This window comes from Paenarthrobacter nitroguajacolicus (assembly GCF_051027655.1).
GTDB lineage: Bacteria > Actinomycetota > Actinomycetes > Actinomycetales > Micrococcaceae > Arthrobacter > Arthrobacter nitroguajacolicus.
Genome location: NZ_CP073234.1, coordinates 4,050,102 through 4,104,858, shown reverse-complemented (window position 1 = coordinate 4,104,858; position 54,757 = coordinate 4,050,102). Strand labels below are relative to the sequence as shown.

Below are 54,757 nucleotides of genomic sequence, written 5' to 3'. Positions count from 1 at the left end.
GAAGGGCCGGGAAAAGTCCAAGTACTTCCGTCAAGCCTGTCTCTGACGAACCGTTGAGCTGCAGCATCGGGTGGTCACGTGAATAGCAGCCCAACTCATCCAAGGCTCTTGCCGTAGGTCCGGTGAACAACAGCCAGTGTTCCTTCCATCCTTCCGGCCCGGGTCCGTACCCATGGCTGACCCCCGGGAAGAGCCACATGATCGCGGGAGCCTGGACTTTATATCGCATGCCCTCCACCGAGAAATGTCCGGATCCTTCGGACACCAGCACGATGGCGTGGCTGCTGAGGGCCCGGCCGGCAAAGGAGGGCAAGGGGCCGCCCTGCTCACCGGCACCAAGACACGCCAATCCAAGGTCACGAAGGGGGAGTGCCGGATGCCGGTAGGTTGACCAGATGTCCATGGGCTCCAATGGTGCCCTTCCCTGAGAATCTAAACAAGCCATACAAAAGTCCAAGTTCTCGGGAGTCGGAGTCCATTCACATCGCCGCTCGCCACTGTCAAGGTGGACATCATGTTGACTTCGAACGGTTATGTCCTGGACGAATCGGATACCCGCCTCGCCGAGCTGGAACCGGTACCCCCATCCGAGCGCGGAAATCGTGACGCCTTGTGGGCAAGGCTTCGCCGCGATGGATACCTTTACTTGAAAGGGCAGCTGAACCCGGACCAACTGCTGGAATTCCGCGAGTTCTACTTCGCTTCTTTGGGCGAAGCCAATGTGTACGCTGCGGGAACAGATCCGCGCGACGGCATTGCAGCGCCAGGGGACGTGGACCGCGCTGCGTTGAGGCGAGGCCTTTTCGATCACATTGTTCCGGGTCCGGAGTACCAAGCCTTGTGCACGTCGCAAGGCATTGCCGACTGGTTTGCGTGGTTCCTCGGAGACGATGTCCATCTGCACCGACGGAAGATCATTCGCCACACCAAACCCGGGGAAAGCGGCATCGGCACGGCCACGCAGGCCCATTATGACCTGGTCTATCTCCGCGAAGGCAGCGACCGCGTGCTCTCCATGTGGATTCCCTTGGGCGATTGCCCGCGGGAGCGTGGCGGCTTGGCTTACCTCGAGGGCAGCCACCACTGGGTGATGAGACAGGAGCGTGAGGGAACCCTGAAGATGCCGGCCGCCTCCATCACTGCAGACCTCCCGGGACTGGCGAACGAGCGCGATGCCAGATGGCTCGTGACGGACTACGAGGTTGGGGATGTTGTGGTCCACTCGGCACACATTGTCCATGCTGCCTTGGACAACAAAGACCGCGGCGGCACCATGCGCCTGTCCACCGACATCCGTTACCAATGCCTCAGCGAACCGATCGATTGGCGCTGGCAGGAGCACTGGAATTACGACGACGGTCTCTAGCCCGCCGCCGTGCGGCGCGTCATTAGCTGGCCTGGCGTGCAGCGCCGCTCCACCACGCCACGGTGGCCGCTGCTGCTTCCGCCAAAGGAGTGGGTTCAAGGCCCAGCAACCGCTGGCTTTCGGAGGAGTCCATCACGAAGGGACGCTCGAACTGGTACAGCAATTCGGCCAGCTCGCGCATGTCCGTGGAGAAAATGCCCGCCACCCGCAGCACCCAACCGGGCACGGCGCTCACTTTCGGGGTGGCCACCCCAGCAGCGCCCGCGTAGGCCGCCGCAACTTCGCGCTGAGTCATTGGCGAGCCGGTAGGCGCGTGCAGCACGGTGTTCCAAAGCTCGGGCTTCAGCGCTGCGGCGATCATGGCCGCTGCAAGATCCGGGACATAAGTAAAGGAGTGCGGCCGTTCGGCGCTTCCGATTGCCTGGATCGGCTTGCCTGTCAGGACCAGCGGAACCATCCGTTCGCCTGCATGGGCCATTTTCACACGAGGCCCAAAGAAGTCTCCTGCCACGACGCTCACAGTATTGGCAGCGTGCGCCTCGCGCGTTTTAAGCAGTTGGGTGCGGATGCCGCGCTTGCCGCTGGTAGTTTCCCGCGGGCTCGATTCCGTCATGAGCCGGTCCGGCTCACTGTACGAGTACAGGCTTTCGGGGAAGACGACGACGGCGCCCGCGGCTGCCGCTGCATTCATCACTACTTGCTCGGCCTGGGGGAGTTCGGCGGCCCACACCGATGCCCGGTAGGCGGATCCGTGAATGCAATGGAAAACTGCGGTAGCGCCCTTCAGCGCCTCATCCAGCTGTGAAGGATCGGAGACGTCAGTCCGTAATCGTTCAACCAGGGGATGCTCCGGGCCACTGCCGGATCGCGTTAGGACACGTACCTGATGCCCTTGGTGAGCCAGTTGTTCCGCGACAGTGTAGCCAACCGGTCCTGCTCCGGTGACGACGTACATGGTGTGCCTTCTTTCGGGGCTGTTTGCGTAAGAATCCAAAAAGCGAGAGCAGTGCTCTCTTTTTCAGCATGAAGGGGTCAAGCCGAGTTGTCAAGAGCGGTGCTCTTGTTTGTTGACAGCGCTCTCTGTTGTGGCAAGCTGTGAACATGACTCCAGCCGAACCTGCCGCCGCCAAGAGCAAGGGAAAGCCCCAGACGCCCCGCGAACGTGCCCGCATTCAGACCATCGCCGACATCGTTCGGATCGGCCGGGAACATTTGGCCCTCCACGGCGCCGCCGCTCTTTCCCTGCGTGCCGTCGCAAGGGATCTTGGCGTCGTTTCCTCGGCGGTTTATCGCTATGTAGAGAACCGCGACGAACTCCTCACGCTCTTGCTGATCGACGCCTACAACCAGCTTGGCGACGACGTCGATGAAGCTGTGAATGCCGAGGCGGAGGGTGACTTCGCAGCGCAGTTCACGGCGCTGGCTAACGCGGTGCGTACATGGGCCATCCGCGAACCGGCCAGCTATTCCCTCCTATTCGGCAGTCCCGTCCCGGGGTATCAGGCGCCAGGTGAGCGCACTACCGTCCCTGGTACGCGGGTCATCGTTCGCCTCGTCGGTATCTTCGATGCCGCCTACCGGGCTGGCGCGCTCAACGACGCGGCGAGTCCCGCCGTCGTGATTCCCGAAGGGTTGGCCGCAGACCTGGCAGCCATCCGGGGCGAGATGAATCTCGCCGCACCTGACGCAACCTTGGCGCGGGGTGTCCTGGTGTGGACGTCCGTGTTCGGGGCTATCAGTTTCGAGGTTTTTGGGCAGTACGGACGCGATACCTTCGCCGCGCGCGATGACCTGTTCGAGCATCAGCTGAGTGTCCTTCAGGGTGTCATGGGGCTCCAAGGCTAGGGCGCTACAGTATTCAGATGGCTCGAGGACTTGCAGACATTGGTGCGGAGGGCGTCCTTCTCGCCGGTGCGGGCCGCGCGATCCTCCTTCAGATTGCCGACCCCCGGGTTGGCCACGGAGTCGCGGACCACAGCGACTTTGCCCACCGGCCGCAGGACAGGCTCCGGGCCACGCTGACCTATGTTTACGCCGTGGTTTACGGCACCGAAGAACAGGTCGCTGCGGTGCGCCGCGCCGTCAATCGTGCCCACGCGCCGGTTCGCCGGAACGCCGACGAGGCTTCAGTCGGTTACAACGCCTTCGACGCCGAATCCCAGCTTTGGGTTGTCGCCACCCTTTACGACACGGCAGTCACCGTCTACCAGCAGGTTCACGGACCGCTCGACGACGAAACCGCCGACCGCATGTACGCCGACTATGCGCGGATCGGCACGGCCCTGCAGCTTCCGCCGGACAAGTGGCCCGCTGATCGTGCCGCCTTTGCCGCGTATTGGGACGCGCATGTGGCAACGTTGCAGCCCGACGATAAGGCCCGCAAAATCGCCCAGGACCTGCTCTACCCGGCCGCGGGACCGGCCATGATGCGCTTGGCCATGCCGCTGGCGCGCTTCCTCACGGCGGGCTTGTTGCCGGAGCACCTTCGTGAGGGTTTCGGATTCGACTGGAGTCCCAGCCAGGCGCGACGCTACAAACAGACGATGCGCATAGTGGGGCGCGTTTACCCGCGGCTGCCGCAGCGTGTTCGTCACTGGCCGAAGGACTACTACTTGGGCCAACTCAAACCAGGCAGAATGCCCCATCATGCGTAACTTCACCTCGGTTGAGCAGTCCATTGATGACGCCGCCCACCGATATTTGGACCGGCCCCGAGTCGGCCCTTTGCGGGGGCGGCTCACGGAATTCGTGGTCTTTGGGCTGAAGCAGGCCTGGGCTTGTGTGTTCGGAGCGGCGTTACTCGCAGTGATCATCGCGGCCCGTCTTTGGTATCCGGATAACGCCGGCCTCGCCCGGAACGACTTCCTGACCATCGCCGCCGTCGTTATTCAAGTGCTGATGATCAGCTTCAAACTCGAGACGCTGCGGGAGCTGCGGGTGATCCTGCTGTTCCACGTGGTGGGGACAGTGATGGAGCTGTTCAAGACGGACGTCGGGTCGTGGGCCTACGAGGCGGAGGGCGTCCTGCGGATCGGGGCCGTGCCGTTGTTCAGCGGTTTCATGTACGCCGCTGTGGGTTCTTATATGGTGCGCGTGTTCCGGCTGTTCGACCTCCGCTTCGACCGCTACCCCCGCCGTTGGATCACCGCCTTGGTTGCTGGTGCGATCTACGTCAACTTCTTCTCGCACCACTACATCTTCGACGCGCGCTGGGTGCTGCTGGCCGCCGTCGTGCTTGTCTACGGACGGTGCGTGATGCACTTCCGGGTGTTCCGGCGTCGTTTCCGCATGCCCATCCTGGTCTCGTTCCTGCTGGTGGCGCTGTTCATCTGGTTCGCCGAGAACATAGGTACATGGTCGCGCGCCTGGCTGTACCCGAACCAGCTGGAGGGCTGGCAGGCGGTCTCAATCGACAAGCTCCTCGCGTGGTTCCTGCTGATGATCATCTCGGTGGTGCTGGTGGCCTGGGTGTACAAGCCGGAGTCACTGGAGGCCACCCAAACCGCTGACGCCACGCAAATTCCCTCCGGCCGCCCGGATTTGGGCGTCACCAGTCGTTCGGAGTGACGCCAATCCGTTTGCGCGTCGGCAGGCTTGGTCAGTTCACCGTCGGCGAAACCAGCCCTACAACCGCGTGATTCCGGCATTTTTCAGTCGGCAAATGAGAAAGTTGAGCGTACTTCACTCAACTTTGGATTGACTTAAATCTGAGGCTGAGTACAGTTGAGTGCAGAACGCTCAACTAGCCGATTGTTGAGTGGGCTCCCGGCAGTGAAACCGCCCAGCGGACCGCTGTCAGGTGCAATCTCCAACATCGGCCATTGAAAGGAAACAAGATATGTCACGTGCAGTAGGTATCGACCTCGGAACCACCAACTCCGTGGTCTCTGTTCTCGAAGGTGGCGAGCCCACCGTCATCGCCAACGCAGAAGGCGGCCGCACCACGCCGTCCGTCGTTGCATTCTCCAAGTCCGGCGAAGTCCTGGTCGGCGAAATCGCCAAGCGCCAGGCCGTCAACAACATCGACCGCACCATCGCCTCCGTCAAGCGCCACATGGGCACTGACTGGAACGTCGCCGTCGACGACAAGAAGTACACGCCGCAGGAAATCTCCGCGCGTATCCTCATGAAGCTCAAGAACGACGCCGAGAGCTACTTGGGCGAAAAGGTCACCGACGCCGTGATCACCGTTCCGGCTTACTTCAACGACGCCGAGCGCCAGTCCACCAAGGAAGCCGGCGAAATCGCAGGCCTCAACGTCCTCCGCATTGTCAACGAGCCCACCGCGGCTGCACTGGCATACGGCCTGGACAAGGGTAAGGAAGACGAACTCATCCTGGTCTTCGACCTCGGTGGCGGTACTTTCGACGTCTCGCTCCTCGAGGTTGGCAAGGACGAAGACAACTTCTCCACCATCCAGGTCCGCGCAACCGCCGGTGACAACCGCCTCGGTGGCGATGACTGGGACAACCGCGTTGTCGAGTGGCTCCTGAGCCAGCTCAAGGTCAAGGGCATCGACCTCTCCAAGGACAAGATCGCCCTCCAGCGTCTCCGTGAAGCTGCAGAGCAGGCCAAGAAGGAACTGTCCTCCTCCACCAGCACCAACATCTCCCTCCAGTACCTCTCCGTCACCCCCGACGGCCCGGTCCACTTGGACGAGCAGCTGACTCGTGCCAAGTTCCAGGACCTCACCAAGGACCTGCTGGACCGCACCAAGAAGCCGTTCCAGGACGTCATCGCTGAAGCCGGCATCAAGGTTTCCGACATCGACCACATCGTCCTCGTCGGTGGCTCCACCCGTATGCCTGCCGTCTCCGAGCTCGTCAAGGAACTCGCCGGCGGCAAGGAGCCCAACAAGGGCGTCAACCCGGACGAAGTTGTGGCCGTTGGTGCCGCACTGCAGGCCGGCGTCCTGAAGGGTGAGCGCAAGGACGTCCTCCTCATCGACGTCACCCCGCTGTCCCTCGGCATCGAAACCAAGGGTGGCGTCATGACGCACCTCATCGAGCGCAACACCGCCATCCCCACCAAGCGTTCCGAGACCTTCACCACCGCTGACGACAACCAGCCGTCCGTGGCCATCCAGGTCTTCCAGGGCGAGCGTGAATTCACCCGCGACAACAAGCCGCTGGGCACGTTCGAACTGACCGGCATCGCACCGGCACCGCGCGGCGTTCCGCAGGTCGAGGTCACCTTTGACATCGACGCCAACGGCATCGTCCACGTGTCCGCCAAGGACAAGGGCACCGGCAAGGAACAGTCCATGACCATCACCGGTGGCACCGCGCTCTCCAAGGACGACATCGACCGCATGGTCCGTGAAGCCGAAGAGCATGCTGCTGAGGACAAGGCCCGCCGCGAAGCTACGGACACCCGTAACTCCGCAGAGCAGCTCGCCTACTCCGTGGACAAGCTCATCGCCGACAACGACGACAAGCTGCCTGAGGAAGTCAAGACCGAGGTCAAGGCCGACGTCGATGCCCTCAAGTCCGCCCTGGAAGGCACCGACGACGCCGCCGTCAAGACTGCGTTCGAGAAGCTCCAGGCTTCCCAGACCAAGCTCGGCGAAGCCATCTACTCGCAGGCCGCCGCAGCTGACGCTCCGGGTGCCGGTGCAGAAGGCGCTCCCGCCGGTGACAAGGCCGCTGACGAGGACATCGTCGACGCCGAGATCATCGACGAAGACGAAGCGAAGAAGTAGCCATGCCTCACCACGGCAACGAAGCAGAGCACTCTGAAGGCAACGAGCCGCGCAAGCCCGTCATCCGGGACAACCGCAAGGTTGACCCGGAGACCGGGGCGGCCCGTCACCCCGATAGCGAAGCTACAGCTCCCACCGAAGGCAACGTCGCTCCTACGGACGGCGACGCACTCTCCCAGGCTGAGGAAATCCTCAACGGGGTAGAGGTGCCGGCCGAGGAATCGGTAGCCTCCGGTGCCGCGGCTGAAGCCCAGGCAGCGGAGCTCCGCAACGACCTCCTCCGCCTTCAGGCTGAGTACGTCAACTACCGCAAGCGCGTCGAACGCGACCGCGCCGTTGCAGGAGAGATGGCCGTCATCGGCGTCCTGAACTCCCTGCTCCCGGTGCTGGACGACGTCGACGCCGCCCGCCAGCACGGTGACCTCGAAGACGGCCCCTTCGCCGCCATCGCCACCAAGCTGGAGAACGCGCTGAAGACGTATGGGCTGGAACGCATCGCGGATACCGGAGTCGAATTCGACCCCACCATCCACGAGGCACTCATCCAGCAGCCCGGCGAAGACATCGAGGTTGACACGGTCAGCCAGGTGCTGCGCTCCGGATACCGCTCAGGTGAGCGTGTCCTGCGTGCAGCCCAGGTCATCGTGGCTGTCCCGGCCTAGTCTCACCCTGTCGCTACACCGGATATGGGGCGGTGCCCGCTCCGCGGTGCCCTCCACACCGCCGCCCCATATCCGGTTGCGCGCCCGCTGTAAGCTCGCCTGAGGTGAGCTGACTGCGGCCGTACGCTTTGTTTGTTTTAGAAAGGAAACGCTCTTGGCCAGCCAGGACTGGGTTGAAAAGGATTTTTACGCGATCCTTGGTATTGCCAAGGACGCCTCCGACGCGGATATTAAGAAGGCTTACCGCAAGCTCGCCCGGCAGTACCACCCGGATACGAATGCCGGGGATGCTGCTGCGGAGAAGAAGTTCAAGGACATTTCCGAGGCTTACTCGGTGTTGTCGAGTCCTGAGGACCGGCAGCAGTATGACGCCATCCGTGCCATGGGCGGTGCCCGGTTCGCTCCGGGTGCTGGTGCCGGCCGCGGTGGTGCCGGACCCAACGGCGGGTTTGAGGACCTGTTCGGCGGCTTGTTCGGCGGCGGACCCGGTGCCCGTCAACCTGCTGGCGGCGGCATTCCTCCGGAGTTCGCCGACCTGTTTGGCGGTGGTTTCGGTGGAGCCGGTCAGACCGGGTTCCAGCGTGCACCGCAGAAGGGCGCGGATCGGACGGCCACCACGTCCATCTCGTTCGCCGGCTCCATCAAGGGGACTACGGTCAGCTTGCGTGAAAGTAACGGCAACGTGATCGACGTCAAGATTCCCGCGGGGATCAAGGACGGGCAGAAAGTCCGTCAGCGCGGCAAGGGCAACGTTGGCCCTGCCGGCAATGGCGACCTCATCATCACGGTGAGCGTGAAGCCCCACGACTTTTTCCAGCGCGACGGCGACAACATCCGCATCCACGTGCCCGTCACGTTCGCGGAAGCGGCGCTTGGCGCCACCATTGAAGTGCCAACGCTCGACGGCGACACCGTCAAGGTTCGCGTCCCGGCCGGCACACCGTCAGGCCGGACACTGCGGGTCAAAGGCCGGGGTGTGAAAACATCCAAGGCGACTGGCGACCTGCTGGTGACCATCGACGTCGCAGTTCCCCAAAACCTGAACAAGGAAGCGGAAGAAGCCGTGAAGGCGTTCGCTGCCGCAACCACCGACGCGAACCCGCGTCACGATCTGGCCGCGAAGGCCCGGTTGTAAGGAGGCGGTCATGGCCATCGACGTCAACCAGCCGATCTTTGTCATCTCCGTCGCTGCGGAGCTTGCCGACATGCATCCGCAGACGTTGCGCCAGTACGACCGCCTGGGCATCGTCTCGCCCAGTCGCGCGCCCGGCAAGTCCCGCCGCTATTCTCAGAACGACGTCAACAAACTGCGGGAGGTCCAGCGCCTCTCGCAGTCCGGCGTCTCTCTTGAGGGCATCAAACGCATCCTCGACCTCGAAAACCAGGTGGCTGCGCTGCAATACCGCGTGGCTGAACTGACCGAGGAACTGTCCCGTCGACGCTCGCCACTGGATGCGCGGATCTTCGCTGCAGGCGCAGCAGGCGACGTCGTCAGCCTGGCCCGCGGTCAGCGTCCCCGGGCAAGGTCGCAAGCAGTTGTGGTGTGGCGGCCGCGGCAGGGCGAGAACCTGTAGCTTCGGGTCCTACGGCAGGGTCCTGTCCCAGCTCACCACCACGCGGGCAGCACCCTCTTCGGTTCGTTCCACGTTGGTGACGATCTGCGTTTCCTTCGCTCCCATGTCCCGGATCTGCTGTTTGTAATCCTCGATGTGCTCCAGCAGTGACTCTTCAGTCCATTCGCCCGGCCGCATCCTTGTGGAGATTTCGACCGGCTCTTCAGGGACCAGGATTTCCGCCGGCTGTGCCACATGGGGTTGCGAAGCGTCAGTGGGCGACGTTTCCAGTCGCGAGGCTCCCCTTGGCTCGTGCCTACGGTTCCGGACCGGCTCGGGCTCTCCCGGCGGAACCAGCATGCGAAAGCCGAAAATTCCACCCGCTATGCCCGCAACGAGGCCTGCGGCAATGAGCCAGATGGCCCTTCCGGGTCCGCGTCGCCTGGGAAAGGCTTCAGTAGTGCTCGGTGCTTTCTTAGGCCTTCGTCGTGCCATGGCGATTACAACTTTCCAGTCGGCGGTGGATTTCGTGCTCGTGGTGCTTCAGAATCCTGCCCTTCCATCGTAAGCATGCTTAGGACCGTTGGTAAGAACGGGGCATCGGGCAGATAATGAAGGCATAGCACGGCAAGCAGCGCTCGTGCGGATGTTCTGAGCATCGCCGCAGGTTGCGGCCCTGCTTGTGTGGTGAGGAATTCCGATGTCGTTGTCGGATGAAGAACGCAGGAGCTTGGAAGAGCTGGAGCGGGATCTCGCTGCAACGGATCCCGACCTCGCCTTTGAGCTGAAGTCGGGCCGCCCGCGTGGGGCTATAGCCCGTGCGGTTTCGGGCGCACTGGCAGTTCTGATCGGCTTTGTCCTGGTCATTGCGGGGATCGTCACCCAGCTTGTGATCCTCGGAGTTGCGGGCTTCTTGCTAGCCAGCGGCGGCGCCTATTGGCTCTTGGCCGGAACCTCGCTGCGGAGACGGATTGAAAGGCGCGACGACGACCCGGCCCCTTGACGGGGCCGACGTCGCGACTGACACCTTAGGGCACCGGAGGAACCGGAGGCTGGACTGAGGTTTCCGGCTGCTTGGCAGGCTCGGGTTCGCCCGGAGGCAGCATGGTCCGCCAGGCAAACACTGCGCCGGCTCCCACTATGGCGGCAGCAAGGGCAGTAAACCATATGGCTCGGCCGGAGCTGCGCTGCGTGGTCTTCCGGCTGAGTGCCTGGGTGGCCTTCTTAACTGCCCTGGTAGCGGTCCGTTTAGCTTCCTTGGCGGCCTTCTTGTTGCCGGTCAGAGTGAGCATCACGCCTTGGACCACTGAAGGGACATCGGCATGGTTGATCCGGGCCAAAGCCCACCTCACCACCGCATCTGTCTGGGCGGACTTACCCTCCGTTGCATGGGTTACCCACTCGCGGGCAAGGTCCTGGGCCGCGGGAATGATGCTTTGCGCTTTGTACATGATGAAACCCCTCACGTAGTTAGACGGCGTCGTTGTCAGCCTACGCCGGTGCTGCGGTGACCAACAGATGCTCCCCGGCGTCGACGGTTAGTTCCTCACCACCGACGCCAGCTCCACCGATTCCTCCAGCCCTGCCCACTGGCCGTTCAGCGTGAGTTCGCTGTGAAGCTCGGGGGCTGCAGCGGTGTTGGACGAAGCATCAGCTGCCACATCCAGGACCCGGGCAACTTTCAGTCGCAGCCCGCCCGCATCAATGATGGTCACGCCGCTACCCGAGACCGGCGCCGAGGCACTCAAGGCCGGGATGCCGCCGTCGAGCTTTCCGCTGCCCTTCACCGTCACCGTGCTGGGACGGGGTCCCAGCTCTCCGTCGACAATGAGTTCGGCCTCTTTCTGGCCAGTCAGGATGGCGGTGGCCAAGGCCTTGACATAGATGGGGTCCCCGCAAGCGTCGTAGACCCAGCGCTTGCCCAGGACGGAGTGGTCCATGGTGCCGATGAGCCACTCCTCAGCGCCGGCCAGTTCGTAGCCGCGGTAGCTGAGGGGAACTTGGTAGACGCGCTCTCCGGCGGTGACAACGTGCGTCTCGAGGCCCACCTCGCCGGCGGGATCGTCAAAGCGGTAGGCGCCAATGAGCTCCGGGGAACCATCCTGGATGAACCAGGGCTGCTTCGGGAGGTAGTCAGCGATGAGTTCGAGCTTGGACGGGGACAGGGTTGCCTTGTGAATGATCGCCATGCTCCCCAGCCTAGGGCAGGGCACCGTGACCTCGACTACCGGCCGCTGCGCCCTGCCCTGGCAAACTAATGCGTTGGAACGCCGTCTACGAAGGTGGTCAGCACTGATGTTCCGGCAAGCTCCTCCGGGGTAATCCGCAAGGGATCCTGCTCGAATACGGTGAGGTCGGCGAGCTTGCCCACACTGATTGTTCCCGATGTCGAGCCTAAGCCTGCTGCAGCGGCAGCATGGGTGGTGTAACCCTCAAGGGCCATGAGCGCCGTGAGGGCCTGCTCGGGCTGTACGGGTGCAGCGCCAGGCGTTTCCACCGGCCGGCGCAGAATGGAATCTGCCATCATGGCCCTGGGGTCGTACGGGGTGATGGGCCAGTCGGAGCCGAGCGCCACCGTGACTCCGGCGTCGCGGAGGTCGCGGCACCGCCATCCGCGGGCCGCCCTTTCGGGCCCCAACCGAACGGACCAATTGTCGCTCCGGTCCGCGCGGGTGTGGTGGGTCCCGTGGATGGGTTGCATGCTCGCGGCCACTCCGAGTTGGGCAAAGCGGTTCACCAGATCGTCAGGGATGGTTTCTATGTGCTCGATCCTGTGCGCCGCTAAATGCCGCGCATCGCCGGATGCCTCAAGCGCTTCGAGAACATACCGAACGCCCTGGTCGCCAATGGCATGGGTGGCTGTGGGAATTCCGCGCTCCACAAAGAACCTCAGCGCCTTCTGGAAGTCCTCGGGGTCGGTCCACACCGATTCATGGTTCTCGCCATACACGTCCGGCTGTTCCAGCCAGGCCGAACCGTTGTCGATGGTGCCATCGATGAAGAACTTGACCCCTTCCACCCGCCACCGTCTTCCGCCCATGCCCTGCATCGCAGCCACTTCTTCGAGCTCGTGAAGCGATGCGCCGGCATTGACCATGGGGGAGAAGCGCAGCCGAAGCGGAAGCTCACCGTGAGTCTCCAAGTGGGTGGCCAATTCGGCAGAACCCTCAGCGAAATCCATCACGTGAGTGGAAGCGATTCCGACGGCGGCCATTCCGGTCAGCAGGGTACGGAGCCTTTCGGCCCGGACCTCGAAGGCTTCCTGCGGGATCACTCTCGTCACCAGCTCCATGGCGCTGAACTCGACGAGGTACCCGGTGGGCGAGTCGTCGTCGACGTCTATCAGCGACTCGTCCGGAAAGTCGACCGGACCCGTGATTCCGGCGGCGGCCAGGGCCGCTGAGTTGACAATGGCGGAGTGGCCGTCCCGCATACGCAGAAACATTGGCACCGGGCCGGTGGCGTCGTCGAAGAGCCGGCCGTTGAAGCCGATATCCGTGAAGAGGTTCGGATCCAGGCCCCAACCGTTGACCCATTCGCCTTGTTTGGCGGCGGCGGCTGCGTCCGCGATGATCCGTTGCACTTCCTCAAGGGGACCCAGGTCCGTCAACTGCACGCCACGGGCCAGATCCAGTCCAAAAACAACATGAGTGTGGCTGTCGTTCAAGCCCGGGACGATCGTCGCGTCGCCGTAGTCGAGCACGGTGGTGTTGGGTCCCCGGTACGGCTCCAGATCCGGGGAAGAACCGACGGCGGCAATCCGGCCGTCTTTGATGGCAAGGGCGGTGGCGGCGGGCGCGTTCGGGTCCAGGGTGTGGATCCGGCGTGCCAGGACAATGGTGTCCGCGGCCATCACGTCAGTGCTCCTTGGCTTACGGGTTCCTTCTTCTTCAGCCCTTCGAAGAGCGCGTCAACGCGGTCTTGTTCTGCGGCAGGGGCAGGTTTGGCGAGTGAGACCGCAAGGTAGACGGCAAGGTTGACGATCAACCCAGCTACCCCGGACGTCAGTCCGCCAAGCCATGGAATGGACAGCGGGCTCGGATACATGAGTTCCAGTACCGCGGCCACCAGGATTCCCGAAACCATTGCGGAGTTGGCGGCTGCAGCCGTACCCCGTCGCCAGAAGATTCCGAGCAGGAGGGTAGGGGCGAGCTGACAGATGGCCTGGTAGGACACAAAAGCGACCACGATCAGCCCGGAGACTTGGTTCGCCATCAGCAGTGCGGCGCCAGCGGAGATAAGCGTGATGGCGGCGACAGCGATCTTTGCGCCCTTTGCGGATTCAATGCGCTCTTGTTTGCGAACACCGATCACGTCGTTGGCCAACTGGGTGCCTACGGCCTGCAAGTTGGCTCCAACGTTGCCCATGGTGGCGGCCACAACACACACGCCAGCGATGGCAACCATGCCTGCTCCACCGATTCCGGCCAGGATGAACCACACGGTATCGGGGGCGTCGGAAACACCCGGGATGCTGGTGGCCAGCAGGCACACCGTGGTGAGCGCGGCGGAGAACAGGAACATGATCGGTGCTGCCTGGACGGCGGACTTCTGTACCGTTTTGGGGGTCTTGACGCTGAACATGCGAACAAAGAGGTCCGGCCAGCACCAGGCGCCCATCATTCCCGTGAAGATCAGGGAGAACAGGTAGAACGGGCCCGCCGCGCTGCCGGGACCGGGCAGTTGGAGCAGGCTGGGCGAAACCTCGTTGAAACCATGGCCGTTGGTGATGAGCCACACCAAGAGCCCGAGGATCACCAGGAAGCCGACGCCGTAGGCAAAAATCCCTTGAACCATGTCGCTGATGATGAGTCCGCGGGTGCCAAGCTTCACGGTCCAGATCTGGCGTGCGGCGATGAAAAGCACCCCGATCACCACTGCGACGTAGGGGGAGACCTGCCCGAAGGAGAGAGTGGAGAAGACAAGGCCCAGGGACTGCATGCCCAGGACAACCCATGGAATTGAGGCCAGGACGCCGATGAGGGCTGCGATGACCCGGACCGAGCGGGAGTTGTACCTCAGGCCGAGCAGGTCTGCCTGGGTTCGGAGATCGTGGATGCGGCCCCATTTGTTCACAGGCGTGCCAAGGAAGAACATCAGCACCACGCTGAGCAGTGAGTAGGACAGGGAGTAGAAGCCGATAGCGCCGGCACTGGCAGTCAGGCCGGCGAAGGAAATGAACATGGTGCCGGCCAGCCAGGTGTTGAGGAACGCCATGGTGCCGAACCAGGAGTTGAATGAGCGGCCGCCGGTGGCGTATTCGCTCATGGATTTGTCCACGCGCCGGCCGCGGCTCATGACAACCACCACCAGCATGGTGAACAGGAGGATGGCTCCGTAACCAATCAGCATGTTCATCGCGTTTCCTCCTCATCGGTATCCCGTGTCATCCACAGGCCAAAGAGGGACAGGGTCACCAAGGCGTTGGCTACGAGGAAATACCAGATGGTGGATTGGCCGTCGCTGAACAACCAGTGCACGGGTGGGGCGAGCAGGAGCAGGATATCGATCGCGAAGATCGTCCTGCGGACGTGGCTTCGGCGGTCCGAAGTCAGGACAGCTTGGGACATTTGGGGATCCATTCCTCCGGGCGTCGTTGGCCGGATGTAAGCGAAGGAGACATTTGCGGGAACGTTCCCGCAAATAAAAGTGTGGGACGTCACAACAGCAATGTCAAGAGGTTCCCCAACATCCGGGAAGCGCCATCGCCGGACTGCCGCCTAGGATGAGGTCATGGTGAGAACCCGGGCAACAATCATGGACATCGCGCGCGAACTCGGCCTGTCCAAGACCACCGTCTCCAGTGCCTTGAGTGGCTCCGGCCGTATCTCCGATGAGAAGCGCGAGCTCATTCAGGAAGCCGCTGACCGCCTTGGCTACGTCACCAACCGCGCCGCCCGCAGCCTGCGCGTGAACCGGATCGGCGCCATCGGGCTCCACATACCACCGGTCGCCCGCAGCCTGGCGTTCTATATGGACTTCGCTTTCGGAGTCACCGAGGGCGCAGCTGCCGCGGACTACGATGTCACGCTTTTCGCGCGTGGACTCACGCCACGGATGGCCTTCCAAGTGGACGGAGTGATCGCCATCGACCCCGCCCCGGGTGAGCCCCTGGTGGCGGCCCTCCTAGCCAACGGCATCCCGACGGTAAGTGTTGGCCGCTACAACGGTCCTGGCGAGGAGCGGGTCCAAGGAACCCTTGAAGCCCACCACGCCGAACTGCAGACCCAAGTGCTGGACCATCTCCTTGCCCGCGGGCGGCGATGCCCTGCGCTGCTGGCCATCGACGATGCCATTGGATCATCATGGGCTGTCGATACCCGCCGGAACTACATGGAATGGTGTCTGCGGAATGGTTTGGAGCCGCGGGTGCATGAGGTTACGGCCAATGCCAGTCCACGGGACTTGATCGCCGCCATCACCCAAGCCGTGGATATCGGCGGGGCGGATGCGCTGGTCTGTGGCGCGCAGGGTCAGGCTGCGCAGAGCCAGATCGTCTTGGAAAGCCGGGGCTTCTCTCTTGGCAAAGACCTGGATGTCGTCTCCTTCGCCGGCGCAGCCGCCCTGGAAACTGGCAATCCGCTGATCAGTTCCATTGACCTGGCGCCGCGCGCTTACGGCAAAGCGGCCACGGAACTGCTGGACGCCATCATCCAGGAGCCTGACGCTCCGCCCGTGCACCGTTGGTTCGAGGGCGCGAGCGTGCACTTGGCGAGCTGAATCGCGCCCAGTGTCGCCTATAAGCGGGGTTTGGCAACGACGGAACCTGGGGCGGCGCCCACCATTCCCTCGACGGCGCGGGCAAGGTGCGTGCCGCGATCGTTGACGCCATCCCAGCGGACCAAGGCTTGGGCGTTCAGGCCATCCACCATGCCGAGAATCTGCCAGGCGACGGCCGCGGCATCCGAAACGTTGAACGCTCCGGTCGCGTTCCCGTCCTCGACCACTCCCTGGAAGACCTTCTGCCAAGCATCCATTTGCTCGCGGACCGAGGCGGCCAGGGTTTCGTTGCGGCGTCCCAAGGTCCATGCCTCCACCCAGATTGCCGTGACGTCCAGCCTGCTGTTGTCCAAAAGGGTGTCCACCAAGAGGGCGAGTCGTTCCGACGGTCCCGGTTGCAGGCTCAGCAAGCCTGCGACTTCCTGTGTTTCCGCAGCCACGATGGTGGCGAAAGTGCTGGACACGAGCGCGTCCATGTTGGGTTGGTAGTGCGCCACCAGGCCTGAAGCGACTCCTACCCGGGCGGCTACATTGCGCAGTGTCAGGGCTGTAAGCCCGGCCTCGAGTGCGATCTCGCGGGCGGCCTCTGTGATTTCTGCGGCGCGCTCTGCCGGTGACTTCCGGACTGCGCGCTTCTGTGGAGTGCTTGACATCAAGGACCAGTCTAGATTACCTTTTCAGCATTGTTGATCGTGTGATCAACAAGAGATTTGCACTGAAGACGAAGGAGTCACCCATGGCTTGGAGAATGCCGGCCGAAACCGCACCGCATGAGCGCACTTGGATGGCGTTCCCCCGCACCGGCCTGACCCTTGGCCACGACGCCGCCTCCGCCGAAGAGGCCTACGCAGCCTGGACCGCCGTCGCCCATGCGGTAGCCGAATTCGAACCTGTCACCATGGTGGTGGACCCGAGCGAGCGCCAGCGCGCCGCCCGCATGCTGGGCAGCGGCATCGAACAGATCGAGGCACCGTTGGACGAGTTCTGGATGCGCGACGTCGGACCCACCTTCGTCCTCGACGACGAACGTCCCGGCGTGCTTGGCGCCGTGGACTGGATCTTCAACGGCTGGGGTGCTCCGGCGTGGTCCGAGTGGCAGAAGAGCGCCGGAATGGCCCGCTTCGTCGCCGGGAAGGCGGGCGCCGAGCTGGTCAGCTCGCTGCTGGTCAACGAAGGTGGCGCCATCCACGTGGACGGCGAAGGAACCGTGCTGGTCACCGAAACCGTGCAGCTGGATCCGGGCCGGAATCCCTATGCCGACAAGGCGGCAGTCGAAGCCGAACTGGCCCGCACCATCGGAGCCACCAAGGTCATTTGGGTACCCCGCGGACTGACTCGCGACTACGAGGACCTGGGCACGCGCGGCCACATCGACATGGTGGCCACCCTGCCCACCCCCGGCCGTATCCTGCTGCACTCCCAGACCAACCCGGAGCACCCGGACTACGAGGTCAGCCGCACGCTCCAGGCATTCCTGGAAACCCAGACGGATGCGGCGGACAAGCCGTTCGAGATTGTGCCGCTGCCTGCGCCGGAAACTTTGAGCGACGAAGACGGCTTTGTGGACTGGAGCTACGTCAACCACCTGGTGGTCAATGGTGGCGTCATCGCCTGTGGCTACGGTGAAGAACGTGCCGATTCCCTCGCGGCCGAGATCCTGGCCGAGGCCTACCCCGGCCGCCGCGTGGTCACCGTGGACGCCCGGCCGATCCTAGCCCGCGGTGGCGGCATCCACTGCATCACCCAGCAGCAGCCGCGCCTCAGTGGAGCACAACGCGCTGGAGGTGCAGCGTAATGGCCCGGTTCGACGTCGTAGAAGCGTCCATCGCGCAGTTGCGCGCTGCGCTCGAATCGGGCGAGGTGACCAGCGAGGAACTCACCCAGGCATACCTTGACCGTATCGATGCCTACGATCGCAACGGCATCAAACTCAACGCCATGGTGGTGATGAACCCGGAGGCTTTGGCGGACGCCCGGGCCTCGGACGAGCGCAGGGCGAAGGGCGCGGTGCGGGGGCCGCTGGACGGGATCCCCTACACAGCCAAGGACAGCTACTTGGCCAAGGGGCTTACGGCAGCTGCAGGTTCGCCGGCCTTTGAGCACTTGGTAGCGCAGAGCGATGCCTTCACCATTGAACGACTCCGCGACGCCGGAGCGGTGCTGCTGGGACTGACCAACATGCCGCCGATGGCCAATGGCGGAATGCAGCGCGGTGTGTACGGACGTGCTGAAAGCCCGTACAACCCTGAGTACCTGACGGCAGCCTTCGGTTCCGGCTCCTCCAACGGTTCCGGAACCGCGACGGCGGCCAGCTTCGCGGCCTTCGGCCTTGGTGAGGAGACCTGGTCGAGTGGCCGCGCACCGGCGTCGAACAATGCTCTTTGCGCCTACACGCCCTCGCGCGGCGTCATCTCGGTGCGCGGCAACTGGCCGCTGGTACCCACCATGGACGTCGTAGTCCCGCACACGCGCACCATGGCGGACATGCTGGAACTGCTGGATGTCATTGTTGCCGATGACGCTGAGACGCGCGGTGATTTTTGGCGCGCGCAGCCGTGGGTTCAGCTCCCGAAATCGTCCGAGGTCCGCCCGGAGTCCTACCTGACGCTTGCCGTGGAAGACGCCGACGGCGGGCAGCTGGCATTGCGGGGCAAGCGCTTCGGGGTGCCGCGCATGTATATCAACGCAGACCCGGACGCCGGGACCAGCGAGCAGCCGGGGATCGGCGGGCCCACCGGGCAGCGCATCGAGACGCGGGCTTCCGTGATTGACCTGTGGGAAGCCGCCAAGCGGGACCTTGAAGCCGCTGGTGCTGAGGTAGTGCTGGTGGACTTCCCTGTTGTCTCAAACTACGAAGGCGACCGCCCGGGAGCACGCACGATTGCCACTCGCGGCTTGGTCAGCACCGAGTACCTCAAACGTGAAATCGAGGACCTTTCGGCCTGGGCATGGGACGACTTCCTGCGCGCCAACGGTGATCCCGCCCTCAACAGACTTGCCGATGTTGACGGCGCGGCGATCTTCCCTCATCCGAAGGGCGCCCTGGCGGACCGCTACACCGGATTCGACGACCACATCTCCGCTTATCCGCGGCAAGTCCGTGAATACGGCGTATCCAACTTCACCGAGATCCCCGAGCTGGAAGGCGGAGTGCGCGGCCTGGAGGAGACCCGGCGCATTGACCTCGAGGAGTGGATGGACCGGCTCGGACTGGACGCGGTCCTGTTCCCGGCGGCTGCGGATGTGGGTCCTGCCGACATGGACGTCAACCCTGCGTCCGCGGACCTGGGCTGGCGTAACGGCGTGTGGGTGGCCAACGGCAACCTCGTTCCCAGGCACCTGGGAATCCCCACCGTTACCGTACCGATGGGAACCATGGCGGATATCGGTATGCCCGTGGGCCTCACCTTCGCCGGCCGCGCGTACGATGACACAGCACTGCTGACGATCGCCGCAGCCTTCGAAGCCACCGGTTCGCGCCGGACGGTGCCACCACATACGCCGCCGCTGTAATGGATTCGACGGCGGCCCTACGGGACCCAATGCGTGATGGGGCGTCGGCTCTGATTACAATCAAAGGGACGTCGACCACTGAGGGAATCATGAAGAAACTCACCACTGTCCTGATCGCTGCCGGGCTTATTGCCTCGGCATCCGCCTGTTCCGCTCAGCAGCAGCTGACCACCGCGGAAACCTGTGACCGCGTTGGCGTCGCCGCAGCCAGTATTCCGCAGAACCCGAGCCAGACGGCTTCGAACCGCGCAGCCAACGCCATCAGGCCCATCGAACCGGTGGCGTCCACCGAGATGAAGCCTGTAGTCACAGCCATCCTTGAGTATCTGGATGAGCAGGCAAAGGAAGAGCCGAACGAAGCAAAGATGGGCGAGCTCACGTCGGCCTTCCAGGAAGCCGGCGCCAAGTTCGGCGAGCTCTGCCGCGGCTAATGACGCCCGCGCGCTGAACACACAGACGTGCTGAACACGCAGACGTGCTGAACACGCAGGAGGGGACCGGTTGGATAACCGGTCCCCTTCTGCGTGCCCAACCCTCTATCACTTTCCCGCCCTAAAAACGGAACCCTCTCTCACTTCCCGTCGCTTTGGTGCCACCCGTCTATCACCTCCCGACCCTTTGGTGCCAACCGTCTATCACTCTTCTGAAGAAGGGAGAGAGGGTGGGCGGGAAGGGCTCGGGATGTGCGAGAGGGTTACTTTTCGTCGGGGCCAAGGTCAGGCCCGACGGCGAAGCTCACCTCGCGCGTCGCGCTTCCGTGGAGTTCCACGGCATCAACTGGCTGCCTAAGTGGTCGCAGCTGAACTCTTTTGCCTTGACCTTTAGAGCGGTGTATAGATGTATACAAGTACACTTTCCCTGAAGGCGGCTCGGCATGGCAGAACAACCACGAAATACGGGGGCGCACCTTGTCTACGGCGAGCTGAAGCGGCAGATCCTCAACCTTGAACTCAAACCGGGTGCGCGCATCTACGAACCCGCCATGGCCGCTGCCCTGCAGGTCAGCCGTACCCCGCTGAGGGAAGCCATCCGCCGCCTAATTTCTGAGAGCCTGCTCGAGCAGCAACCCACGGGCGGAGTGACAGTCCCGGCGTTGGACGAGAAGATGATTTCTGAGCTGTACGATGTTCGCGCAGCGTTGGAATCCCTGATGGCACGTGAGGCCTGCGCCAACGCCACCGCGGCGGACCTTGAGGAACTGCGCGGCATCCTGGCCCGCAACGCCGCGATGGTGGAGTTTGCCGACGAAGCCATGAAATACGGGGTTGCCCTGCACGCTGCGATCGCCAGGATTGCGCGGAACTCCTGGGCCCAGCGCTTCCATGAGCAGATCGCCAGCCAGGTTGAACGCTACCGACACTTCACCAACAACGCTCCCGAACGCCGTGACGAAGCGCTTGCCAATCACCGGCTCTTGGTCGAAGCCATTGTTTCCAAGGATGCGGATGAGGCAGCCAAGGTCGCCTTCGATCATGTCATTGGCGCACGTGATGAGACCTTGCGCGTCATCTCGAGCACTGGCCTCGTGGTCGAATGATCGGCGAACTCGGACGGCGTTCGTCCACCGCACTCCTGGTCCACTCGGCCCTCATCCAAGCTGTCACCTTCCTGGTCCGGCCGGCCACCACGTACCGCGCCCTGGAGCTGGATGTTCCTGGGTTCGCCCTCGGCCTTCTTGCCGCGAGCTACGCTGTGTTTCCCCTACTGCTCGCCCTGCCCATCGGCGGACTGGTGGACCGCCTTGGTGAGCGTCGCCTCATGGCGATCGGGGCCGCCGTCGTGCTGGGTTGTTCCGCCTTTCTGTTGTTCTGGGGGACGTCAGTCCCCGCGCTGGTGGCGGGCACAGCGCTTCTGGGCGCAGGGCAGTTGGCATGCGTGGTGGGGCAGCAGGCTGTGGTTGCGAACAATGCGGCGTCAACGCGTCTGGACTCCGCTTTCGGTTATCTGACCTTCGCAGCCTCTCTGGGCCAGGCTCTTGGACCGTTGGCCATATCCGTGGTTGGCGGTGCGTCTGTTCGCCCGAACACCAACGCGATCTTCCTGCTCGCGACGGCGATGAGCCTGGTGCTCTTCCTGACCACGTTCGTGATTTCCTCGAAGGTCAGCCGAGGGAGGCGCACTGCCAAGGGAGGACCAAAGGGCAGTGCGGTCGCCCTTCTTAGGACTCCCGGCGTCGTCCGGGCGTTGGCCACCAGTGCTACTGTCCTGGCAGTGGTGGACCTGACCGTCGTGTACCTGCCGGCACTCGGCGCCGAACGTGGCCTGACCGCGGCCACCGTGGGTCTGATGCTGACGGTTCGCGCCGTGTTTTCCATGGTCTCCCGGCTTGGGCTGGGCAGCATGTCCCGCAAACTTGGCAGGATGAAACTGCTGGTCCTCAGCTTGGCCATTTCCACGGTATCGCTGGGGGTGGCCGCGATTCCCATGCCCGCGTGGTTGCTCTTCATCGTCATGGCATTCCTCGGTTTGGGGCTCGGAATCGGCCAACCATTGACCATGTCCTGGCTCTCAGCCCAAGCGCCCGAAGGCCAACGCGGCCGTGCGCTCGCCTTGCGGTTGGCGGGTAACAGGGTGGGCCAAGTGGTCCTGCCCAGCGCGATAGGCGTCGTGGCGGTAGGACTCGGTGCGGCGGGAGTGTTCCTGGCATCCGCAGTAGCCGTGGGTGGAACCATGTTGTTGCTGCGTGGTGTGCGGCTGGACGACTAGCTGTACTGAGCTGAGAAGCTCGCGGCTTACACGCCCCGACCGTGCACGGGTCTGGCGTTCGCAGGGGGTTCTCCGACCTCGTGGATAGTATGGCCGCCGCAAGCCGTTTTGGTTACGCTGGCCCGATCGATGCGCGACACGATGAACCATCTCATGGCGTCGCGGAGTCGACACCAGCCAACCAAGTACCACTGGCCGTTCGTTGAGGCGAACAGCACGGGTTCGACGTCGCGGATGGTCGTGCTCCCGTCCTTCGATGTGTAGCGGATGCGGATTACCCGCTGCTCGGACATCGCCTGCTCCAGAGCCGACCTGATGATGCGCGAGGATGGGGGACCCGCATTAACCCAGACACGGCCAGCAAGCTCGTCGGCTCTTGCTCGGGTCTTGGGATCGAGGACATCTACGATCTTCCGGATCCCGGCTGCTGCCAGATCGGCATAGGGGGCGTCGGGTGCAGCAGACACGGCTGCCATGAGCGCTACGGCCTGCGTTGGGGACAGGCTTACGGGCGGCAGGGAAGCGCCAGCGGCCAACCCGTAGCCACCGCCCGGCCCTGGGCGCGACCATACGGGGGCACCGCTGCTCTCCAACGCGTCCAGGTCCCTCTTGACTGTGCGCACGGACACTTCGAACTCTCTCGCCAGCCGCTCGGCGGAGACCCCCCGCGTTCCGCTACGGCGAAGCATCTCGGACAGAGCATGGAGGCGTTCTGTTCGCCTCACCCTTCAGGCCGAACCAAATTCATGACATAAATAGTGACACACACTTGTCCTTGACGCCTGCGAGGGTAGGGACATGACAACAACTACAAGCAGTCCGGACATCATCCTCATCGCCGGCCACTGGCTGGGCGCCTGGGCGTGGGATGAAGTCCTTGAACATCTGGAAACCGACCACTCCCGTGCAGTTGCGGTGACGCTCCCTGGTCTCGACGGGGACGATCCTCAACGGGCGACGAAGACCCTCGACGATCAAGCTGCAGCCATTCTGGACATCTTTGCCGGACTCGGTACTTCCGAAGATCAGCCCGCGACAATCGTCGCTCACAGTGGGGCAAACGCCCCTGTCAGCCTTGTCCTTGACCGACACCCTGAGCTTGTACATCTGGTGGTGTGGGTCGACTCCGGCCCCTTGGCCACAGGGAGCGTCTTCGCCCCTGATCTCCCGGAAGGGTTGGAGGAGCTCCCGCTGCCGTCCCTCGAAGTCCTCGCACAGCAGGCAAGTCTCGAAGGCCTGAGCACAGAAGTCCTCGAGCGTTTTCGTGCCCGGGCCGTCCCTGAGCCTGGCCCCGTGCTTCGTCAGCCCGTCGAGCTCATGAACGATGCCCGCCGCAAGGTCCGGACCACCCTGGTGTGCTGCTCCATCCCTGGCGCGCAGGTGCTGGAGTTGGCCCATACAGGCCATGCCATGTTTGCTGAAGTCGCGAACATCGAGCATCTCGACGTCATTGACCTCCCCACGGGACATTGGCCCATGTGGAGCCGCCCCCGGGACCTGGCCAAGGTCATCCAGACAGCTTCCTCACGAGCCGACTAAGCCAGTGCTGCGCTGTTCGGGGAGGTCACTCCGCGAACAGCGCCGCCAGGTCGTCCGCCGTCAACGAGCCACCGGCCAGCGCGTCTCCCTCCATCACATCCGCGAAGAGCTGTGACTTCTTGGCCTTCAACGCCATGACCTTCTCTTCGATGGTGTCCTTCGCCACCAGGCGGTAGACCATCACGTTCCTGGCCTGCCCGATGCGGTGCGTTCGGTCCACGGCCTGAGCTTCTGATGCCGGGTTCCACCAGGGGTCCAGCAGGAACACGTAATCGGCTTCGGTCAGGTTGAGTCCGAAGCCACCTGCCTTCAACGAAATCAGGAACACCGGAGCGGCACCGTTCTTGAACTCGCTGACCACATCGCCGCGGTTGCGGGTGCTGCCATCGAGGTAGCAATACTCCACGCCCTCGGCGTCCAAACGCTCCCGAACCTTGCCCAGGAACCCTGTGAACTGGCTGAAAATCAGTGCCCGGTGGCCCTCGGAGATGAGGTCCTCCAGCTGTTCAAAAAGCACGTCCAGCTTGGATGACCGCACCCCGGACAGCGACGAATCCACCAACGACGCATCCAAGCTGAGCTGACGCAGCAACGTCAACGACTGGAAGATCGTGAAGCGGTTCTTGTTGACGTCATCGATCAGCCCAAGGATCTTTTGCCGCTCACGTTGCAGGTGCGTCTGGTAGACCTTCTGGTGCCGCGGGTTCAGCACAACTTCCAGGATTTGCTCCTGCTTGGGCGGCAGATCCTTGATGACCTGCTCTTTGGTGCGGCGCATCATGAGCGGACGCACACGACGCCGGAGCTTGCCCAGCTGCGCGGAGTCACCGTTCTTTTCGACCGGCTTTTGGTAGTTCTCGGCGAACCGTTTGGGGCTCGGGAACAGTCCCGGCGCCACGATCGATGTCAGCGCCCAGAACTCCATGAGGTTGTTCTCAAGTGGCGTGCCCGTGATGGCCAGCTTGAAACGGGCCGGCAGTTTGCGTGCACATTGGTACGCCTTGGACTGGTGGTTCTTGACGAACTGCGCCTCATCAAGCATCAGCCCTGCCCATTGGAAGGAGGCGTAGGCATCGTAATCAATCCGGAACAGGGCATACGAAGTAATAACGACGTCGGCGCCCGCCAACGCTTCGGATGGTGCCAGCCCGCTCTTGGCGAAGGTCTCACCGACGGTCCGCACCACGAGCCCCGGAGCAAAGCGCTGCGCTTCAGCAGCCCAGTTGCTCACAACACTCGTGGGCGCAACAACCAGGAATGGAGCCCTCGGCGCCACCGCCGAGGCATCACCCTGGGCGGCGGCAGCAGTCGAAGCCGCCAGGTCCTTCGCCGCACAAATCAGCGCGATCGCCTGCACGGTCTTACCCAGGCCCATGTCGTCAGCCAGCACGCCACCGAGGCTGTGCTTGTACAGGAAGCTTAGCCAGTTGAAACCCTCGAGCTGATACGGACGCAGCTCGGCGTTAAGGCCTGCCGGCAGTGGGAGCCCGGTCACGCCGTCGTCGAGCAGTCCGCCCACGGCTTCACGCCACGCGGCGGCCTGTTCATCCACGATTCCCAGTTGCGCCAGCTCGTCCCAGAGCCCGGCCTGGAAGCGGCTGATCTGCAGGGTGCCGTCCTTGTTGTCCGGGTTGTCCTGCAGGGAGCGGGCTTCGTCGATCAGGGCGCGGAGCTGGTGCAGCTCGGGAAGATCAAGCGAGAAGTAGGCGCCGCTGGGCAGCAGCATGCGGCTCATTCCGGCAGCAAGCGCGGAGAACACAGCCGCGAAGGAGACCGGTTCGCCTTCGAGAGTGATCACGATGCCGAGGTCGAACCAGTCGCCGCTCGCCGTTTCCTTCGTGGAAATGGACACCACCGGCGCTTCGGCGGCTTCACGATAGTCGGCGATGTCGCCGGAGGTTTCAACCACGACGTCCGGCAGGTCCTTGAGCGCGGGCAACACCTCTTCGGTGAACGCCAGTGTGTCCAAGCCGCCGAGCTCAGCGGAGGCAGCGATGCGGGGCGCACCCCAGCCGCCCGTTGCCGATTCGGCCAGCGCAGGGACCACATCCCACGGCCGCCCAAGTGACTCCAGGATCCGTGCTTCTTCAAGGTCGTCGCGGTAGCCCCGGTCATCCGGGTGCCGCCACAACGGCTGTGCGGTGACCAAGGTCCCGGACTTGTAGTGCCACTCCCAATGCAGCCGGACCTTGTGGTCGTTGCCGTAATTGGCCAGCAGGGACAGTGTGGGGACGGCCAGTGTGGGCAGCTCCACCGATTCATCCGCGGCCTGCACCGGCGTGGACTGCCGCAACTTCGGATAGAACGAGGTCAGGAACCGGCTCTCATCCTCGGCCGGGATCTGAAGTGTGTCGCCATCCATGACGAACTCCAGCAACTCATCGCTGATACCGCCCTCAATCGGGGCAAGCGTGATGAGATTCTTCTGCTGCGGCACGCCCGGCAGCGTTTCCCCTGAGTGCGTGAAGAAGATTCCGTTGGCCGGTTTGCCCAGGAACCCCACGGACCCCGGGTCCACGGGTTCCCCGCCCAAGGTCACCGACGGCGCGAGCTGCAGGCCGCCGTCGGGCGCTTCCTGCTTCGCGGTGTCCGGAGCGGCTTCAAGTCGCGCCAGACTGAGGCCGACGACGGCGGGTTGCGACTCAACGCGGACAGGCTCGCTACCAGCGGAGTGGATGAGCGGAATGCCCGCCTTGGTGGCATCGGCGAGGAGGGTCCAGAGGTTCTTGGCAGCGAAATCGTTCAGGCTCAACCACATGGCACCGGACGGTTGCTGCCGGCCGTTGCTGGAGCCGTGTGCCGCGAGGAAAGTCTGAAGCCACTCGACATGGACCTCATTGAATTCACGCCGGAAACTCACGTAGCTCAGGTTGTTCCACGAGACGTCGCCGCGGATCCACTTGCCCTTGGCGCCCATCATGACCGGGCGGGCCTTGAGTTGGCGGACGCTGCGCATGGGGTCGCGGCGGCCTGTGTAGGAGAAGTGGGCCGCGGGCTCTTCCACCTCGAACTGAAGCGCAAGCTGGATGCCGGCAGCGCTCGGAGCTGTGCCAGGTTTCGCGATCAACCTGTTGAGGGCTTGTTCCCACGCAGGACGTGCCGAGCCGCCCTGTTGGCCGGAGCCCACCCTCGACGTTTGAATTCCGGGAGCCTGGGAAAGAAGTTGGGCGCGGATGGTGGGGTGGTCTTCGGCAGTGAAGAGCAACGCGGCCACGTGCTTGCAGTCCTTGCGGACCGGGCAGCTGCAGATACCCACCGTGCAGCTCCAGCCGCTGGGCTTACGCACCAGTTTTGCCGACGTCGAATAAGGCTGCGGACCGGTGCCGCGGACCTTGCCCATCAGGAGGCCCGTAGCCGCGTCGAAAGAAATCCCGTTCACGCGGCTGCCCATGGCATAGGCCAATCCGGCCGCGAGCGAGCGGTCCGTGATGGCAGGAGTCTGAATGGCCAGTTCCCAGTTTTCGTCTGTGTGGGACGGCATGCGTAGGGCTACTTTCGGCAGGAGGTTATCTGTTCAATCTTAGTCAGCAGAAAACAGCTCCCAAACTTCGCCCTCCGTTAACCTCTTCCTCGATTGCCACGCCGCTCCCACGCGTACGTTGAAAGTGTCCGGAGCACCATCAGCTTTCAGCAGTGAGGATTCCCCATGACTATCAACGAGTACCCCGTCGTCCTGAGCAAGACCAGCTTCGAAGCCGGCAGTGCGGATGTAGTGGATTCCAACGTCAACGTGGTGAACGAGATGTACGCGGAGCTCCTCAACAGTGACGAAATCGCGACCCCTGCGCTCAACAGCTACTTTGTGGACTTCTACCTGACCCAGGCACTGTCCGGCGGTTTCGCCCAGTACGTCTTCACCGCACCGGAGCGTGAAGAAGTGGACGCCTACATCCGCGCCGGGCTCGAGGGCATGGGAGCCACCCGGCACCTTGACCTCTTCAACCGCACCGCCGCGGCCTTCGACGCCCTAACCGAAGATGAAGCCGAGGCCTACCTCGACGGCGACCTGGACGAGTCCGAAACGCAGCCTGCGGCTGTAGTTACCTTGGACGAGCTCGACGGCGAGTTCGAGGCACTGCTGGAAGAAGAGGACATCATCGAGCTCAACGCTGCCTACCTCCGCGGCCAGTCCGAACTGCTGGCTCTTTCGGATGAAGAAATCGAAGCGCACATTGCCGAACGCGTCGCCCAGATCCCGGACCTCGCCGAGCGCCAGGCCGAAGCCGACGAAGAAGCCCTCGCCAACGCCCCCGAGTTCGAGGTCATCATCCGCGAACTGTGCGACGTGGCCGGCTACGCCTTGGAAAAGATCACCATGGGCGATCCCAACTACGAGCACGACGGCGTGAAGACCCTCGCCTGGCACTTCTCCACCGACCACGGCGACTACATCATGGTGGAAGATGACGACGAGGCCTTCATGATTCACCCGGAGACCAAGGAGATTATCGCGGCCGTAGAGTTCGAGGAGTCCGAGGAATTCGCCGACGCGTAGGCCTTTGGTTCGGCCGGACGGCAGACATCCTCCGCGTGCTGCTCCTTCGTCGCTTTGACGCACGCTTCCGGATGCCTGCCGTCCGGCCGTTTGCCACGCTTCCGGATGCCTGCCGTCCGGCCGCTTTGACGCACGCTTCCGGATGCCTGCCGTCCGGCCGGCGGTTGCGGACACCGGGCCGCGAATTCACGGCTTTAGTCAGGTGGGTTTGTGTGTCGTAATAGACTCGACCGGTGCGTGCGTATTGGGAGCTGGCCAAGTCATCGTTCCGTCGCCATTCCACGTACCGTACTGCCGCCGTCGCCGGCGCTTTCACCAACTCGGTCTTCGGACTCATCCGGGCGTCGCTGCTGCTGAGCGCCATTACGACGGCGGGTGGGGCCATCGGCGGATACTCGGCGATGGAGGCCGCCACCTATGTGTGGTTGGGTCAGGCGCTCCTGGCACCTTTGGGCCTGTTCGGCAACACTGAGCTGGCAAGCCGCGTGAAGTCGGGGGACGTCGCCGTCGACCTTTCCAGGTCCGTCAACCTGACCGCGTCCTACTGGGCTCAAGACCTGGGCCGCGCCGCCTTCGACGTGCTGCCGCGCGGGTTACCGCCGCTCATCGTCGGAGCCCTGGTGACAGGGCTGGCGATGCCCGGAACTCCCGGGCCCTACCTGCTGGGATTCATGTCGATCGTGGCTGCCGTGTCCCTGAACTTTCTGGGCTTCTTCGCCATCAATCTGTTGTCCTTCTGGGTGCTCGAAATCCGCGGTTTCTGGATGCTGTACATGGTCCTGATGAACCTGCTGTCCGGGTTCCTGGTGCCCGTGACCTGGTTTCCTGACTGGCTGCTCGACTTCGCCCGGGCAACACCGTTCCCGTCAATGCTGCAGACCCCGGTGGACATTCTCGCGGGAAGGACCGTTGGCGCCGAAAGCCTTGCCATGGTGGGTCTCCAACTCCTCTGGCTGACCGTGCTGCTGGGGGTCGTGCAGGTGATGGTCCGCTTCGGTTCGCGGAGGCTGGTGGTGCAAGGTGGCTAGTCTGCGCGCGACCTCTCGGCGAGAAACCCGGGACCCTCACGCCCCGGTCGCTAACTTGGTCCTACTCAGACTCCTTGTCTCCGCCCGGCTGCGCTCGCAGCTCGCCTACCGGGGCAGTTTCCTCTCCGACGTCGCCGGGCAAGTCCTGCTGGGATTGACTGAGTTCGTGGAGCTCTACGCGATCGTCCACAACGTCTCCACGTTCGGCGGCATGACCTTGGCCCAGACACTCCTGGTATTCGGGCTCGCCTCGTTGTCGTTCGCACTCGGTGACCTGTTGATGGGGGAGACCGATTCCATGTCCGAGACCATCAGGTCCGGCAAGTTGGAGGTACTGCTGGTCCGGCCTTTGCCTGTCCTGCTCCAATTGGCGACCTCCGATTTCCAACTGAGACGCGTCGGGCGGCTGATCTTCGCAGTGGCTGCGCTTATTGCAGCTCTCCTGCTCACGGAAATCGACTGGGACCCTGCCAAGGTCACGTTGGCCCTCATCACACCCCTTGCGGGGGCGGCGATCTTCTGCGCACTCTTCCTTGGCGCTGGAGCCATGCAATTCTGGATCCTCGACGGCAGGCAATTCGCCAATGCTTTCACCTACGGAGGGCGGTATGTGGCCTCCATGCCCGGAGCGGCGCTGTTCTTCCCAATCCAAATCTTCTTCACGTTCGTCATCCCGGCAACGTTGGTGGCCTACGCTCCCAGCCTGGTCATCCTCGACCTCGACGGCCCAGCCGGTATCCCGGCCTGGACGGGTTGGCTGGGACTGCCGGCCGCCGTCGTCCTTAGCGGACTCATGCTGCTCCTCTGGCGGGCGGCCATCAAAAAATACACCGGCGCAGGAGGCTGACATGCCCATCATCGAAGTGGAAAACCTGAGCCGGGAATTCCAAGTCATGGAATCCGTCGGGCGGTTCCGGCGACGCAAGAAGACAGTTCACGCGGTCCGTGGGATCGACTTCACAGTGGAACCGGGGGAGGCCGTCGGCTACATCGGAGCCAACGGGGCAGGCAAGTCCACCACCATCAAGATGCTGACGGGTGTCCTGGTGCCAAGCTCGGGACGCGTGACCGTCTGCGGGTTCAACCCGGTGCCTCAGCGTAAAGCGTTGGCCCGGAAGATCGGCGTCGTGTTCGGACAGCGCTCGCAGCTTTGGTGGGACCTCCCCCTGCAGGACTCTTACCCGATCCTCGGCGCCATGCATCGCATGCCCGAGGCCGACTGGCGGCCCAGGTTCCGTGAGCTGGCCGACCAGATGGACCTGGCGGAGTTCCTCACCACGCCTGTTCGGCAACTTTCCTTGGGCCAGCGGATGCGGGGCGAGGTCGCGGCTGCCCTGCTGCACCGGCCGGAGCTGGTGATCCTGGACGAGCCGACCATTGGCCTGGACATGATCAGCAAAGAGAAACTGCGTCAGTTCCTGGACGCTGAGCGCCGCGAGAACGGCACCACGCTGCTGCTGACCACACACGACATGAGCGACATCCAGCGTTTATGCCAGCGCGTCCTGGTAGTCGACGACGGCGCAATCGCCTACGACGGTCCGCTCACCGGTTTGGCTGAGGTGGCCGGAGCCGTGCGCACCATGGTGGTTGACCTCACCGCCCCCGTGCACTCCGCTGCTCTCTTTAAGCTGCCTGACGGCGCAGTGCACGAGGGCATTGAGGTCGATGGAATCAGGCACAGCGTTTCCTTCGATCCGCGCAGGCTCTCAGCGGCCACCGTGCTTGCCGCGATTTCCAGCACAGCCGAGGTTGCCGACCTGTCCTTGCACGAGCCCGACATCGAGCACCTGGTGCGGCAGCTCTACGGGAGTGCGAGGCGGTAGTTGAATTGCACGAGTTCGCTGGAACCTTGTGTGCTCGCCCGGAACCTTTCGGCGATACGGCAGGTTTCCCACGAACCCGGCGCGCTGGGCTTGCAGCCTAGCTGTTCTGGTCCAGCGCCTTGGCGAGGTAGCCGAGTAGCTCGTCATCGACGTCGTCAATTGACTTCAGCCGCACCCGGCGGTCGAAGAAGTTTCCCTCCCGTACCTTCACGGCCTCGAGCCTGCCCTCGGCTGGAGCGTCCAAACGCAGGGCGATATCAACGGTGGTGTTGTTGGTCCGGGTGACTTGGGCAAACTTCCGCCGAGGGCTGTGAAGCGAAACATAGCCCTTGCGCATCTGGATCACTACGCCGTCGGTCTCAGCGGACCAAGCCATCAGAGCGTCGGCTATGGGGCGCAACTGGGGGTGGTTGGCGTATTGGCCGTCGATGAGTTCATCGGCGTCCCGGAGCATGAACTCGGGGTAGCCGAACATTTCCCACGAGACTGCGTATTGCGCGTAGCCCGTGATTCCGTGTTCGTCGCGCATCCAGTCGCGGAGCCCGGCGTCGTTCTTCAAGCCCTTGGCGCGGCCCTCTTCGGCCCACCAATGGACGTCGTGTCCGGACTTGCGCAGAAGCAACGCCTGGTTGCTGTCCACCATGGTCTGCCACGTCTTGGCCGCAGCATTGAAGTCAGAAGTCTCGCCCATATCCCGATCGTAGCCCGGCGCTGTTTCTGACTTCGCTGGAAACGTGCGCCTTCGTGGGCAAACTTTCGGCGTGTTCGCAACGTTCCCGCGGCCTCGGCGCTCGGATTTCCACATAGCGCCGCGCACCTCTTTAGCGACTGTATGTTTGGTTGCCATGCTGAGCCGATGGAGCCGCCGTCATCGCGTGAAAGTACCGCCCCGATAGTCCGCCCGCTTCCTGTGCGTGGGTATATCTGGAGGACCGATGAATTACTCCGATTCGGTCTCAACAGTCGAAATATCAAGGCGCTTGTGGAGGCCGGTGAACTGCATCGCTTGAGATATGGCTGCTATATCAGGGCCAGCAAGTGGAACTCCTTGGGGCCGAGGAGGCAGGCCAGGGAGCGGATCGTGGCACATGCGCATGGGACACTGACCACGTCAACAGGTGGTTTCGTTTACAGCCATTTGTCGGCGGCACGACTCCATGGTCTCTTCGTGTGGGGTGTTGATGACAAGGTTCATGTCCTGCACCAAACCAGGCCTTCCTCCGACCGTTGGGGCAGGGATGTCCGGGGACACACAGAAACTTTCACCGAGGACGATGTGGTGCAGGTTCAGGGTTTGCGGGCGACTACACTCGAACGCACCATCTTTGACAGTGCCAGGATGCTTAGCTATCCCAAAGCACTTGTGATTATGGACCATGGTTTACGAGTCGGAGCCGATATCAGCGCACTTGCCGACTTGGCAGCCGTCTCCTCCGGAAAGCGGGGAATCCGCACGCTGCGCAAGGCTTTGGACAACGCAGACCCGCGCTCCGAGTCTGCCGGCGAGACGCTGACCCGTGAGTTGATGCAAAGGCTCAGAATCAGGCCCCCACAGCCCCAATTCGAGGTGCAGTCCCGTTTGGGTCGCCATCGCATGGATTTCGCTTGGGAAGAGGAAAAACTGGCTCTGGAGTTCGACGGTCGAACCAAATACTTCGACTTCAAACCGACGGACGAGGTCATCTTTCAAGAACGACGGCGGGAAAAGGCACTGGCAGAGGAGGGCTGGCGGTTTATCCGAATCGAGTGGAAGGACCTTTTTCAGGAGCGCGCCTTCAAGGAACGCATACTTCGGGCGCTCAGGTGATCAGTCCGGACTGCGAGTTCGTGGGAACCCTGCCTGTTCGGGAGGAACCTTTCGGCGACATGGCAGGCTTCCCGCGATCTCGGTGCCACGCGTCAGTAGCCCGAACCCGCAGCGCCTTTGATCATCTCCCCGGCCGGACTGACCAGGTACCAGACGCCGCCCACGCCCTGACCCGTCACGTCGCCGGGAGCTTTGTCCTTGGCGTAGTAGTACAGGGGCATGCCGTTGAGTGTTACTTGCTTCTTGCCGTCAGGCGTCGCAATGGTTCCCATAGTCCCGGTGACGCCTTCAACCGTGGGCGTATCCGACGTCGTGGTGAAAACAGGCCAAGCTTCCAGGCAAGCGTCCACGCAAGCGCTGGTTCCCGAGTCCTTGACGTCTTTGGTGAAGAAGTAAAGGCTCATGCCCTTGCTGTCCACCACGATTTGCCCGGCGCTGGATGATGACACTTTCATCTCGGCGCCAGCTGCGGTGGTGGAGTCCACTGTCGGGGACGCGGAGGTTGCTGCCGAAGAGGGAGTAGCCGCGGGCGGTGGTGCGGAGGTAGCGGTGGTTCCAGGACTTCCGCCACACCCGGCCAAGGCAGCGGTCAGGATCAACACACCGAATCCAAAACTGAGTCGTTTCTTCATGTCTAGCTCCTTTGACGAGCCGGCCGGAAAGGACCGGCGCTAACCCCTACGACGCCGCCGGGGGAAGAATGGTTCATGGGGCTGAACCTTTTCCGTTCGCTCGTCGTCGTATAGGCGAAGGGGCAGCTGAAAGAGGGAGGTGGCTATGCCGTTGGATGAAGACGTGGTGGCTGCGATCTACCGCGACCACGGCACTGCTCTGAAGCGCTTCGTTCTCAGCTGCACGTCCGACGCCCATCAAGCGGACGACGTCGTTCAGGAAACCATCCTCAAGGTATGGCAGCACGCCCCGCAGATCACGGGAAGTTTGCGCAGCTACCTTTTCCGGACGGCCCGCAACGTCATCATCGACAGCTACAGGAAGGCCCAGCGCCGCCCTGCCGAGGCCGGCGAGCAGGACCTCCCGGAACATCCTGCAACGGAGCGCGTTGATGAACTCCTGAACAGGGTCCTCATGGAGGAAGCGCTGCTACGCCTGAGCCACGAACACCGCCAGGTTTTGGTGGCCCTCCACTATCAAAGGTTCACCGTTAGCGAGGCAGCACTGCAGCTGAACATCCCGGCGGGAACCGTGAAATCCAGGGCTTTCTACGCTGTGAAAGCCCTCCGAACGATCCTTGATGAAATGGGGGTGGAACGATGAACGGCAACTCCGCACACCAGTCGCTGGGCGCCTATTTGCTGGGTGGGCTCGAGCCCGAGGAGGCACGCACGTTTGAGGATCATCTCGCAAAATGTGCTGAGTGCCGCCACGAGTTGGAGCAACTGGAAAGCCTGCCCGCCTTGCTCGACGCCGTTCCCGCAGCTGACGCCGTCGCCCTCACCGTCGCTGGAGGCGCGAACGCGCTCTCACCATTGGAACCGAAACCTGAGGCGCTCCCCGAGAAGGTCTTGGTGGACCTGTCGATCCGCAGGCGGAAATCACGACGGCGGTGGGCGGCTTTGGTGGGCGCGGTTGCTGCTGCTTGCCTTGCTGTTGGCTTCTTCGCCGGGCCCCTGCTGAACCAGCCCGCGAAACCGGACGCAAGCTATTCGGTTCAGTCGGAAAGTGGATTGCAGCTGACCGTGGGCATGGTGAAGAAGAACTGGGGTACCGAACTCGCTGTGGAGGGCCGGTCCATGCCGCTGGAAGGCACGCTCTACCTGTGGGTGAAAGGCCGGGATGGTGCTGAAGAACGCACGTGCGGATGGACGGCCACTCAGAGCGGCCGGATCAAGATCACGGGTGCCACTCCGGTGCAGTTGGCCGGCATCGCCGGTGTTGAGCTTCGTGATGAAGCAGAGAAGACCGTGGCCTCGATTTCGGTGCCGTGAACCTTAGCGGTCCGTGACCCCTGACCCCTGGGCACGCAGTTCCGCAATCAGGGCCTGGTCTTCGCAAGCCCGGGCGAACGCCTCAATGCGACGCTCAATCTCCCGGCCCAGGAGCCAGGTTCCGATCCTCTCGGCCAACGGCTTCACCCGGGCCGGGCGGCAGGAAAAGGTGTACTTCCAGACTGCCCGGGTGCCGCCGTCGTCCGGGGTGAACCGCCAGCCGCCGCCGAAATTCTCAAAGAACCAAGGCCCGGACACCATTGTCATACCCACGTTTCGTGGAGGCGTGTACGAGACGTACTCACTGACCATTTTCAGGCCCATGCGGGAGACAGTCCGGGTCCTGACGCCCTTGCCAGCCGATTTGGCCCCATCCAGAAAGGCTTGGGCGGAGATGAACGGATCCCATTTGAGCCTGAAATCACCCGTGGTCTGGGAGAGGGCAAAAGCGGTCTCGGGATCCAGCCGAATCAGCCGCTCGGCACGCACCTGTGGCATTAGGATCCCTGCCCAGCGCCGAGTACCAGGAACACCATGAAGGCAACACCAAAGACATTGACCGCCATGATCGCCAATCCGACAATTCCCGTGATGCGGCCCGCGTTCATGCGACCCGCCCGGAATACCGCGAGCAACCCACTGACTACAGCCACAATAGCCAGAAGGACCGCGACTCCCGCCAGGATCAGTGCACCGAACCACCAAGCGTCGTTGCCCTGGTTGTAGCGGCTTATCGACGAGGCGATAGCGGCAATACCCAAGGGAATGCTCACTACGGCCGCGACGGGGGAGAGGACAGCAGCGACGATGCTCGTGATGCCGGCGCCCAGGCCCCGCGCTCCGGACCGTTGTGGTTGCTGGTAGTAGTCGATCGGCGGCTGATAGCTCATGGTTCCCCCATAGTCCGTTGGCTAAAGCTTGCGGTACGTGAGGTCAAAGATCATGCGCCCGGCCTCGTGGGCTTTGTTCTCAAAGCTCGTCCGGATGCGGCCCTCGAACCGGGGAGCCCAGCCGCCTTCTTCATCAACGCCCTCGTTCGGACCGGTGTGCTCGGTGCTCACGGGCGCGCGGCCTTCCCTCACGGGCGCACCGCCCACAACAGATTCGACGCCGGACTGCCATACCTGCGTCAGCGGGCTCTCCTCGCCGCTGCGCTCGCCTTCGTGCATGTTCTCGAACTCTGTGGACCCGGCCAGCACTTCGCGGACGTGCACGGCATAGTTGGACCAGTCCGTGGCGATGCGCCAGTAACCGCCCTTTGCGAGAGCCTTGGCAGCTACTGAAGCGAAGGCAGGTTGAATAAGGCGTCGCTTGTGGTGCCGTGCCTTGTGCCAGGGGTCCGGGAAGAACACCCAAAGCTCGCTGACCGACCCCTCCGGGAGCATCGACTCGAGAACCTCTGGGGCGTTGGCTTCCACCACCCGCACGTTGGTTAGCCCACGGCTGTTGATCTTGATGATGGTGTTGGCCAAACCTGGTGTGTAGACCTCTACCGCAAGGAAGTCCTTGTCCGGGTTCTGCTCCGCGGCATGGACCACAGCATCACCCAGGCCCGAACCGATCTCCACAATCAGGGGTGCCTTGCGCCCAAAGACTGCCTCGGCGTCGAAGGTGTAGTCCGGGTGGACCGAGGTGTTGGCAACATGGCGCGGCACCTGAATGGCCCAGCGTTCTGCGTGCTCTTCCCATGCGGCTTGCCTGCGGCCCTGCAGTCGGGTGCCACGGCGCACAAAGCTGACTGGCCGACCACCGTAGGTACCGAAGGAAGCCTGGCTGCCGGGCGTGACTGGTCGCGGGGAATCTGGGGTTTCACTCATCCTTTCCAGAATACTTTGGTTCCGACGAGACGTTCGGCGGACCCGATCGAGTACGGGTAGCGGGCGCTCTTAGAAGAGGATCAGGTAAGGACTCGTTATCAATACCCAAAGGCCGATCGAGACCTCCAGTGCGACAACAGCCAAGCCGGACATGCCCATAAACCATGCCCTCGTGTGGTGTCCGCCGGGTGAGCGGCCCCTGGCCAAAACCATCGACGATATGCCCAGCACTAGTGCCACAAATCCGCATGTGCACGGGAGGCTCCACACAACGGTAGGCACGACCCAAGCTAACCTGCCGGATGATGGGCCTGACCTCGTAAGAAGCACCGCAAGCAGAGAGAAGGGAATGGTCACGTACCAGCACAACGGCGCAGCCAAAGAAAACACGACGCTTGCAATTCCTGTATTCAACCCCGGTGGCTGCGCCGGGGGGACGAGCACGTAACCCAGGGTGGGCTTATCACTCTTAGTGGTGTTCGGCGAAGATTCAGGCTCTCTATCCATGCCCTCAACGCTATGGATCGCCAAGCAACACAGGCAGGGGTGATCAGCCCTATGTGGATAACTGCACTGGAGTCGACTGGTCACATCCTGCCCAACAAGCCCGGATCAGGACTGACTGACAGAATAGGACGTGTGACCTCCTCCAAGACGCCCGGCTACCAAGAGAAATCAGTCCTCCCCGGAATAGCGGTGGATGCCGAGATCGACGAAGAACCGGCCGCGGATCCCACTCACCTCCGCGGCAAGCGGGGTCTCGTCTACTTAGGCATTTGCCTGGTGCTGATCGGCCTGAACCTGCGGACGGTCTTCTCCAGTTTTTCCGCGGTCCTGCCGGAAATAATGTCCGACGCCGGCCTGCCGGGCTGGTCGCTGGTTGTCCTCACCACCGTGCCGGTTACCTTGCTGGGCGTCTTCGCACCGCTGGCCCCCATCCTGGCCCGCAGATTCGGCGCGGAACGGGTTCTTCTCGGGGCAATGGCAGTCCTCACCGCAGGGCTGGTGCTCAGGCCCCTGGAGATCCCCGGAGCAGGACACCTCACCACGCTTCTCGCCGGAACGGCAGCCTGCGGTGCTGCTATTGCCCTCTGCAACGTGCTCCTTCCGGGCGTCGTCAAAAGGGATTTTCCGCACCGACTTGGCTTGATGGGTGGCCTCTACACCACGGCAATCTGCGCTTCGGCCGCCCTCGGTGCGGGCTTCACGTATCCGGTCTTTACGGCAACCGGCCACTGGACATCGGCGCTGTGGTTCTGGGCGGTGCCCGCCGCCGTCGTACTTTTGCTCTTCCTGCCCCTGGCAATCCGTCAGCCCTCGGTAAAACACCAAGCGGTCCACGGCGGCGTCAACGTATGGCGTTCAGCCGTGGCCTGGCAGGTGACGTTGTTCATGGTGCTGCAGGCAATGATGTCGTTCAGTGTGTTCGCTTGGATGGCCCCGATCTTGCGCGACCGGGGGATCGACGGCGGAACGGCGGGGCTGATCGTGTCCGTGTCTATCGTGCTTCAGATGCTCGGCTCGCTGTTTGCCCCTGCCCTGGCCACGCGCTTCAAGGACCAACGAATCATCAACATGGTGGTGGCGCTGATGACCGGCGGCGGTTTTGCCCTCACCATCTTTGGCCCCACCGAGCTGATCTGGGTCTGGACCGGGCTCAACGGGCTGGGCCAGGGTTCGCTGACTGCCGTGGCCCTCACGATGATCATGGTCCGTACCCGCGACGCCCACACCGCGGCACACCTGTCCGGCATGATGCAGGGCGTCGGCTATGGAGTGGGTTCGCTCGGCACACTGATGGTAGGCCAGCTCCATCAGGCTACGGGCGGCTTCGCAGCGGCTGGAATCCTGTTCCTGGTGGTCGGTTCCCTGGCAGCATTCTTCGGATACAGGGCCGGCCGGGACCGCTTCGTTTAAACCCAACTAGGTGACAGCACACGTCGCAATGAGGGCTCATTGGAACATGTGCTGTCACCTAGTTGGGGGAGGAGAGGCTAGACGGTGAGGTCTTTGCCCTTCGTCTCCGGGATGGAGAAGGCGAACGCGATGCCTACCAGCAGCAGGATCACTGCGTATACGTTGAACAACTGGGCCTGCCCGATGCTGCCGAGCCACGTCTGCAGGTACGGAGCCGTGCCACCAAAGGCAGCGACGCAGATGGAGTACGGAACACCCACGCCAATGGTCCGAATGTGCGTCGGGAACAGCTCGGCATAGACAGCCGGGACGATCGCGGCGCTACCGGCGATGAAGAACAGCATCACGGACATGGACACGGCGAGCTGCCACGGTGAGTCCTTGAGCAGCCACGTCATGGGGAAGTGCAGGAGCGCGGCGCCCGCGGCCGAACTGATGATCACAGGCTTGCGGCCGATGCGGTCGGACAGCTTGCCCCAGAACGGCAGCGCGGCGATGAACACCACGTTGGCCACCACGCCGGCCCAGAGCGCCTCTCCGCGGTCCATCTTCAGCGAGGTCGCGGCGTAGCTCGGAGCCACGACACCCCAGATGTAGTACACAACCGTCAGGCCCACGGTGAGGCCGATAACCTGCAGGGCCTGCTTGCGGTACTTCACGATCTGCGGCCAGATGGGCAGGCGCTTCTCAGTGGGCGCCTCGGCCTCGAATGCTTCGGTTTCCTTCATCTTGGCCCGCATGAACAGTGCGTAGATCCCCAGCGCGCCGCCGATGAGGAACGGGATGCGCCAACCCCACGAGCTCATGTCTTCCTTGCTCAAGGTTGCCGTGAGGATTGCGCCCAGCAGTGTACCGGCCAGGATTCCGGCGGTGCCGGAGGTGTAGATGAGGGTCGCCCAAAAGCCGCGGTGTTCCTTGGGCGCCATCTCGGACAAATACGTTTGCGACGACGGCAGCTCACCACCGTGCGCCAGGCCTTGGATGAGGCGGGCGATCAGGAGCATCACCGAAGCGAAGGCGCCAACAGCTGCAAACGTTGGGGCGATGCCGATGAGGAGGCTACCGACGGCTCCGAGGGCAACAGCCACCGTCATGGAGGTCTTACGGCCGATCCGGTCGCCGATCCAGCCGAACACGAAGCCGCCAAACGGACGGGCAACGAAGCCGACGGCGAAGATCGCCAAGGTGGACAGCACTGCTGATGTGGGATCGGCTTGGCTGAACAAGGCGCTCGCGATAAACGGCGAGAACGTTGCGTAGATGGCCCAGTCGTACCATTCAACGGCGTTGCCTATGCCGGTGCCAACAAGCGTGCGCATGTGTGACTTGTGGACCTTGACGTCGGGGGACGTTCCTACGGTGGTGGTCATGTGCTTCTCCAAGATCAGGCGGGCCGGGAGTTAGTTGCCGGCGAGGGCGGCGATACGGGACACGGCGAGTTCGGCGTACAGCGCGGCACCGTCGGTGAGGACGCAGTCGTCGAACATTGCGTAGGGCGAGTGGTTGAACGGCGACGTCGTGTGGTCGGCGCCGGGGGCTACTGCGCTGAGTCCCACAAAGGTGCCGGGGACTTCGGCCAGGACCCGGGAGAAGTCCTCGGAACCGCTCAGGGGAGTGGCCATCCGGGTGTGCCGGGACTCGCCGAACATTCCGGCGATGACCTTCTCAGCAGTGGTCGTCTCGTTCTCATCATTGATGGTGAGGGGGTATTCCTCTTGGTAATGCACGTCCGCCTCCAAGCCGTGGGCTGCGGCGATGCCATGAAGCAGCCTGGGTACTGCTTCCATCATCTTCCGACGGGACTCCTCGGAGAAGGTCCTGATGGTGGCTTCGATGCGGGCGGTCTCGGGGATGACGTTGCGCTTGGTTCCGGCGTGCAGGACGCCAACTGTGAGGACCACGGGATCGAACATGTTGAACTGGCGCGTGACCATCACCTGAAGTGCCGTGACCATCTCGGCAGCTGCAGTGACGGGGTCTTTGGCGGAATAGGGAGCGGAGCCGTGGCCGCCCGCGCCCAGCACAGTGACGACAAGGCCGTCGGAGGAACTAAGCATGACGCCAGGCTTGGTGACGAACTGGCCATGCGGTTCAAGGGAGGAGAACACGTGCATTCCGTAGGCAGTGTCTGCACGACGACCAGCCGCGTCCAGGACGCCTTCCTTGATCATGTAACTCGCGCCGTCGAAGCCCTCTTCGCCGGGCTGGAACATGAGGATGACGTCGCCCGCCAACTGGTCGCGGCGCTCGGCCAGCAGTGTGGCGGCTCCGGCCAGCATGGAGGTGTGCAGGTCATGGCCACAGGCGTGCATGGCTCCATCCACGCGGGAGGTGTAGTCCACGCCGGTAGTCTCCTGCACAGGAAGTCCATCCATGTCGGCACGCAGCAACACCACGGGCTTCTCAGCCGAAGCGTGAGCCGCACCGCCGCGCAGAACCGCGGTGACCGACGTCGTTTCCTTACCAAGGGTGATCTCGTAAGGCAGCCCATCCAGCGCCTGGAGTACCTTCTCCTGCGTGCGGGGGAGCTGCAGGCCGATCTCCGGTTCGCGATGGAGGTCGTGGCGGAGGCGGACGATGTCCTCCTGCAGTTCCTTGGCGTCGGCGGCGATGGTCATGTGTTCTCCAGGTCTTTCTAGGTGACGTGTTCCTCATGCCATTCTGGGGTGACGTGATTCACATGGTGCTAAACATCTGTAAATATGCACCGACTAGTGCTTTCAAGCAGGAAACATGCACGCTTCTGCAAGAATGGGCTCATGGAGCTCAGCGAGGAAGACCTGCGCCTGGTCAACGCCCTGCAGATCTCGCCACGGATCAGCTGGTCCGACGCCGGAGAAGTCCTGGGCGTCCACGCCACCACGCTGGCATCCCGATGGGAACGCCTGAGGGGAGCCGGTGCAGCATGGACCACCGCACACCTCATGGGCGACCCCAAGGATATGTGCCTGGCCATGGTGGATATCGACTGCGAAATGCACCTTAGGCCGGATGTCACCTCCGCAGTCGCCCGACTTCCCGAGGTCATCACGGTAGAAGAGGCTGCCAGCAACCGCGACCTCACGCTCACTGTGATCACGCAGGACCTGGGGCAGTTCAGCACACAGGTGTTGCCGAAACTCAAGGAGATCAGAGGGCTCACCAAGTACCACACAGCCCTCTGCACTCGGATTCACACCAGCGGATATGCGTGGCGGCTCAACGTCCTCACCAAGGCAGAGCAGCAGGCACTCAAGGCGCTCGCCGGACCTGAATCGGCAAACCCGTCAGCCCACGACGCCATGGTGCTCCCGCTACCGGAGAGTCATCTGGCAATCATCCCGTTCCTCGCCCGCGACGGCCGTGCCACAGCCGCCGAAATTGCCCGCGCCTTGGGCCGAAACCCCGCCACGGTCCAGCGGCAATTGGGCAGGGTCCTGAGCAGCCGGATGTTGTCGTTCCGCTGCGAAATCGCCCAACAATTCTCCGGCTTCCCCATCACGGTCCAGTGGTTCGCAAACGTTCCCGCAGGTGAGCACGAAGCCGCAGCCACAGAGTTGCGGGCCATCAGGAACATCCGCTTCTCCGCGTCCACCACAGGCCGCACCAACTTCACCATGATCATGTGGTTGCGCTCGCTGGCTGACGTCATGGAAATGGAGCTCACCATCCAGCAGCGGATCCCGGGCGTCCAACTCGTGGAGAGCGTGGTCATGCTGAACACGGCCAAACGCGTGGGATGGATGCTCAATCCGGACTCCACCGCCACAGGAACAGTGGTGCCGCCCTACGGAGAGCTGCTGCCAGCCGGTATTTAGGGCGTGCAGGTTTCTAGGCGTGCTTGGTTGCCCTCAGGACCGTGTCCAGGGTGGTGCCGGACTCGCCGTCGGGTCCCGTGACACTACGCGCCCGGTCTGTCAGGACGTTGACGAACCACGGCTCGCGGTCCAGCCTCAGGGCACCCGCCAGTTGCTCCGGCGTGAAGAACATTCCGGACTCATGATGATGGCTCCACGACGGGAGTCCATGCGGGTGATGGCCTACCACCAGCAACGTGCCGCCGGGTGCGACGGCTGCCGCGGCTGATGCCACCGAATCCCGCCACGGCAGGAGGGGCGAGTGCAGGAACTGGGCCGAAACCAGATCGAAGACGGGCTCAGGCTCCCATTCCGTGAGGTCCTGTTGCTGCCACGTGATCCGCTCGCTGACGTCGCTTTCTGCTGCATGCGCGGCTGCACGTTCAAGCGCGACGGCGGACACGTCCATTGCGGTAACCGTCCAGCCTTGCGCCGCGAGCCAGATAGCGTCAGCGCCCTCCCCGCAGCCGAGGTCGAGGGCTCTTCCGGGTTTGATGCCTGCAACTTCCGCCACCAGCTGCGGATTCGGGTTTCCGCTCCACACCTTGGGACGCTCCCGGTACATGCCGTCCCACATGTCCACGGCATTGTCGGCGTCCTCGTGGAGGTTCAGTCCGCTCTGCTGAGCCCCTTCGTGGGTGTGTTGACCGTGTTGGTGAGTGGCGGCGTCGTGCGTGTGTTCAGTCATGACCCAAGCGTGCCGCGACGCCGCGTCGAAAGGCAATGCCTGTTGCTATTCCGGCAAAGTCCAGCGTTGTGCGCCCGCGCCCGAGGCTCCGAGTTCGTCCGAAGGGTTCTGCAGCGTACAGGATTTCAGGCTGAGGCAGCCGCACCCGATGCACCCGTCGAGGTCGTTGCGCAGATGCTGCAGAGCGGCGATCCGTTCGTCCAGTTCCTTGCGCCACCGCAACGACAACCTGGACCAATCGCGCTTGGTGGGCGTGCGGCCATCGGGAAGGGATTCCAAAGCCTCACGGATGTCTTTCAGGGGCAGGCCCACCCGTTGGGAGGTCTTGATGAACGCGACCCGCCGCAGTGTGTCCCGCCGGTAACGCCGCTGGTTGCCGGCCGTTCGCTCCGCCTCGATGAGCCCGTTCCGTTCGTAGAAATGAAGGGCCGACGCCGACACTCCACTCCGTTCGGACAGCTCACCAATGGTGAGTGGCCGGTGCGTTTCGACTGGCGGCATGGCGTTCTTCCGTGACTGGGGTGGTGGATTGACCTCAACATTAGTTGAGGTTCTAGGCTGACGTCCATGACCTCTGACACCTCAACGGCCGGGATACTGCGCCGCCCATACCTGCTTGCCACCGTAGGGGCGTGCGCACTTGTGTTCCTGAGCGCGTTCGAGTCCCTCGCAGTGACCACCATCATGCCGCTCGTCAGCCGCGACCTCGACGGAGCCAGCCTCTACGCGCTGGCTTTCGCAGGCCCACTGGCCACAGGCGTGATGGGCATGGTGGCGGCAGGAAACTGGTCGGACCGTCGTGGTCCGGCGGCGCCTTTGTACTCCTCCGTGGCGTTGTTCGTGGCTGGCCTGCTGATCGCCGGTACGGCCGGAACCATGGAGATGCTGGTGCTGGGGCGCCTGGTACAAGGACTTGGTGGCGGCGCGATGACCGTGGCCCTCTACGTGTTGGTTGCCCGCGTGTACCCGCCGGTGCTCCACCCCAAGATCTTCGCCGCCTTCGCCGCGTCCTGGGTGGTTCCTTCCCTGGTGGGTCCATTCGCGGCCGGTGTGGTGGCCCAACTGAGCAGTTGGCACTGGGTGTTCCTGGGGGTTGTGGGCCTGGTTGTTCCAGCCTTGCTGATGGTGGTGCCGGCCGTGCGGGGGATGAATTCCGAACCCGCCTCCGAGCCCGTTCCCTGGGCCTTCGGTCGTATGGGGTGGGCGGCGCTCGCCGCCGTCGCTGTCCTCGGACTGAACCTGTCCGCGGAGGTGCCCGGCTTCGGCGGGGTGATTGCCGTCGTAGCGCTGGTCATTGCCCTTATCGCGGTGAAGCCGCTGGTTCCGCGGGGAACCCTCACCGCCCGACGCGGTCTGCCCAGTGTGATCCTGGTCCGCGGGCTGGCATCTGCGGCGTTCTTCGGGGCCGAGGTGTACCTGCCGTACCTGCTGACCGAGCGCTACGCGTTCACGCCGACGTTCGCCGGGCTGACGCTGACCGGAGCCGCACTGGCGTGGGCCGGGGCGTCGGCGATCCAGGGGCGGCTCGGTGCCCGGTTGGCTGACGATCTGGCCGTGAAGATCGGCGCTCTTTTGGTGCTGATAGCCGTGATCTCAACGCTGGTGACCGCAGCGCTTAGCCTGCCCGCGGCAGTTGCCATCGCTGGTTGGATCCTTGCCGGTGGCGGCATGGGGCTCATGTACCCGAGGCTGTCCGTGATGACACTGGCGCTCTCCACCGAGGAAAACCAAGGCTTCAACAGTGCGGCCATGTCCATCTCCGATTCCCTGGGTGGCGCACTGTCCCTGGCCGCCACGGGACTTGTCTTCGCTGCATTCACGACGACGAACTCGTTTGCGGGGGTCTTCGCACTGACGGCGATCATCGCCGTCGTCGGGGTAGTCATCGCGCCGAGGGTCGCCGCCCGCTCGGGTGGGATGAGCAGGGGTGAGGCGGGTATGGGTGAGCCGGGTGCCCAAGCGGGCGCCCCGGACGCCCAAGCCGAGTTCACGCATCACGCCTGACTCGTTGTGAGGCCCGCTCTGCAGGGTATTGCCGCGCGGAAGGGTGCAGATCGGGCCTCGCAACGCGGGGTGGACTCGTTGTGGGGCCTGCTCTGCAGGGTATTGCCGCGCGGAAGGGTGCAGATCGGGCCTCGCAACGCGGGGTGGGGCGGGGGCCTGACCAGCCCCGATGCGGGCCCGCAGGAGAAACACTGCTAAGCTAGGAACACTTGATGTGCGGTGACGCCCTGAAGCAGGTGGCCTGACAGGCTACGCGACGGGGCATTTTTCATGTGAGAGGCACATCCTGCGTCGATGAACGCGTTCCATTTGGTCCCGGCCAACGCTGTTGAAGCGAACCGGTAGACCACCTGACTTTTCCTCGGCGAACCCCTGGCCCAACCGGCGTCGGGGGCCGATGTCCGCAACTGGACACCGCCCGAAAGACATGAAGTTTATGACTACTTTTGCTGCCCTTGGCACGCCCAAGCCCATTGCTGAATCCCTCGCCGCCGATGGCATCGAAGAGGCATTCCCCATCCAGGTGAAGACCCTCCCGGATACGCTCGCAGGTCGCGACGTCCTGGGCCGTGGCCGCACCGGCTCCGGCAAGACCATCGCTTTCGCCATCCCGCTCGTGGCCCGCTTGGCCGAGCGCGAAGCAAAGCACTTCCGTAAGCCGGGCCGCCCCATGGGCCTCGTCCTTGCACCGACGCGGGAACTGGCAACCCAGATCAACGCCACCATCGAGCCGCTGGCCAAGGCCATGGGCCTGAACACCACGGTCATCTATGGCGGCATCTCCCAGGCACGCCAGGAAAAGGCGCTGCGCGCCGGCGTCGACATCGTCATCGCCTGCCCGGGCCGCCTCGAAGACCTGATCCGCCAGCGCATCCTGACCCTCGAAGCCGTTGAGGTCACCGTGCTGGATGAGGCAGACCACATGGCTGACTTGGGCTTCCTCCCGGTCGTCAAGAAGCTCATGGACATGACCCCCACCCAGGGTCAGCGCCTGCTCTTCTCCGCAACGTTGGACAACGGTGTTGACAAACTGGTCAACCGTTACCTCTCCAACCCGCTGACGCACTCCGTGGACGATCCCCAAGCCGCTGTCACCACCATGGAACACCACGTCCTGGTGGTCAACGACCAGACCGTCAAGAAGCAGCTCATCGTTGAACTGGCCTCCGGCGCCGGCCGCCGCGTCCTCTTCATGCGGACCAAGCACCACGCCCGCAAGCTTGCCAAGACCCTCACCGACGCCGGCATCCCCGCCGTCGACCTTCACGGCAACCTGTCGCAGAACGCCCGCGACCGTAACCTTGCCGAGTTCTCCAACGGTGACGTACGCGTCCTGGTGGCCACTGACGTCGCAGCCCGCGGCGTGCACGTTGACGACGTCGAACTCGTCATCCACGTTGACCCGCCCACAGAGCACAAGGCATACCTGCACCGCTCCGGCCGTACGGCACGCGCCGGTTCCGATGGCACCGTGGTTACGCTGACGCTCCCCGAGCAGCAGAGTGACGTCAAGAAGCTCATGAAGGCTGCCGGCGTTGACGTTTCGTTTGAACGAGTCACCGCAAGTTCGCCCTTGGTTTCAAAGCTCGTGGGTGACATCGCGGACAAGGTTGATCCCCGCACCCGTGCGGCTCTCCTCGCAGCGAAAACCCAGCAGGGTGGCGGCACATCCACCGGCGCCAACGCCCAGCGCAAGCGCGCACGCCGTTCCACCCAGGCTGCTCCCACCGCCGGTGGTCGTGGCGGTCGCAATGGACGCGGAAAGGTCGCGGCTGAGCCGGTTCGCACCGACGTCAACCGCGCTGAGCGTCGCGCAGCAATGAACGACGACGTCGCCCGCAGCCCCCGCGGTCGCGGCAAGGCTGGCGCTACTCACCGCAACGACGTTCCGGGCTCGCAGGGCCAGAACGGGCGCAGTGGTCGCCCGGCTACCGGCCAGCGCTCAGCTTCGGCTCCGCGCACGGCATCCACTACGAGTACTCGTACCGGCGGAAACAAGGCCGTTTGGTCTTCCGCAACGGGCGCTACGTCCGGCGGATCCTACGGCTCGGGTGCCTCAGGCAACTCCGGTCGCGGTGGTTCCGGTGCAGGTCGTCCGGCACGCAGCGGCCCGCGTCGTGCGTCGGCTCCCGCGTCCAACGAGCGTCGCGGCCGCTAACCTCCCCGTTGTGAGGCCCGCTCTGCGCACTATTCCCTAGGTTTAGCGTGCAGAGTAGGCCCCGCAACTCACCAGCCTCGGGCGCGCCACTCCTCAAGGTGTGGCCGCTCGGCGCCGAGGGTCGTGGGCAATCCATGGCCCGGGTGCACCAGGGTCTCGTCCGGATAAGCGTCGAACAGTCGCTCCGACACGTCGTTCAACAGAGAAGTGAAGCGTGCAGGATCGTTCTGTGTGTTGCCGACGCCTCCCGGAAACAACGAGTCTCCACTGAAAATGTGGGCCGGCCCGTCCGGATCCTGGTACACGAAAGCAATCGAGCCCTGGGTGTGTCCGCGCAAGTGGACCGCCGTGATCTCGAAGCCATCGAACCGCTCGACGTCGCCGTGACCAAGCCGGACATCCACTGGAACCGGCAACGCATCGGCGTCGTCCGCTCCAGCTGAGGTGGTTGCCCCGGAAACGGCGACCAACTCCGGCAGCGCCCGGACGTGGTCCCAGTGCTGGTGAGTGGTGGCAATCCTGGCGAGCTTCGGCGTCGCGGCAGTATCTGCGGCACTGTCCTGGAGCAGCTGCTGAATGGCCGGAAGGTCGTCGGCGGCGTCGATCAACAACTGCGCACCCGTGGACTTTGCGGTCAACAGGTACACATTGTTGTTCATCTCGCTGACCGAAATGCTGCGGATAGTGACGTCACGCAGTGAGTGAATAAGCGAATCCATCGTGTCAGTCTATGCAGTTGCCGGGTTGGCTTCGCGGCCCTGTGAAACCCAGTTGGGGTCGGCGGAGCGTGAACCCACGACGGCGGCCGCAGCGTGGTCGAGCCTCTCAAGCTGCGCTGTTCCCAGTTGCAGGGACAGCGCCCCAAGGTTCTCGTCGATCCGGTGCGTCTTGCGCGTGCCGGGGATGGGAACCACAGAAATCCCGAGGCGCTGACCTTGGGTAAACAGCCAAGCCAGGGCTACCTGGGCCGGAGTTGCATCCAGCCCGCTGGCTACCTCGCGGACCGCGGCCACTACGGCCTGGTTCGCATCAAGTGCCTCGTCACCAAAACGGGGGATCTTATGGCGGAAGTCATTTTCGCCAAGGTCGCTCGCGCTGACGGTTCCCGTAAGGAATCCGCGGCCCAGCGGCGAATATGGCACGAACCCGACGCCAAGTTCCTTGGCCGCAGGCACAACGTTGAGCTCAACATCCCTGCTCCAGATGGACCATTCACTCTGGACCGCGGCAATGGGATGGACGGCGTTGGCCTGTCTGAGCTCCTCGGCTGTCACTTCAGACAGTCCGAGGTGCCGGACCTTGCCCTCTCGGACCAGCTCCGCCATGGCCTCCACGGTTTCCACTATCGGAACGCGGAGGTCACGGCGGTGCATGTAGTAGAGGTCAATCACGTCAGTGTCCAAGCGGCGGAGGCTCGCTTCCGCCGCTTGCCTGATGTAGGGCGCATCCCCGCGGACTCCCGTGTACCCGTCCGCGGGGTTGCCCTCAATTCCGAACTTCGTGGCCACTTGGATCTCGTCGCGCCGCTCCTTCAAGAGCCTGCCAACCAGTTCCTCGTTACTGCCCGCGCCGTAGACGTCTGCGGTGTCGATGAACGTGATGCCCGCGTCCACTGCATGCCTGAGCGTCTGCAGGCCTTCCTCGGGTTCAATGCCACCGTAAACAGGTGTGAGGGCCATTCCACCGAAGCCGAGGGGGCTGACCTTGAGGCCGTCGCCGAGCTGAACTGCAGTCATGAACTTCTCCAATGCGCGTTTGGGTGCTCTTGAAAGCATGAACTCAGTGGCTCACATGGGTATTCCTGTAGGCGCCAGAATTGGGCGAAGGGTGCCCGGTTGGCTTGCCCGGGGCACGCTGAGCCCAATTCGATGGCTTACTGCGCATTCGATGGTCGGAAACGTCTAATGCGTAGCGAGCCAACGAAACGGAGCGAGCTTCCTCCCCGGGGAACCGGGCAGGAGCGCCACGGAGCGGTAGCTACTCGGCCTTGGCTGCGGCCTTGTCAGCGGGCAGGGCCTTCAAACCGGCAGCACAGCCCACGATTCCCGCAATAAACAGCAGCTTCAGCGGGCTCGCGGATTCCACTCCTGTGATCATGGCCCACCCAACGGTCAGTGCAGCGCCGATACCCACCCACACCGCGTAGGCAGTGCCGAGGGGGATTCGCTTCACTGCGATACCCAGTCCGAGCATGCTCAGGACGGCAGTGATGGCGAAAACCACAGTGGGCATGAGTTGCGTAAAGCCGTTGGAGAGGCCCAAAGCTGTGGCCCATACGGCTTCGAGCAGCGCTGATGCCAAGAGGATGACCCAGAAGACTCCGTTGCCGGAGTTGCCGGAGCTCCCGGTGTTCTTGATGTTTCCAGTGTTCCCAGTCATGGCTACGCCACCACCTTCAGGCCAACTACACATGCGCCGATGCCCGCAAGCAAAAGCAGCCGGGCCGTCGTCGCGCGTTCAACCTTGGTGACCATCGCGTACGTTGCGGTCAGTACGACGCCGACGCCAACCCACACCGCATAAGCCGTGCCTGTCGGGATGGACTGCATCGCGATGGCGAGTCCGGCCATGCTGGCAACAACGGACACCAGGAAGACGACGGTCGGAACGGGTTTACGGAAGCCCTTGGACCGGTGGAGCGCTGCGGCCCAGACGGCCTCGAGTGCTCCGGAAAGAATGAGAATTATCCACGACATGACATTTCCTTTGGCCAGTCTTGTCGCATTCCGGGTACTGAACCGTCGTCCGGAGGTTCCAGAGCGGAACCTTCATTTCAGGCTAGCAACTCCCGTGCGGGGTGGCCACTTCTGGTGGTTAACGTCACCAACTCAGGAGTGGGACTCCACATGGTCGATCGAGATCACAGCGATGAAGCCGCGGCCCGAGATTTCCGGGCTGCGGGTATCGGAGCCGACCACGGCGTCATACCGTGAGAGCTCAACAGGTTCGGCCGCGCTGGTTGCCGGGGCGTCGCCGTCGGACTCTTCCTCCACAGCCGCGCCGGGCGCAACAGTCGCCTTACCCTCCAGCAGGACGGCAAGCTGGCCTTCGAAGACCGGGTGCGCACGCTTCTTGGAAATCTCCACAATGGACGTGTAGCCCTTGAAGGCTCCCTCCCGGGCGATGACATTCAAATCCCGGATGTCCCCTGTCGGAAGAGTGGCCCCCGACGCAGCCTCGCCCGAGAAACGGAACGGTCGGTACTTCTCGAGCGGGTGCTCGGAGCCGTCCACCGTGAGCAGCAGCAATTCGCCCTCGATGATGGTGATCACGCGCTCCATGCCCGGGAAGACGGAGAAATCTCCGGCCTTTGAAACGTCTGCGATGCTGACTCGCCAATCCCAGGCATTGTCCTGCGCCGAGGCGGCCTTCGGATGGCTGGCGAGTTCGCGCGTCACCCCGCCCCCGTTGCGCCAAGGTTCGGGACGGATGTCGGCAAAGCGGATAATCTCCATTCGACCAGCCTAGTGGTGGACGCGGCTTCTGCGTTGGCATTGCGGCTTGCTACCGTCATATGTGGAAAACGTTGCGATTAAAGCTGGAGGCGCTGGAATGTTCGTCAAAGTGTGCGGCTTGAGCACGCCGGAATCCGTGCGTGAAGCCGTCGACGCCGGTGCAGACGCGGTCGGCTTCGTGCTCACCTCCAGCCCTCGCGAAGTCAGCCCGGACCAGGTGCGCATTCTGCTGCCGTTGGTTCCGGTGGGCGTTCACGCCGTGGGCGTTTTCCGACATGAGGATGCCGCTGAAGCTGTGGCAACGGCTCGAGCTGCCGGACTCGAGTGGGTGCAATTGCACGGCCACCGGACAGCCGGCGACGTCAAAACAGTGCACGACGCCGGGATGCGGCTCATCCGGGCCGTCACCATGGGCGCCTCCCAGGACGAGTTCGCGGATCTGGGCGAAGAAATATTCCTGATCGATGCGGCAGTACCGGGCTCAGGCGAGTCCTGGGACTATGCGTCAGTGCGGGCAAAGGGGCTGGATGGCCGGGAGTGGCTGCTTGCAGGGGGACTCGAATCCGGAAACGTGGCTTTCGCTGCGGCTGCTGCCGGTGCTTGGGGAGTGGACGTCTCCTCCGGCGTAGAGGCATCCCGCGGAGTGAAGGACCTGGCAAAGATCCGCGCTTTTGTCGAAACTGCCAAAGCCTAGGCTCGGTTACCGTGTCAGTGGGACACCCTGGACTCGCTCACGACGACACGATTTACTCGAACGCACCACTACTTGGATATCGAACATCACCGAAACCAGGAGTTAAGCAATGAGTACGGAACAGCACACCCTGACCATGAGCCGCGAGTTTGATGCTCCCCGCGAGAAGGTTTTTGAGGCCTGGATGGAGCCGGACAAGCTCACCCAGTGGTTCGGGCCCGTGGAGGTGGAAGCTCCCCGCGACCAGATCATCGTTGAGCCCCGGGTTGGTGGCATCTGGCAGGTGGTGATGGTGTGGTCGGACGAGAACGGTGAGCAGTCGGCACCCATCGAAGCCACCATCACCGAGCTGAACAGCCCGGCTCTTTTGGTCGCCCAAGCCAAAGCTGCTCCTGACGCTGACCACGAGTACGAGGAAATGCACCTTGAATTCGAGGACCTCAACGGCCGTACCCGGATGAATCTCAAACAGGGTCCGTTTGCTTCCGAAGAGTGGGTGGAAATGACTCGCGACGGCTGGGGCACCTCCTTCGACAAGCTGGATGCGCTCCTGGCTGGTTGAGCTAATGGCCCCGCAGGGAGTGCCGCTGCAAGTCAGGGAAGATTCAGGGCAGACCCCTAGGCTTTTTGTCGTGCCCACAGGGGAGAATGAAGACTATGAAAACGCTCCTTAACATCATCTGGCTTGTCTTCGGTGGGTTCTGGCTGGCGTTGGGTTACTTCGCGGCAGGCATCATTTGCTGCGTGCTCATCGTCACCATCCCGTGGGGTATCGCTTCGTTCCGGATCGGTGCGTACTGCCTGTGGCCCTTCGGCCAGATGGTGGTTGAGAAGCCCGGCGGTGCCGGCGTGTTTGCGCTCCTCGGCAATGTGATCTGGCTTCTGGTCGCGGGCATCTGGATTGCGATTGGTCACGTGGTCACGGCAGTCGCCATGGCCATCACCATCATCGGAATCCCGCTGGCCATCGCCAACTTGAAGCTGATCCCGGTTTCGCTGATGCCTCTCGGTAAGCAGATTGTGCCCACCAACCAGCCGTTCGTCAGCACCTACCGCTAGACCGGCAATGCCCATTTAGACGACTCGCTGCAGGCCAGACGATTCCTACCGTCTGAACTGCAGCGGAGCGTCTAATCGGGCATAAGAAGGGGGAGCCGCTCACGCGAGTTCGCTGGCGAGGTTCCGGCGCGCAGCGTCGAGCCAGAGTGCTTTGGCGCGTTCGCCATGGAACAGCGGGTCCAGCCGCAGGAGATCGCGCACGACGGCGGCGCGACCCTTCGCGAAGTCTTCGTCGCTGACGCGGGCGTAGTCTTCGCGGACGGCGGCCAAGTAGCGTGCGTAGGACTCCGGGTCGCCGCCGAGCACGGAGAGGTCGGCGTCGCAGAGAAGTGCACCTGCGTAGTCACCCGTCTTTGGGCTATGCGAAGTCGTGAGGCGGACCAGGCGCGCCACCTCCGCCACCTCGTGGCGAACCAACCCAGTGGCGGTGAGCCGGTCCTCGGCCAAGCGTGCGGACTCTTCTTCGTCCTGCCCCGCAACCCCTTCGTAGACGGCATCGTGGAACCACGCCGCCAGCAAGACAGTTCGCGCAGGCTGTTCGGGTTCCGTCAGCACGTCCAAGGCTTCAAGGACTGCCAGGAGGTGGGTCCGGCTGTGGTATTTCCTGCCGTCCTCGCCCCAACGTTCAAGCAATTCAAGGCCCAGCTCCTCGTGGCCTGGGTAGGTGCTGTTCCAGCGTTCCATCAAAGGTACTGTCAATGCCTTGCTCCGTTCACGAGCCGGGATGCGCAGTCCGCTGGCAATGAGCTTGCGGACCAGGATGCGGGCCTCCACAGGGATGGCGCCCGCGGAAACGAGGTCGTCATAGCGGCGTTCCGGGACATCATAATGATCTCCGTCGAAGGCCCGTTCGGGAACCCCGGAAGCGGCCGCGAAAGCGTGCAGCTCATCCAGCGAGGTGTCCGAAACGAGGTGCGAAAAGACGGTTCCGTGCGCTGGCCACAGAGGCGGATCGACGTAGATGGCCATTGCCAAAGTGTACCCATGTGATCCTTCCCAGTTGCCGGCCATCGGGACGTCTACCGCCGTGCTGCCGTCCCGGAAGTACAGGCTTCACTGCCCGCGCTGATCACGGCAACTGGGAAGGAGTGCAGGGAACTCAGTGCTGGGCCGGCAGGATGTTCTGGTTGCCGCGGAACACGTTGTCAGGATCGAATTCGCGCTTCACCAAGGACAGCCGCCGGTAGTTCTGTTCTCCATAGGCCGCCATAATCCGATCTTGCCCTTCGTCACCGATGAAGTTCAGCCACACGCCGCCCGTGGTGTGCGGGGCGATGTCTTGCCGGAACTGTTTGACCCAGGCTTTTGCCTCCTGTCCGCCCTCCCGTGTTTCGGACAGACCGAAGGGATGGCTGACCCAGGCTGCACCCCGGTGCTGCAACGGAGTATTCGCTGCGGCAGGGCCGCCCACGGCTCCGCCCCAACGTGCCACCAACTGCTGCGAGTGCGGTCCCGGAAGGCGTTGAGCCGAGTCGACCAGAAGATCCAGTGCGTCGTCATTGAGCTCGTTATGGTAGTCCGCGCTCCAGTAGTTGTAGTGGTCCGGAGGGTCGTCGATCATGCATTGGAAGTCCGCATATTGCATGGGCGAGACCAGATCCACGGAGGGGCCGAGTTCCTTGAACGGTTTGGCGTGCTCTTCGCCGGCCTCAACATCACCCGCGTAGATGTAAGCCATCCCGACGGCGAGCTTGCCCACCATCTCTTCCGGGACGAACTCTTCCGGCGGGGCGGTGAGGTACACGAGGGCTGTCCCCACGGCGTCGGGCGCCTCCAACGCGAGCCCCCGGAAGGCGCGCGACAAATCCTTCGCGTCCTCCCCTGGGAACAACATGAGGCCCGCCATCACGGTGGGTCCAAGGTCGTGCAGCTTGAACGTCAAGGACGTAGCCACACCGAAGTTACCGCCCCCGCCGTGGAGGGCCCAGAACAACTCGGGGTTTTCGCCGGGACTGGCGGTAACGCGTTGCCCGGAGGCCGTGACCAGATCGACGGAGAGCAGGTTGTCGCACGCGAATCCGTACGAGCGCTCCAGCCATCCCGAACCACCGCCCAACGTGAATCCCGAGACTCCGGTGGTGGATGCGCGCCCGCCCGTGACAGCCAGCCCGTACTGCTGGGTTGCGCGGTCGAACTCGCCCCAAGTCAGCCCTGCGCCTACCGTGGCGGTCTTCATCCCGCGGTCCACGCTGATGGACTTCATGGGACGGACGTCAATTACCAGCCCGTCGTCGTTGGTGGACATGCCCGCCACCGAGTGACCGCCT

At 63.3% G+C, this 54,757-nt stretch carries 57 protein-coding genes and 1 riboswitch (2 of these 58 only partly in view); of the genes, 30 read left to right on the top strand and 27 right to left on the bottom strand.

The features are described 5' to 3' along the window. Positions 1-403 carry the start of a helix-turn-helix domain-containing protein gene (locus KCX59_RS19340; protein ID WP_178995895.1) on the bottom strand. The gene continues 443 nt to the left of window position 1, outside the view, so the window shows 403 of its 846 coding nt (coding positions 1-403); its start codon is at positions 401-403; the stop codon falls past the left edge of the window. A 111-nt stretch (positions 404-514) separates the two neighbouring features. Between KCX59_RS19340 and KCX59_RS19335 the strand changes: the two genes are divergently transcribed. Further along, positions 515-1,366: a phytanoyl-CoA dioxygenase family protein gene (locus tag KCX59_RS19335; RefSeq protein WP_179017727.1), complete on the top strand. Its 852-nt coding sequence runs from the start codon at positions 515-517 to the stop codon at positions 1,364-1,366. Between the two features lie 22 nt (positions 1,367-1,388). Here the strand turns inward: KCX59_RS19335 and KCX59_RS19330 are convergent, their stop codons facing one another. Beyond that, positions 1,389-2,321 carry an NAD-dependent epimerase/dehydratase family protein gene (locus KCX59_RS19330; RefSeq protein ID WP_179017726.1) on the bottom strand — a complete coding sequence of 311 codons (933 nt, stop codon included), beginning with the start codon at positions 2,319-2,321 and terminating at the stop codon, positions 1,389-1,391. 146 nt (positions 2,322-2,467) lie between these two features. On the opposite strand from KCX59_RS19330, the gene KCX59_RS19325 reads away from it, so the two are divergent. The 7 genes from KCX59_RS19325 (at position 2,468) to KCX59_RS19295 (ending at position 9,303) form a co-directional block, all read left to right on the top strand. After that, a complete protein-coding gene (locus KCX59_RS19325) occupies positions 2,468-3,211 on the top strand; it encodes a TetR/AcrR family transcriptional regulator (RefSeq protein WP_179017725.1) in 744 nt (247 codons plus the stop codon). A 17-nt stretch (positions 3,212-3,228) separates the two neighbouring features. Further along, positions 3,229-4,020: an oxygenase MpaB family protein gene (locus KCX59_RS19320; protein ID WP_179017724.1), complete on the top strand. Its 792-nt coding sequence runs from the start codon at positions 3,229-3,231 to the stop codon at positions 4,018-4,020. After that, positions 4,013-4,933, top strand: a complete 921-nt coding sequence (locus tag KCX59_RS19315; protein ID WP_179017723.1) for a DUF817 domain-containing protein — start codon at positions 4,013-4,015, stop codon at positions 4,931-4,933. The genes KCX59_RS19320 and KCX59_RS19315 overlap by 8 nt, the downstream gene beginning before the upstream one ends. 271 nt (positions 4,934-5,204) lie before the next feature. Continuing rightward, positions 5,205-7,067, top strand: a complete 1,863-nt coding sequence (dnaK, locus tag KCX59_RS19310) for a molecular chaperone DnaK (protein WP_179017722.1) — start codon at positions 5,205-5,207, stop codon at positions 7,065-7,067. Between the two features lie 2 nt (positions 7,068-7,069). Next, positions 7,070-7,729, top strand: coding sequence for a nucleotide exchange factor GrpE (locus tag KCX59_RS19305; protein WP_178995907.1), 660 nt, complete (start codon positions 7,070-7,072; stop codon positions 7,727-7,729). Between the two features lie 154 nt (positions 7,730-7,883). Further along, the gene (locus KCX59_RS19300; protein ID WP_179017721.1) at positions 7,884-8,864 is read left to right on the top strand and encodes a DnaJ C-terminal domain-containing protein; all 981 of its coding nucleotides are present in this window, start codon (positions 7,884-7,886) and stop codon (positions 8,862-8,864) included. A 10-nt stretch (positions 8,865-8,874) separates the two neighbouring features. Next, positions 8,875-9,303, top strand: a complete 429-nt coding sequence (locus KCX59_RS19295) for a heat shock protein transcriptional repressor HspR (protein WP_091470032.1) — start codon at positions 8,875-8,877, stop codon at positions 9,301-9,303. Between the two features lie 9 nt (positions 9,304-9,312). On the opposite strand, the gene KCX59_RS19290 is transcribed toward KCX59_RS19295, so the two are convergent. Continuing rightward, entirely contained in the window at positions 9,313-9,777 is a 465-nt protein-coding gene (locus KCX59_RS19290) for a hypothetical protein (protein WP_218649341.1), read from the bottom strand. A gap of 205 nt (positions 9,778-9,982) precedes the next feature. On the opposite strand from KCX59_RS19290, the gene KCX59_RS19285 reads away from it, so the two are divergent. After that, positions 9,983-10,285 (top strand): DUF3040 domain-containing protein, encoded by a 303-nt coding sequence (locus tag KCX59_RS19285; protein ID WP_178995909.1) that lies wholly within the window; start codon positions 9,983-9,985, stop codon positions 10,283-10,285. A 25-nt stretch (positions 10,286-10,310) separates the two neighbouring features. On the opposite strand, the gene KCX59_RS19280 is transcribed toward KCX59_RS19285, so the two are convergent. The 5 genes from KCX59_RS19280 to KCX59_RS19260 all read right to left on the bottom strand — a co-directional run bounded on the left by KCX59_RS19280 (position 10,311) and on the right by KCX59_RS19260 (position 14,852). Then, complete coding sequence (locus tag KCX59_RS19280; RefSeq protein ID WP_091470037.1) at positions 10,311-10,733, bottom strand: hypothetical protein; 423 nt, start codon at positions 10,731-10,733, stop codon at positions 10,311-10,313. An 87-nt stretch (positions 10,734-10,820) separates the two neighbouring features. Beyond that, positions 10,821-11,471: a CG0192-related protein gene (locus KCX59_RS19275; RefSeq protein WP_178995911.1), complete on the bottom strand. Its 651-nt coding sequence runs from the start codon at positions 11,469-11,471 to the stop codon at positions 10,821-10,823. Between the two features lie 65 nt (positions 11,472-11,536). Then, complete coding sequence (locus KCX59_RS19270) at positions 11,537-13,135, bottom strand: amidohydrolase (RefSeq protein WP_179017814.1); 1,599 nt, start codon at positions 13,133-13,135, stop codon at positions 11,537-11,539. Next, complete coding sequence (locus KCX59_RS19265; protein WP_179017720.1) at positions 13,135-14,640, bottom strand: sodium:solute symporter family protein; 1,506 nt, start codon at positions 14,638-14,640, stop codon at positions 13,135-13,137. Before KCX59_RS19265 ends, KCX59_RS19270 begins: the two co-directional genes overlap by 1 nt. Beyond that, complete coding sequence (locus tag KCX59_RS19260; protein WP_017200006.1) at positions 14,637-14,852, bottom strand: hypothetical protein; 216 nt, start codon at positions 14,850-14,852, stop codon at positions 14,637-14,639. The genes KCX59_RS19265 and KCX59_RS19260 overlap by 4 nt, the downstream gene beginning before the upstream one ends. A 163-nt stretch (positions 14,853-15,015) precedes the next feature. On the opposite strand from KCX59_RS19260, the gene KCX59_RS19255 reads away from it, so the two are divergent. After that, complete coding sequence (locus tag KCX59_RS19255) at positions 15,016-16,002, top strand: LacI family DNA-binding transcriptional regulator (protein ID WP_179017719.1); 987 nt, start codon at positions 15,016-15,018, stop codon at positions 16,000-16,002. A 17-nt stretch (positions 16,003-16,019) separates the two neighbouring features. Here the strand turns inward: KCX59_RS19255 and KCX59_RS19250 are convergent, their stop codons facing one another. Continuing rightward, positions 16,020-16,655: a TetR/AcrR family transcriptional regulator gene (locus tag KCX59_RS19250; RefSeq protein WP_178995916.1), complete on the bottom strand. Its 636-nt coding sequence runs from the start codon at positions 16,653-16,655 to the stop codon at positions 16,020-16,022. Positions 16,656-16,738: 83 nt separating this feature from the next. Between KCX59_RS19250 and KCX59_RS19245 the strand changes: the two genes are divergently transcribed. The 5 genes from KCX59_RS19245 (at position 16,739) to KCX59_RS19225 (ending at position 22,221) form a co-directional block, all read left to right on the top strand. Then, entirely contained in the window at positions 16,739-17,797 is a 1,059-nt protein-coding gene (locus tag KCX59_RS19245; RefSeq protein WP_179017718.1) for an agmatine deiminase family protein, read from the top strand. Further along, positions 17,797-19,515, top strand: coding sequence for an amidase (locus KCX59_RS19240; RefSeq protein ID WP_179017717.1), 1,719 nt, complete (start codon positions 17,797-17,799; stop codon positions 19,513-19,515). Before KCX59_RS19245 ends, KCX59_RS19240 begins: the two co-directional genes overlap by 1 nt. A gap of 89 nt (positions 19,516-19,604) precedes the next feature. Continuing rightward, positions 19,605-19,946: a hypothetical protein gene (locus KCX59_RS19235; RefSeq protein WP_014922851.1), complete on the top strand. Its 342-nt coding sequence runs from the start codon at positions 19,605-19,607 to the stop codon at positions 19,944-19,946. 443 nt (positions 19,947-20,389) lie between these two features. Continuing rightward, on the top strand, positions 20,390-21,052 hold the full coding sequence (locus KCX59_RS19230) for a GntR family transcriptional regulator (RefSeq protein ID WP_179017716.1): 663 nt from the start codon (positions 20,390-20,392) through the stop codon (positions 21,050-21,052). Next, positions 21,049-22,221 (top strand): MFS transporter, encoded by a 1,173-nt coding sequence (locus KCX59_RS19225; RefSeq protein WP_178995923.1) that lies wholly within the window; start codon positions 21,049-21,051, stop codon positions 22,219-22,221. Before KCX59_RS19230 ends, KCX59_RS19225 begins: the two co-directional genes overlap by 4 nt. Positions 22,222-22,247: 26 nt before the next feature. Here the strand turns inward: KCX59_RS19225 and KCX59_RS19220 are convergent, their stop codons facing one another. Next, entirely contained in the window at positions 22,248-22,910 is a 663-nt protein-coding gene (locus KCX59_RS19220; RefSeq protein WP_218649294.1) for a WYL domain-containing protein, read from the bottom strand. A 109-nt stretch (positions 22,911-23,019) separates the two neighbouring features. Here KCX59_RS19220 and KCX59_RS19215 point away from each other — a divergent pair, with 109 nt between their 5' ends. Next, positions 23,020-23,760: an alpha/beta fold hydrolase gene (locus KCX59_RS19215; RefSeq protein WP_178995928.1), complete on the top strand. Its 741-nt coding sequence runs from the start codon at positions 23,020-23,022 to the stop codon at positions 23,758-23,760. Positions 23,761-23,785: 25 nt separating this feature from the next. Here the strand turns inward: KCX59_RS19215 and KCX59_RS19210 are convergent, their stop codons facing one another. Then, the gene (locus KCX59_RS19210; RefSeq protein WP_179017714.1) at positions 23,786-27,241 is read right to left on the bottom strand and encodes a DEAD/DEAH box helicase; all 3,456 of its coding nucleotides are present in this window, start codon (positions 27,239-27,241) and stop codon (positions 23,786-23,788) included. 165 nt (positions 27,242-27,406) lie between these two features. Here KCX59_RS19210 and KCX59_RS19205 point away from each other — a divergent pair, with 165 nt between their 5' ends. From KCX59_RS19205 to KCX59_RS19190, 4 genes are all read left to right on the top strand, one after another. Beyond that, entirely contained in the window at positions 27,407-28,255 is an 849-nt protein-coding gene (locus KCX59_RS19205; protein ID WP_178995932.1) for a DMP19 family protein, read from the top strand. 233 nt (positions 28,256-28,488) lie between these two features. Further along, positions 28,489-29,283 carry an ABC transporter permease gene (locus KCX59_RS19200; protein ID WP_179017713.1) on the top strand — a complete coding sequence of 265 codons (795 nt, stop codon included), beginning with the start codon at positions 28,489-28,491 and terminating at the stop codon, positions 29,281-29,283. A gap of 55 nt (positions 29,284-29,338) precedes the next feature. Then, positions 29,339-30,130 (top strand): ABC transporter permease, encoded by a 792-nt coding sequence (locus KCX59_RS19195; protein WP_179017712.1) that lies wholly within the window; start codon positions 29,339-29,341, stop codon positions 30,128-30,130. 1 nt (position 30,131) lies between these two features. Then, positions 30,132-31,109 carry an ABC transporter ATP-binding protein gene (locus KCX59_RS19190; RefSeq protein ID WP_179017711.1) on the top strand — a complete coding sequence of 326 codons (978 nt, stop codon included), beginning with the start codon at positions 30,132-30,134 and terminating at the stop codon, positions 31,107-31,109. Positions 31,110-31,206: 97 nt separating this feature from the next. Here the strand turns inward: KCX59_RS19190 and KCX59_RS19185 are convergent, their stop codons facing one another. Next, positions 31,207-31,800 carry a DUF5655 domain-containing protein gene (locus KCX59_RS19185; RefSeq protein WP_256871452.1) on the bottom strand — a complete coding sequence of 198 codons (594 nt, stop codon included), beginning with the start codon at positions 31,798-31,800 and terminating at the stop codon, positions 31,207-31,209. A gap of 165 nt (positions 31,801-31,965) precedes the next feature. Between KCX59_RS19185 and KCX59_RS19180 the strand changes: the two genes are divergently transcribed. Then, the gene (locus tag KCX59_RS19180) at positions 31,966-32,916 is read left to right on the top strand and encodes a type IV toxin-antitoxin system AbiEi family antitoxin domain-containing protein (RefSeq protein ID WP_178995939.1); all 951 of its coding nucleotides are present in this window, start codon (positions 31,966-31,968) and stop codon (positions 32,914-32,916) included. Between the two features lie 92 nt (positions 32,917-33,008). Here KCX59_RS19180 and KCX59_RS19175 read toward each other — a convergent pair whose 3' ends face one another. Continuing rightward, entirely contained in the window at positions 33,009-33,548 is a 540-nt protein-coding gene (locus KCX59_RS19175; RefSeq protein WP_178995941.1) for a hypothetical protein, read from the bottom strand. A gap of 145 nt (positions 33,549-33,693) precedes the next feature. Here KCX59_RS19175 and KCX59_RS19170 point away from each other — a divergent pair, with 145 nt between their 5' ends. Both KCX59_RS19170 and KCX59_RS19165 read left to right on the top strand, forming a co-directional pair. After that, a complete protein-coding gene (locus KCX59_RS19170) occupies positions 33,694-34,191 on the top strand; it encodes a sigma-70 family RNA polymerase sigma factor (protein ID WP_179017710.1) in 498 nt (165 codons plus the stop codon). Further along, positions 34,188-34,862 (top strand): anti-sigma factor family protein, encoded by a 675-nt coding sequence (locus KCX59_RS19165; protein WP_179017709.1) that lies wholly within the window; start codon positions 34,188-34,190, stop codon positions 34,860-34,862. Before KCX59_RS19170 ends, KCX59_RS19165 begins: the two co-directional genes overlap by 4 nt. A 3-nt stretch (positions 34,863-34,865) precedes the next feature. On the opposite strand, the gene KCX59_RS19160 is transcribed toward KCX59_RS19165, so the two are convergent. From KCX59_RS19160 to trmB, 3 genes are read right to left on the bottom strand one after another with little or no spacing between them, the layout of a single operon-like run. Next, on the bottom strand, positions 34,866-35,360 hold the full coding sequence (locus KCX59_RS19160; RefSeq protein ID WP_179017708.1) for a type II toxin-antitoxin system RatA family toxin: 495 nt from the start codon (positions 35,358-35,360) through the stop codon (positions 34,866-34,868). Continuing rightward, complete coding sequence (locus KCX59_RS19155) at positions 35,360-35,752, bottom strand: hypothetical protein (protein ID WP_179017707.1); 393 nt, start codon at positions 35,750-35,752, stop codon at positions 35,360-35,362. Before KCX59_RS19155 ends, KCX59_RS19160 begins: the two co-directional genes overlap by 1 nt. A 21-nt stretch (positions 35,753-35,773) precedes the next feature. After that, positions 35,774-36,679 (bottom strand): tRNA (guanosine(46)-N7)-methyltransferase TrmB, encoded by a 906-nt coding sequence (gene trmB, locus KCX59_RS19150; RefSeq protein WP_179017706.1) that lies wholly within the window; start codon positions 36,677-36,679, stop codon positions 35,774-35,776. A 639-nt stretch (positions 36,680-37,318) separates the two neighbouring features. Between trmB and KCX59_RS19145 the strand changes: the two genes are divergently transcribed. Continuing rightward, positions 37,319-38,596: a CynX/NimT family MFS transporter gene (locus KCX59_RS19145; RefSeq protein WP_179017705.1), complete on the top strand. Its 1,278-nt coding sequence runs from the start codon at positions 37,319-37,321 to the stop codon at positions 38,594-38,596. Positions 38,597-38,673: 77 nt separating this feature from the next. Here KCX59_RS19145 and KCX59_RS19140 read toward each other — a convergent pair whose 3' ends face one another. Both KCX59_RS19140 and KCX59_RS19135 read right to left on the bottom strand, forming a co-directional pair. Further along, positions 38,674-39,966, bottom strand: coding sequence for an MFS transporter (locus KCX59_RS19140; protein WP_178995951.1), 1,293 nt, complete (start codon positions 39,964-39,966; stop codon positions 38,674-38,676). Between the two features lie 30 nt (positions 39,967-39,996). Then, positions 39,997-41,214 carry a M20 metallopeptidase family protein gene (locus KCX59_RS19135; RefSeq protein ID WP_179017704.1) on the bottom strand — a complete coding sequence of 406 codons (1,218 nt, stop codon included), beginning with the start codon at positions 41,212-41,214 and terminating at the stop codon, positions 39,997-39,999. A gap of 141 nt (positions 41,215-41,355) precedes the next feature. Between KCX59_RS19135 and KCX59_RS19130 the strand changes: the two genes are divergently transcribed. Further along, entirely contained in the window at positions 41,356-42,393 is a 1,038-nt protein-coding gene (locus tag KCX59_RS19130; RefSeq protein ID WP_178995955.1) for an Lrp/AsnC family transcriptional regulator, read from the top strand. 13 nt (positions 42,394-42,406) lie between these two features. Here KCX59_RS19130 and KCX59_RS19125 read toward each other — a convergent pair whose 3' ends face one another. Continuing rightward, positions 42,407-43,120 (bottom strand): SAM-dependent methyltransferase, encoded by a 714-nt coding sequence (locus tag KCX59_RS19125; protein ID WP_370629192.1) that lies wholly within the window; start codon positions 43,118-43,120, stop codon positions 42,407-42,409. 45 nt (positions 43,121-43,165) lie between these two features. Beyond that, positions 43,166-43,621 (bottom strand): redox-sensitive transcriptional activator SoxR, encoded by a 456-nt coding sequence (gene soxR, locus KCX59_RS19120; protein ID WP_026005695.1) that lies wholly within the window; start codon positions 43,619-43,621, stop codon positions 43,166-43,168. Between the two features lie 66 nt (positions 43,622-43,687). Here soxR and KCX59_RS19115 point away from each other — a divergent pair, with 66 nt between their 5' ends. Then, complete coding sequence (locus KCX59_RS19115) at positions 43,688-45,124, top strand: MFS transporter (protein ID WP_179017702.1); 1,437 nt, start codon at positions 43,688-43,690, stop codon at positions 45,122-45,124. 436 nt (positions 45,125-45,560) lie between these two features. Continuing rightward, a complete protein-coding gene (locus KCX59_RS19110; RefSeq protein ID WP_178995961.1) occupies positions 45,561-47,282 on the top strand; it encodes a DEAD/DEAH box helicase in 1,722 nt (573 codons plus the stop codon). A 68-nt stretch (positions 47,283-47,350) separates the two neighbouring features. Here the strand turns inward: KCX59_RS19110 and KCX59_RS19105 are convergent, their stop codons facing one another. The 5 genes from KCX59_RS19105 to KCX59_RS19085 all read right to left on the bottom strand — a co-directional run bounded on the left by KCX59_RS19105 (position 47,351) and on the right by KCX59_RS19085 (position 50,737). Beyond that, on the bottom strand, positions 47,351-48,001 hold the full coding sequence (locus KCX59_RS19105) for an MBL fold metallo-hydrolase (RefSeq protein WP_178995963.1): 651 nt from the start codon (positions 47,999-48,001) through the stop codon (positions 47,351-47,353). A gap of 9 nt (positions 48,002-48,010) precedes the next feature. Continuing rightward, positions 48,011-49,018, bottom strand: coding sequence for an aldo/keto reductase (locus KCX59_RS19100; protein ID WP_179017701.1), 1,008 nt, complete (start codon positions 49,016-49,018; stop codon positions 48,011-48,013). A 241-nt stretch (positions 49,019-49,259) separates the two neighbouring features. Continuing rightward, complete coding sequence (locus KCX59_RS19095) at positions 49,260-49,661, bottom strand: DMT family transporter (protein WP_179017700.1); 402 nt, start codon at positions 49,659-49,661, stop codon at positions 49,260-49,262. 2 nt (positions 49,662-49,663) lie between these two features. Beyond that, the gene (locus KCX59_RS19090; protein WP_089596307.1) at positions 49,664-49,978 is read right to left on the bottom strand and encodes a DMT family transporter; all 315 of its coding nucleotides are present in this window, start codon (positions 49,976-49,978) and stop codon (positions 49,664-49,666) included. A 9-nt stretch (positions 49,979-49,987) separates the two neighbouring features. Beyond that, positions 49,988-50,053, bottom strand: a riboswitch (guanidine-III (ykkC-III) riboswitch). 57 nt (positions 50,054-50,110) lie between these two features. Next, a complete protein-coding gene (locus tag KCX59_RS19085) occupies positions 50,111-50,737 on the bottom strand; it encodes a HutD/Ves family protein (protein ID WP_178995969.1) in 627 nt (208 codons plus the stop codon). A 97-nt stretch (positions 50,738-50,834) separates the two neighbouring features. Here KCX59_RS19085 and KCX59_RS19080 point away from each other — a divergent pair, with 97 nt between their 5' ends. From KCX59_RS19080 to KCX59_RS19070, 3 genes are all read left to right on the top strand, one after another. Then, entirely contained in the window at positions 50,835-51,431 is a 597-nt protein-coding gene (locus KCX59_RS19080) for a phosphoribosylanthranilate isomerase (protein WP_179017699.1), read from the top strand. A gap of 109 nt (positions 51,432-51,540) precedes the next feature. Beyond that, positions 51,541-51,993: an SRPBCC family protein gene (locus KCX59_RS19075; protein WP_178995990.1), complete on the top strand. Its 453-nt coding sequence runs from the start codon at positions 51,541-51,543 to the stop codon at positions 51,991-51,993. A gap of 95 nt (positions 51,994-52,088) precedes the next feature. Continuing rightward, entirely contained in the window at positions 52,089-52,490 is a 402-nt protein-coding gene (locus KCX59_RS19070) for a YccF domain-containing protein (protein ID WP_091470118.1), read from the top strand. A gap of 99 nt (positions 52,491-52,589) precedes the next feature. Here KCX59_RS19070 and KCX59_RS19065 read toward each other — a convergent pair whose 3' ends face one another. Further along, on the bottom strand, positions 52,590-53,459 hold the full coding sequence (locus KCX59_RS19065; protein ID WP_179017698.1) for a DUF4031 domain-containing protein: 870 nt from the start codon (positions 53,457-53,459) through the stop codon (positions 52,590-52,592). 130 nt (positions 53,460-53,589) lie between these two features. Next, positions 53,590-54,757 carry the 3' portion of an FAD-binding oxidoreductase gene (locus KCX59_RS19060; protein WP_179017697.1) on the bottom strand. 167 nt of this gene lie beyond the right edge of the window, so only the last 1,168 of its 1,335 coding nucleotides appear in the window; the start codon falls outside the window, past its right edge — the gene reads right to left on this strand; it ends in the stop codon at positions 53,590-53,592.

Excerpts from the sequence above, each read along its gene's own strand:
- KCX59_RS19335 (WP_179017727.1), top strand. The coding sequence starts at position 515 with ATGTTGACTTCGAACGGTTATGTCCTGGACGAATCGGATACCCGCCTC.
- KCX59_RS19330 (WP_179017726.1), bottom strand. The coding sequence starts at position 2,321 with ATGTACGTCGTCACCGGAGCAGGACCGGTTGGCTACACTGTCGCGGAA.
- KCX59_RS19325 (WP_179017725.1), top strand. The coding sequence starts at position 2,468 with ATGACTCCAGCCGAACCTGCCGCCGCCAAGAGCAAGGGAAAGCCCCAG.
- KCX59_RS19320 (WP_179017724.1), top strand. The coding sequence starts at position 3,229 with ATGGCTCGAGGACTTGCAGACATTGGTGCGGAGGGCGTCCTTCTCGCC.
- KCX59_RS19315 (WP_179017723.1), top strand. The coding sequence starts at position 4,013 with ATGCGTAACTTCACCTCGGTTGAGCAGTCCATTGATGACGCCGCCCAC.
- dnaK (WP_179017722.1), top strand. The coding sequence starts at position 5,205 with ATGTCACGTGCAGTAGGTATCGACCTCGGAACCACCAACTCCGTGGTC.
- KCX59_RS19305 (WP_178995907.1), top strand. The coding sequence starts at position 7,070 with ATGCCTCACCACGGCAACGAAGCAGAGCACTCTGAAGGCAACGAGCCG.
- KCX59_RS19295 (WP_091470032.1), top strand. The coding sequence starts at position 8,875 with ATGGCCATCGACGTCAACCAGCCGATCTTTGTCATCTCCGTCGCTGCG.
- KCX59_RS19290 (WP_218649341.1), bottom strand. The coding sequence starts at position 9,777 with ATGGCACGACGAAGGCCTAAGAAAGCACCGAGCACTACTGAAGCCTTT.
- KCX59_RS19285 (WP_178995909.1), top strand. The coding sequence starts at position 9,983 with ATGTCGTTGTCGGATGAAGAACGCAGGAGCTTGGAAGAGCTGGAGCGG.
- KCX59_RS19280 (WP_091470037.1), bottom strand. The coding sequence starts at position 10,733 with ATGTACAAAGCGCAAAGCATCATTCCCGCGGCCCAGGACCTTGCCCGC.
- KCX59_RS19275 (WP_178995911.1), bottom strand. The coding sequence starts at position 11,471 with ATGGCGATCATTCACAAGGCAACCCTGTCCCCGTCCAAGCTCGAACTC.
- KCX59_RS19270 (WP_179017814.1), bottom strand. The coding sequence starts at position 13,135 with ATGGCCGCGGACACCATTGTCCTGGCACGCCGGATCCACACCCTGGAC.
- KCX59_RS19265 (WP_179017720.1), bottom strand. The coding sequence starts at position 14,640 with ATGAACATGCTGATTGGTTACGGAGCCATCCTCCTGTTCACCATGCTG.
- KCX59_RS19260 (WP_017200006.1), bottom strand. The coding sequence starts at position 14,852 with ATGTCCCAAGCTGTCCTGACTTCGGACCGCCGAAGCCACGTCCGCAGG.
- KCX59_RS19255 (WP_179017719.1), top strand. The coding sequence starts at position 15,016 with ATGGTGAGAACCCGGGCAACAATCATGGACATCGCGCGCGAACTCGGC.
- KCX59_RS19250 (WP_178995916.1), bottom strand. The coding sequence starts at position 16,655 with ATGTCAAGCACTCCACAGAAGCGCGCAGTCCGGAAGTCACCGGCAGAG.
- KCX59_RS19245 (WP_179017718.1), top strand. The coding sequence starts at position 16,739 with ATGGCTTGGAGAATGCCGGCCGAAACCGCACCGCATGAGCGCACTTGG.
- KCX59_RS19240 (WP_179017717.1), top strand. The coding sequence starts at position 17,797 with ATGGCCCGGTTCGACGTCGTAGAAGCGTCCATCGCGCAGTTGCGCGCT.
- KCX59_RS19235 (WP_014922851.1), top strand. The coding sequence starts at position 19,605 with ATGAAGAAACTCACCACTGTCCTGATCGCTGCCGGGCTTATTGCCTCG.
- KCX59_RS19230 (WP_179017716.1), top strand. The coding sequence starts at position 20,390 with ATGGCAGAACAACCACGAAATACGGGGGCGCACCTTGTCTACGGCGAG.
- KCX59_RS19225 (WP_178995923.1), top strand. The coding sequence starts at position 21,049 with ATGATCGGCGAACTCGGACGGCGTTCGTCCACCGCACTCCTGGTCCAC.
- KCX59_RS19220 (WP_218649294.1), bottom strand. The coding sequence starts at position 22,910 with ATGCTTCGCCGTAGCGGAACGCGGGGGGTCTCCGCCGAGCGGCTGGCG.
- KCX59_RS19215 (WP_178995928.1), top strand. The coding sequence starts at position 23,020 with ATGACAACAACTACAAGCAGTCCGGACATCATCCTCATCGCCGGCCAC.
- KCX59_RS19210 (WP_179017714.1), bottom strand. The coding sequence starts at position 27,241 with ATGCCGTCCCACACAGACGAAAACTGGGAACTGGCCATTCAGACTCCT.
- KCX59_RS19205 (WP_178995932.1), top strand. The coding sequence starts at position 27,407 with ATGACTATCAACGAGTACCCCGTCGTCCTGAGCAAGACCAGCTTCGAA.
- KCX59_RS19190 (WP_179017711.1), top strand. The coding sequence starts at position 30,132 with ATGCCCATCATCGAAGTGGAAAACCTGAGCCGGGAATTCCAAGTCATG.
- KCX59_RS19185 (WP_256871452.1), bottom strand. The coding sequence starts at position 31,800 with ATGGGCGAGACTTCTGACTTCAATGCTGCGGCCAAGACGTGGCAGACC.
- KCX59_RS19180 (WP_178995939.1), top strand. The coding sequence starts at position 31,966 with ATGGAGCCGCCGTCATCGCGTGAAAGTACCGCCCCGATAGTCCGCCCG.
- KCX59_RS19175 (WP_178995941.1), bottom strand. The coding sequence starts at position 33,548 with ATGAAGAAACGACTCAGTTTTGGATTCGGTGTGTTGATCCTGACCGCT.
- KCX59_RS19170 (WP_179017710.1), top strand. The coding sequence starts at position 33,694 with ATGCCGTTGGATGAAGACGTGGTGGCTGCGATCTACCGCGACCACGGC.
- KCX59_RS19165 (WP_179017709.1), top strand. The coding sequence starts at position 34,188 with ATGAACGGCAACTCCGCACACCAGTCGCTGGGCGCCTATTTGCTGGGT.
- KCX59_RS19160 (WP_179017708.1), bottom strand. The coding sequence starts at position 35,360 with ATGCCACAGGTGCGTGCCGAGCGGCTGATTCGGCTGGATCCCGAGACC.
- KCX59_RS19155 (WP_179017707.1), bottom strand. The coding sequence starts at position 35,752 with ATGAGCTATCAGCCGCCGATCGACTACTACCAGCAACCACAACGGTCC.
- trmB (WP_179017706.1), bottom strand. The coding sequence starts at position 36,679 with ATGAGTGAAACCCCAGATTCCCCGCGACCAGTCACGCCCGGCAGCCAG.
- KCX59_RS19140 (WP_178995951.1), bottom strand. The coding sequence starts at position 39,966 with ATGACCACCACCGTAGGAACGTCCCCCGACGTCAAGGTCCACAAGTCA.
- KCX59_RS19135 (WP_179017704.1), bottom strand. The coding sequence starts at position 41,214 with ATGACCATCGCCGCCGACGCCAAGGAACTGCAGGAGGACATCGTCCGC.
- KCX59_RS19130 (WP_178995955.1), top strand. The coding sequence starts at position 41,356 with ATGGAGCTCAGCGAGGAAGACCTGCGCCTGGTCAACGCCCTGCAGATC.
- KCX59_RS19125 (WP_370629192.1), bottom strand. The coding sequence starts at position 43,120 with ATGACTGAACACACGCACGACGCCGCCACTCACCAACACGGTCAACAC.
- soxR (WP_026005695.1), bottom strand. The coding sequence starts at position 43,621 with ATGCCGCCAGTCGAAACGCACCGGCCACTCACCATTGGTGAGCTGTCC.
- KCX59_RS19115 (WP_179017702.1), top strand. The coding sequence starts at position 43,688 with ATGACCTCTGACACCTCAACGGCCGGGATACTGCGCCGCCCATACCTG.
- KCX59_RS19110 (WP_178995961.1), top strand. The coding sequence starts at position 45,561 with ATGACTACTTTTGCTGCCCTTGGCACGCCCAAGCCCATTGCTGAATCC.
- KCX59_RS19105 (WP_178995963.1), bottom strand. The coding sequence starts at position 48,001 with ATGGATTCGCTTATTCACTCACTGCGTGACGTCACTATCCGCAGCATT.
- KCX59_RS19100 (WP_179017701.1), bottom strand. The coding sequence starts at position 49,018 with ATGACTGCAGTTCAGCTCGGCGACGGCCTCAAGGTCAGCCCCCTCGGC.
- KCX59_RS19095 (WP_179017700.1), bottom strand. The coding sequence starts at position 49,661 with ATGACTGGGAACACTGGAAACATCAAGAACACCGGGAGCTCCGGCAAC.
- KCX59_RS19090 (WP_089596307.1), bottom strand. The coding sequence starts at position 49,978 with ATGTCGTGGATAATTCTCATTCTTTCCGGAGCACTCGAGGCCGTCTGG.
- KCX59_RS19085 (WP_178995969.1), bottom strand. The coding sequence starts at position 50,737 with ATGGAGATTATCCGCTTTGCCGACATCCGTCCCGAACCTTGGCGCAAC.
- KCX59_RS19080 (WP_179017699.1), top strand. The coding sequence starts at position 50,835 with ATGTTCGTCAAAGTGTGCGGCTTGAGCACGCCGGAATCCGTGCGTGAA.
- KCX59_RS19075 (WP_178995990.1), top strand. The coding sequence starts at position 51,541 with ATGAGTACGGAACAGCACACCCTGACCATGAGCCGCGAGTTTGATGCT.
- KCX59_RS19070 (WP_091470118.1), top strand. The coding sequence starts at position 52,089 with ATGAAAACGCTCCTTAACATCATCTGGCTTGTCTTCGGTGGGTTCTGG.
- KCX59_RS19065 (WP_179017698.1), bottom strand. The coding sequence starts at position 53,459 with ATGGCCATCTACGTCGATCCGCCTCTGTGGCCAGCGCACGGAACCGTC.